The sequence below is a fragment of the uncultured Coprobacter sp. genome, from assembly GCF_947855755.1.
In the GTDB taxonomy this organism is placed as follows: domain Bacteria; phylum Bacteroidota; class Bacteroidia; order Bacteroidales; family Coprobacteraceae; genus Coprobacter.
Map to the genome: position 1 here is coordinate 1 of NZ_CANUAR010000028.1, position 50,524 is coordinate 50,524.

General features: G+C 40.2%; 71 protein-coding genes and 1 pseudogene. 38 read left to right on the forward strand and 34 right to left on the reverse strand.

Features of this window, described 5'->3' with window-relative positions; all coding sequences use genetic code 11:
* The 13 genes and pseudogenes from Q0093_RS12675 to Q0093_RS12735 form a co-directional block, all read right to left on the reverse strand.
* Nucleotides 1-608: pseudogene (locus tag Q0093_RS12675) on the reverse strand (hypothetical protein); the annotation flags it as partial.
* Nucleotides 601-828: a hypothetical protein gene (locus Q0093_RS12680; protein ID WP_297931073.1), complete on the reverse strand. Its 228-nt coding sequence runs from the start codon at nt 826-828 to the stop codon at nt 601-603. The pseudogene Q0093_RS12675 and the gene Q0093_RS12680, both read right to left, overlap by 8 nt.
* Nucleotides 829-941: 113 nt before the next feature.
* Nucleotides 942-1,097 carry a hypothetical protein gene (locus tag Q0093_RS12685; RefSeq protein WP_297931076.1) on the reverse strand — a complete coding sequence of 52 codons (156 nt, stop codon included), beginning with the start codon at nt 1,095-1,097 and terminating at the stop codon, nt 942-944.
* Nucleotides 1,094-1,351, reverse strand: a complete 258-nt coding sequence (locus Q0093_RS12690) for a hypothetical protein (protein ID WP_297931079.1) — start codon at nt 1,349-1,351, stop codon at nt 1,094-1,096. The genes Q0093_RS12685 and Q0093_RS12690 overlap by 4 nt, the downstream gene beginning before the upstream one ends.
* Nucleotides 1,352-1,367: 16 nt before the next feature.
* The gene (locus Q0093_RS12695) at nt 1,368-1,694 is read right to left on the reverse strand and encodes a hypothetical protein (protein WP_297931082.1); all 327 of its coding nucleotides are present in this window, start codon (nt 1,692-1,694) and stop codon (nt 1,368-1,370) included.
* A gap of 29 nt (nt 1,695-1,723) precedes the next feature.
* The gene (locus Q0093_RS12700; RefSeq protein WP_297931085.1) at nt 1,724-2,014 is read right to left on the reverse strand and encodes a hypothetical protein; all 291 of its coding nucleotides are present in this window, start codon (nt 2,012-2,014) and stop codon (nt 1,724-1,726) included.
* On the reverse strand, nt 1,980-2,288 hold the full coding sequence (locus tag Q0093_RS12705) for a hypothetical protein (RefSeq protein WP_297931088.1): 309 nt from the start codon (nt 2,286-2,288) through the stop codon (nt 1,980-1,982). Before Q0093_RS12705 ends, Q0093_RS12700 begins: the two co-directional genes overlap by 35 nt.
* Nucleotide 2,289: 1 nt before the next feature.
* A complete protein-coding gene (locus Q0093_RS12710; RefSeq protein ID WP_297931091.1) occupies nt 2,290-2,736 on the reverse strand; it encodes a hypothetical protein in 447 nt (148 codons plus the stop codon).
* A gap of 106 nt (nt 2,737-2,842) precedes the next feature.
* The gene (locus Q0093_RS12715; protein WP_297931093.1) at nt 2,843-4,255 is read right to left on the reverse strand and encodes a DNA cytosine methyltransferase; all 1,413 of its coding nucleotides are present in this window, start codon (nt 4,253-4,255) and stop codon (nt 2,843-2,845) included.
* Nucleotides 4,248-4,667: a pyrimidine dimer DNA glycosylase/endonuclease V gene (locus Q0093_RS12720; protein ID WP_297931096.1), complete on the reverse strand. Its 420-nt coding sequence runs from the start codon at nt 4,665-4,667 to the stop codon at nt 4,248-4,250. The genes Q0093_RS12715 and Q0093_RS12720 overlap by 8 nt, the downstream gene beginning before the upstream one ends.
* A gap of 178 nt (nt 4,668-4,845) precedes the next feature.
* Complete coding sequence (locus Q0093_RS12725) at nt 4,846-5,088, reverse strand: hypothetical protein (RefSeq protein ID WP_297931098.1); 243 nt, start codon at nt 5,086-5,088, stop codon at nt 4,846-4,848.
* On the reverse strand, nt 5,078-5,275 hold the full coding sequence (locus Q0093_RS12730; protein ID WP_297931100.1) for a hypothetical protein: 198 nt from the start codon (nt 5,273-5,275) through the stop codon (nt 5,078-5,080). The genes Q0093_RS12725 and Q0093_RS12730 overlap by 11 nt, the downstream gene beginning before the upstream one ends.
* Nucleotides 5,275-5,490 carry a hypothetical protein gene (locus tag Q0093_RS12735; RefSeq protein WP_297931103.1) on the reverse strand — a complete coding sequence of 72 codons (216 nt, stop codon included), beginning with the start codon at nt 5,488-5,490 and terminating at the stop codon, nt 5,275-5,277. Before Q0093_RS12735 ends, Q0093_RS12730 begins: the two co-directional genes overlap by 1 nt.
* A 178-nt stretch (nt 5,491-5,668) precedes the next feature.
* Here Q0093_RS12735 and Q0093_RS12740 point away from each other — a divergent pair, with 178 nt between their 5' ends.
* The 4 genes from Q0093_RS12740 to Q0093_RS12755 all read left to right on the forward strand — a co-directional run bounded on the left by Q0093_RS12740 (nt 5,669) and on the right by Q0093_RS12755 (nt 8,245).
* Entirely contained in the window at nt 5,669-5,887 is a 219-nt protein-coding gene (locus Q0093_RS12740) for a helix-turn-helix transcriptional regulator (RefSeq protein ID WP_297931105.1), read from the forward strand.
* A gap of 183 nt (nt 5,888-6,070) precedes the next feature.
* On the forward strand, nt 6,071-6,574 hold the full coding sequence (locus Q0093_RS12745; protein WP_297931108.1) for a hypothetical protein: 504 nt from the start codon (nt 6,071-6,073) through the stop codon (nt 6,572-6,574).
* Complete coding sequence (locus Q0093_RS12750) at nt 6,534-7,229, forward strand: CHC2 zinc finger domain-containing protein (protein WP_297931111.1); 696 nt, start codon at nt 6,534-6,536, stop codon at nt 7,227-7,229. The genes Q0093_RS12745 and Q0093_RS12750 overlap by 41 nt, the downstream gene beginning before the upstream one ends.
* Nucleotides 7,226-8,245, forward strand: a complete 1,020-nt coding sequence (locus tag Q0093_RS12755; RefSeq protein ID WP_297931113.1) for a DnaB-like helicase C-terminal domain-containing protein — start codon at nt 7,226-7,228, stop codon at nt 8,243-8,245. Before Q0093_RS12750 ends, Q0093_RS12755 begins: the two co-directional genes overlap by 4 nt.
* 18 nt (nt 8,246-8,263) lie before the next feature.
* On the opposite strand, the gene Q0093_RS12760 is transcribed toward Q0093_RS12755, so the two are convergent.
* The 7 genes from Q0093_RS12760 to Q0093_RS12790 all read right to left on the reverse strand — a co-directional run bounded on the left by Q0093_RS12760 (nt 8,264) and on the right by Q0093_RS12790 (nt 13,448).
* Complete coding sequence (locus tag Q0093_RS12760) at nt 8,264-8,704, reverse strand: hypothetical protein (protein ID WP_297931116.1); 441 nt, start codon at nt 8,702-8,704, stop codon at nt 8,264-8,266.
* Between the two features lie 17 nt (nt 8,705-8,721).
* Entirely contained in the window at nt 8,722-9,048 is a 327-nt protein-coding gene (locus Q0093_RS12765; protein ID WP_297931118.1) for a hypothetical protein, read from the reverse strand.
* Between the two features lie 97 nt (nt 9,049-9,145).
* Complete coding sequence (locus tag Q0093_RS12770; RefSeq protein ID WP_297931120.1) at nt 9,146-9,769, reverse strand: hypothetical protein; 624 nt, start codon at nt 9,767-9,769, stop codon at nt 9,146-9,148.
* 62 nt (nt 9,770-9,831) lie between these two features.
* Nucleotides 9,832-10,149, reverse strand: a complete 318-nt coding sequence (locus Q0093_RS12775; protein WP_297931123.1) for a DUF2958 domain-containing protein — start codon at nt 10,147-10,149, stop codon at nt 9,832-9,834.
* Between the two features lie 776 nt (nt 10,150-10,925).
* Nucleotides 10,926-11,228, reverse strand: coding sequence for a hypothetical protein (locus Q0093_RS12780; RefSeq protein ID WP_297931126.1), 303 nt, complete (start codon nt 11,226-11,228; stop codon nt 10,926-10,928).
* Nucleotides 11,229-11,446: 218 nt separating this feature from the next.
* Nucleotides 11,447-12,142, reverse strand: coding sequence for a hypothetical protein (locus tag Q0093_RS12785; RefSeq protein ID WP_297931128.1), 696 nt, complete (start codon nt 12,140-12,142; stop codon nt 11,447-11,449).
* A gap of 37 nt (nt 12,143-12,179) precedes the next feature.
* Nucleotides 12,180-13,448, reverse strand: a complete 1,269-nt coding sequence (locus Q0093_RS12790; protein WP_297931131.1) for a hypothetical protein — start codon at nt 13,446-13,448, stop codon at nt 12,180-12,182.
* Nucleotides 13,449-14,365: 917 nt separating this feature from the next.
* On the opposite strand from Q0093_RS12790, the gene Q0093_RS12795 reads away from it, so the two are divergent.
* The 34 genes from Q0093_RS12795 (at nt 14,366) to Q0093_RS12960 (ending at nt 43,653) form a co-directional block, all read left to right on the forward strand.
* Entirely contained in the window at nt 14,366-14,833 is a 468-nt protein-coding gene (locus Q0093_RS12795; protein WP_297931133.1) for a hypothetical protein, read from the forward strand.
* A 267-nt stretch (nt 14,834-15,100) separates the two neighbouring features.
* Nucleotides 15,101-15,442 (forward strand): hypothetical protein, encoded by a 342-nt coding sequence (locus Q0093_RS12800; protein WP_297931136.1) that lies wholly within the window; start codon nt 15,101-15,103, stop codon nt 15,440-15,442.
* A complete protein-coding gene (locus Q0093_RS12805; protein WP_297931139.1) occupies nt 15,439-17,412 on the forward strand; it encodes a hypothetical protein in 1,974 nt (657 codons plus the stop codon). Before Q0093_RS12800 ends, Q0093_RS12805 begins: the two co-directional genes overlap by 4 nt.
* A gap of 359 nt (nt 17,413-17,771) precedes the next feature.
* On the forward strand, nt 17,772-19,208 hold the full coding sequence (locus tag Q0093_RS12810; protein ID WP_297931142.1) for a phage portal protein: 1,437 nt from the start codon (nt 17,772-17,774) through the stop codon (nt 19,206-19,208).
* Nucleotides 19,209-19,272: 64 nt separating this feature from the next.
* The gene (locus tag Q0093_RS12815) at nt 19,273-19,758 is read left to right on the forward strand and encodes a hypothetical protein (RefSeq protein ID WP_297931145.1); all 486 of its coding nucleotides are present in this window, start codon (nt 19,273-19,275) and stop codon (nt 19,756-19,758) included.
* A gap of 14 nt (nt 19,759-19,772) precedes the next feature.
* Nucleotides 19,773-20,156, forward strand: coding sequence for a hypothetical protein (locus tag Q0093_RS12820; RefSeq protein WP_297931147.1), 384 nt, complete (start codon nt 19,773-19,775; stop codon nt 20,154-20,156).
* Between the two features lie 2 nt (nt 20,157-20,158).
* Entirely contained in the window at nt 20,159-21,199 is a 1,041-nt protein-coding gene (locus Q0093_RS12825) for a major capsid protein (RefSeq protein ID WP_297931149.1), read from the forward strand.
* Between the two features lie 385 nt (nt 21,200-21,584).
* Entirely contained in the window at nt 21,585-22,160 is a 576-nt protein-coding gene (locus tag Q0093_RS12830) for a hypothetical protein (RefSeq protein WP_297931152.1), read from the forward strand.
* Nucleotides 22,135-22,734 (forward strand): hypothetical protein, encoded by a 600-nt coding sequence (locus Q0093_RS12835; protein ID WP_297931155.1) that lies wholly within the window; start codon nt 22,135-22,137, stop codon nt 22,732-22,734. The genes Q0093_RS12830 and Q0093_RS12835 overlap by 26 nt, the downstream gene beginning before the upstream one ends.
* A complete protein-coding gene (locus Q0093_RS12840) occupies nt 22,727-23,200 on the forward strand; it encodes a hypothetical protein (RefSeq protein ID WP_297931158.1) in 474 nt (157 codons plus the stop codon). The genes Q0093_RS12835 and Q0093_RS12840 overlap by 8 nt, the downstream gene beginning before the upstream one ends.
* A 12-nt stretch (nt 23,201-23,212) precedes the next feature.
* Complete coding sequence (locus tag Q0093_RS12845; RefSeq protein WP_297931161.1) at nt 23,213-23,821, forward strand: hypothetical protein; 609 nt, start codon at nt 23,213-23,215, stop codon at nt 23,819-23,821.
* A gap of 29 nt (nt 23,822-23,850) precedes the next feature.
* Complete coding sequence (locus Q0093_RS12850) at nt 23,851-24,246, forward strand: hypothetical protein (RefSeq protein WP_297931163.1); 396 nt, start codon at nt 23,851-23,853, stop codon at nt 24,244-24,246.
* Nucleotides 24,247-24,299: 53 nt separating this feature from the next.
* Nucleotides 24,300-24,650, forward strand: coding sequence for a hypothetical protein (locus Q0093_RS12855; RefSeq protein WP_297931165.1), 351 nt, complete (start codon nt 24,300-24,302; stop codon nt 24,648-24,650).
* A gap of 6 nt (nt 24,651-24,656) precedes the next feature.
* Nucleotides 24,657-27,263 (forward strand): hypothetical protein, encoded by a 2,607-nt coding sequence (locus tag Q0093_RS12860; protein ID WP_297931167.1) that lies wholly within the window; start codon nt 24,657-24,659, stop codon nt 27,261-27,263.
* Nucleotides 27,260-28,516: an InlB B-repeat-containing protein gene (locus tag Q0093_RS12865; protein ID WP_297931170.1), complete on the forward strand. Its 1,257-nt coding sequence runs from the start codon at nt 27,260-27,262 to the stop codon at nt 28,514-28,516. The genes Q0093_RS12860 and Q0093_RS12865 overlap by 4 nt, the downstream gene beginning before the upstream one ends.
* A gap of 3 nt (nt 28,517-28,519) precedes the next feature.
* The gene (locus Q0093_RS12870; protein ID WP_297931173.1) at nt 28,520-29,629 is read left to right on the forward strand and encodes a hypothetical protein; all 1,110 of its coding nucleotides are present in this window, start codon (nt 28,520-28,522) and stop codon (nt 29,627-29,629) included.
* Between the two features lies 1 nt (nt 29,630).
* Nucleotides 29,631-31,151 (forward strand): hypothetical protein, encoded by a 1,521-nt coding sequence (locus tag Q0093_RS12875; protein WP_297931175.1) that lies wholly within the window; start codon nt 29,631-29,633, stop codon nt 31,149-31,151.
* Nucleotides 31,141-31,674: a hypothetical protein gene (locus Q0093_RS12880; RefSeq protein ID WP_297931178.1), complete on the forward strand. Its 534-nt coding sequence runs from the start codon at nt 31,141-31,143 to the stop codon at nt 31,672-31,674. Before Q0093_RS12875 ends, Q0093_RS12880 begins: the two co-directional genes overlap by 11 nt.
* Nucleotide 31,675: 1 nt before the next feature.
* Nucleotides 31,676-32,650: a hypothetical protein gene (locus Q0093_RS12885; RefSeq protein WP_297931181.1), complete on the forward strand. Its 975-nt coding sequence runs from the start codon at nt 31,676-31,678 to the stop codon at nt 32,648-32,650.
* A gap of 9 nt (nt 32,651-32,659) precedes the next feature.
* Nucleotides 32,660-33,025 (forward strand): hypothetical protein, encoded by a 366-nt coding sequence (locus Q0093_RS12890; RefSeq protein ID WP_297931184.1) that lies wholly within the window; start codon nt 32,660-32,662, stop codon nt 33,023-33,025.
* Nucleotides 33,022-33,552, forward strand: a complete 531-nt coding sequence (locus Q0093_RS12895) for a hypothetical protein (protein WP_297931186.1) — start codon at nt 33,022-33,024, stop codon at nt 33,550-33,552. Before Q0093_RS12890 ends, Q0093_RS12895 begins: the two co-directional genes overlap by 4 nt.
* Nucleotides 33,536-34,378, forward strand: a complete 843-nt coding sequence (locus tag Q0093_RS12900; RefSeq protein WP_297931189.1) for a hypothetical protein — start codon at nt 33,536-33,538, stop codon at nt 34,376-34,378. Before Q0093_RS12895 ends, Q0093_RS12900 begins: the two co-directional genes overlap by 17 nt.
* A gap of 10 nt (nt 34,379-34,388) precedes the next feature.
* The gene (locus tag Q0093_RS12905; protein ID WP_297931192.1) at nt 34,389-36,635 is read left to right on the forward strand and encodes a hypothetical protein; all 2,247 of its coding nucleotides are present in this window, start codon (nt 34,389-34,391) and stop codon (nt 36,633-36,635) included.
* 11 nt (nt 36,636-36,646) lie between these two features.
* On the forward strand, nt 36,647-37,009 hold the full coding sequence (locus tag Q0093_RS12910) for a hypothetical protein (protein WP_297931195.1): 363 nt from the start codon (nt 36,647-36,649) through the stop codon (nt 37,007-37,009).
* Nucleotides 37,010-37,131: 122 nt separating this feature from the next.
* Nucleotides 37,132-37,935: a hypothetical protein gene (locus Q0093_RS12915; RefSeq protein WP_297931197.1), complete on the forward strand. Its 804-nt coding sequence runs from the start codon at nt 37,132-37,134 to the stop codon at nt 37,933-37,935.
* A 13-nt stretch (nt 37,936-37,948) separates the two neighbouring features.
* Nucleotides 37,949-38,320 carry a hypothetical protein gene (locus Q0093_RS12920; RefSeq protein ID WP_297931199.1) on the forward strand — a complete coding sequence of 124 codons (372 nt, stop codon included), beginning with the start codon at nt 37,949-37,951 and terminating at the stop codon, nt 38,318-38,320.
* A 37-nt stretch (nt 38,321-38,357) separates the two neighbouring features.
* Complete coding sequence (locus tag Q0093_RS12925) at nt 38,358-39,032, forward strand: hypothetical protein (protein WP_297931201.1); 675 nt, start codon at nt 38,358-38,360, stop codon at nt 39,030-39,032.
* 540 nt (nt 39,033-39,572) lie between these two features.
* Nucleotides 39,573-39,725: a hypothetical protein gene (locus tag Q0093_RS12930; protein ID WP_297931204.1), complete on the forward strand. Its 153-nt coding sequence runs from the start codon at nt 39,573-39,575 to the stop codon at nt 39,723-39,725.
* The gene (locus Q0093_RS12935; protein ID WP_297931207.1) at nt 39,722-40,342 is read left to right on the forward strand and encodes a hypothetical protein; all 621 of its coding nucleotides are present in this window, start codon (nt 39,722-39,724) and stop codon (nt 40,340-40,342) included. The genes Q0093_RS12930 and Q0093_RS12935 overlap by 4 nt, the downstream gene beginning before the upstream one ends.
* A 166-nt stretch (nt 40,343-40,508) precedes the next feature.
* The gene (locus tag Q0093_RS12940) at nt 40,509-41,036 is read left to right on the forward strand and encodes a hypothetical protein (RefSeq protein WP_297931208.1); all 528 of its coding nucleotides are present in this window, start codon (nt 40,509-40,511) and stop codon (nt 41,034-41,036) included.
* A 128-nt stretch (nt 41,037-41,164) separates the two neighbouring features.
* On the forward strand, nt 41,165-41,431 hold the full coding sequence (locus Q0093_RS12945; RefSeq protein WP_297931211.1) for a hypothetical protein: 267 nt from the start codon (nt 41,165-41,167) through the stop codon (nt 41,429-41,431).
* A gap of 63 nt (nt 41,432-41,494) precedes the next feature.
* A complete protein-coding gene (locus Q0093_RS12950; RefSeq protein ID WP_297931214.1) occupies nt 41,495-42,247 on the forward strand; it encodes a hypothetical protein in 753 nt (250 codons plus the stop codon).
* 678 nt (nt 42,248-42,925) lie between these two features.
* Entirely contained in the window at nt 42,926-43,156 is a 231-nt protein-coding gene (locus tag Q0093_RS12955) for a hypothetical protein (protein ID WP_297931217.1), read from the forward strand.
* Nucleotides 43,105-43,653 carry a hypothetical protein gene (locus tag Q0093_RS12960; RefSeq protein WP_297931219.1) on the forward strand — a complete coding sequence of 183 codons (549 nt, stop codon included), beginning with the start codon at nt 43,105-43,107 and terminating at the stop codon, nt 43,651-43,653. The genes Q0093_RS12955 and Q0093_RS12960 overlap by 52 nt, the downstream gene beginning before the upstream one ends.
* 23 nt (nt 43,654-43,676) lie before the next feature.
* Here Q0093_RS12960 and Q0093_RS12965 read toward each other — a convergent pair whose 3' ends face one another.
* From Q0093_RS12965 to Q0093_RS13030, 14 genes are all read right to left on the reverse strand, one after another.
* The gene (locus tag Q0093_RS12965; RefSeq protein WP_297931222.1) at nt 43,677-44,330 is read right to left on the reverse strand and encodes a hypothetical protein; all 654 of its coding nucleotides are present in this window, start codon (nt 44,328-44,330) and stop codon (nt 43,677-43,679) included.
* Nucleotides 44,323-44,883, reverse strand: coding sequence for an ERCC4 domain-containing protein (locus Q0093_RS12970; protein ID WP_297931225.1), 561 nt, complete (start codon nt 44,881-44,883; stop codon nt 44,323-44,325). Before Q0093_RS12970 ends, Q0093_RS12965 begins: the two co-directional genes overlap by 8 nt.
* 2 nt (nt 44,884-44,885) lie before the next feature.
* Nucleotides 44,886-45,287, reverse strand: a complete 402-nt coding sequence (locus tag Q0093_RS12975; protein ID WP_297931228.1) for a hypothetical protein — start codon at nt 45,285-45,287, stop codon at nt 44,886-44,888.
* Nucleotides 45,260-46,048, reverse strand: a complete 789-nt coding sequence (locus Q0093_RS12980; RefSeq protein ID WP_297931231.1) for a hypothetical protein — start codon at nt 46,046-46,048, stop codon at nt 45,260-45,262. The genes Q0093_RS12975 and Q0093_RS12980 overlap by 28 nt, the downstream gene beginning before the upstream one ends.
* A gap of 13 nt (nt 46,049-46,061) precedes the next feature.
* Entirely contained in the window at nt 46,062-46,682 is a 621-nt protein-coding gene (locus tag Q0093_RS12985; protein WP_297931234.1) for a hypothetical protein, read from the reverse strand.
* A 31-nt stretch (nt 46,683-46,713) separates the two neighbouring features.
* Nucleotides 46,714-47,430, reverse strand: coding sequence for a site-specific DNA-methyltransferase (locus Q0093_RS12990; protein WP_297931237.1), 717 nt, complete (start codon nt 47,428-47,430; stop codon nt 46,714-46,716).
* Between the two features lie 46 nt (nt 47,431-47,476).
* Complete coding sequence (locus Q0093_RS12995; RefSeq protein WP_297931240.1) at nt 47,477-47,623, reverse strand: hypothetical protein; 147 nt, start codon at nt 47,621-47,623, stop codon at nt 47,477-47,479.
* A 250-nt stretch (nt 47,624-47,873) separates the two neighbouring features.
* Complete coding sequence (locus Q0093_RS13000; protein ID WP_297931242.1) at nt 47,874-48,113, reverse strand: hypothetical protein; 240 nt, start codon at nt 48,111-48,113, stop codon at nt 47,874-47,876.
* 13 nt (nt 48,114-48,126) lie between these two features.
* On the reverse strand, nt 48,127-48,378 hold the full coding sequence (locus Q0093_RS13005) for a hypothetical protein (protein ID WP_297931244.1): 252 nt from the start codon (nt 48,376-48,378) through the stop codon (nt 48,127-48,129).
* A gap of 22 nt (nt 48,379-48,400) precedes the next feature.
* On the reverse strand, nt 48,401-49,000 hold the full coding sequence (locus Q0093_RS13010) for a hypothetical protein (RefSeq protein ID WP_297931247.1): 600 nt from the start codon (nt 48,998-49,000) through the stop codon (nt 48,401-48,403).
* Nucleotides 49,001-49,013: 13 nt separating this feature from the next.
* Nucleotides 49,014-49,229, reverse strand: coding sequence for a hypothetical protein (locus tag Q0093_RS13015; RefSeq protein ID WP_297931250.1), 216 nt, complete (start codon nt 49,227-49,229; stop codon nt 49,014-49,016).
* Nucleotides 49,229-49,744 (reverse strand): hypothetical protein, encoded by a 516-nt coding sequence (locus tag Q0093_RS13020; protein WP_297931252.1) that lies wholly within the window; start codon nt 49,742-49,744, stop codon nt 49,229-49,231. Before Q0093_RS13020 ends, Q0093_RS13015 begins: the two co-directional genes overlap by 1 nt.
* Nucleotides 49,745-49,762: 18 nt before the next feature.
* Nucleotides 49,763-50,191 (reverse strand): hypothetical protein, encoded by a 429-nt coding sequence (locus Q0093_RS13025; protein ID WP_297931255.1) that lies wholly within the window; start codon nt 50,189-50,191, stop codon nt 49,763-49,765.
* On the reverse strand, nt 50,169-50,524 hold a 356-nt coding region (locus Q0093_RS13030), incomplete at its 5' end, for a hypothetical protein (protein ID WP_297931258.1). The genes Q0093_RS13025 and Q0093_RS13030, both read right to left, overlap by 23 nt.

Below are 50,524 nucleotides of genomic sequence, written 5' to 3' on the forward strand. Positions count from 1 at the left end.
CCATTCCAACCCGCAGAGGCGGCACCATACGCACCCGCAGAGGCGGCACCATTCCAACCCGCAGAGGCGGCACCATTCCAACCCGCAGAGGCGGCACCATTCGCACCCGCAGAGGCGGCACCATTCCAACCCGCAGAGGCGGCACCATACGCACCCGCAGAGGCGGCACCATTCCCACCCGCAGAGGCGGCACCATTCCAACCCGCAGAGGCGGCACCATTCTCACCCGCAGAGGCTTGCTTCGGGTCTATATTTTCAAAAGTGGTTCTTGATTTTATAAAATCAAAATGCAACCTTACAATTTTTGCAATGTCAAGCCTTGCGCCGATTTTGATTTTAGATGAAGCAACCTTACTCTCGCCGTAGTTATTTCTCGATATTTCTCCGCTCTGTTCTACTTCGTGATATACGCTTTGCCCTGGGGCATAGTGGTTAAAGCAATCGAGAGGGTCTTCACAAGCGTGAAAGCCATTCTCACAACATTTGACATCCCCGCTAATCTCGTATTCTTTACCCTCTTCGTAGTGAAAGCCTCTGCACGTCATATCTTTGTTAAAACCTTTATATGTTTTCATCTTATCTCCTTTATATTTTTTTTCGTTAGTCATCTCCGCATATCTCCTTGACAAGCTCGTCTATCTTGTCTGCCATTATCGACGGGATAAGCTCGTCAAACTCGTAATAAAACGCCATTTTGACCCGTTCCGCGAACTCTTTCACGGCTTGCTTTCTCTCTTCGGGCGTGAGCACCACCGAGCCTTTCGGGACTTCCACCAGCTCCCCGCGCTCGATTTTGTCTTCGAGCTCACCGAGCCTTTTCACAGCCATTGAATAATCAAAAAAAGTATCATAATCCTTAAATTCACCATCTTTTGATTTGTGGTTTTTTAAGCAATATTTAAAACAACCTACACTTTTTTCCGTCAATCTCTTATAGTCTTTCACTCTTCGTCCTCCTTAAAACTTCCAATAGGCATCCAACACCACTTGCCATTGACATTTTGTAATTGTGTGCTTCCATAGCATTGTCCACCGTAAGAACATTGTCCGTTATAACAATACATACAATTACCGCATCCAGATGTTATAGTGTTCATTCTTTGTTCTCCTCATATTTTCCACACGCCTTATCTTTCAGCCGAATATCTGTCGCCGAACAAGAGGAAATCACCCATTTTTCGCACTTGTACCAGCCTTTTCGTCCCCAAACGTATTTCACACAATGCTTGCACGTTTTACAGGTTTTCCCCTCAATCACGCCATATTGTTCTTGCATACGCTTGCGGCGGCGATTACCTATTTTGTTTTGCACAATTTCACAATCATTGCCCCAAAAGTCTATCTGTTTCACTTCCTCACCTCTTTCTTCATTTCTTCACCTCCACGCCGTAATCTTTGGCAATCTTTTTTATATTTTCGATACAGTCAATATACCCTTCTCCGTATTCATTAAATACGCACAAAGGTCGTTTTGAGCCGATTTTTAATACTTTCCCTACAAACTCCCTCACCGTGTCGCTTTGCTTGCGGTAGCCTGCGGAGTAAAGCTCTTTTGCGCTTTCTTCTGCCGCGTGGTCAACATCGTTGTTGTCCATTTCGATATAATCAAAATGTACCCAATAAGTACCGTTTCTTCTTATCGCCTCTTTTACTATGTAAACTAATTCTTCAATCTGTTCTTGTTTTGTTTTCATTTGCTTAACTTGTTCATTTGTTACATTACTCATTTTTTCACCTCAAATGTAACCTCATTCTCGTCAGGTATACTGTCTATAAACTCTATGACATCTGTTATTACACACTCTGCATTTATCTTGCTCATCCAGACAGGCTCATCACTAGTTTCATACGTCCAGCCATTTTCATTCGAATAGTCAAGGCTTTTAACGTATCTGTTCCCTATCTTAACAGTATAGTTTGGAGTTCTATCAATGCCGAGTTTGTCCTCAAACTCATCAAACATTTTAAGCACTTCTTGTTCAGTTTTTATAATCAACCTCCCAATAATCGTCATTAACTTTTTTTATTTTTACTTTTTGATTTGGCAAATACTCGCTTTGCATTTGTAATAATCGCACCTTTGCCTCTTTTAATGACTTAAACCAAGATTTGCCGAAATCTTCGTACCACCACAAAAATGCCTCAAAATCCATATACTCTGACAACTCATCAATAACAAATGCCTCTTTTCCAATATAGCCCACTTTATATTTTGAAATGCTGTTTGCGTAAATACAGTAGACTGTTGTTCCTATTTTAGGTTTTAATATGCTCTCGCCTTGTTTCATCTCACTCCCCCAAAATCTCATTCCTATGCGTAGGCTCTTCATCTTCCCAACTCAACGGCTCAAAGGTGGCGGAAGAACCATGCCTTATACTAATCATATACCTTAAACTTCCCCAACAGTTTTGGCTCTTAACTGGCTTCGACACGAAAGCAACCACATCACCATTCTTATCTCTCACAAACCAATTAAGCTTGTCCATTGCCCTAACATAAGCTTTGTCCGCTTCCGAAAACTCTTTCTTTTCTTTATACTCGCTGTTTGCCCAATGAGAAAAGTTTCTCGCACAGCTCCCTGTATTAAGTGGATATCTTTGTTCGCTGAAATAGCAGTTTTCGCATTTAGTTTCGTCACACGCTTGCAGCCTCATCGTGTCTTTATCCATTGCAACTTCTCCGCATTTACAAACAATATCCAAAATCTCTTTTGCAAACTTTTCTTTGTTTTTCATAATCCCTCCTTAACTTTGGCAAGGGCGGTTGCCTAGTTTTTGCACAAAAAACAACGTATATAATTTTTAGGTTTTATTTCAAACGCCGCCGCCCCGACGGTTGAAGTCAATTAAGTTTCCAGTCAGGCTGTCGCACCTGAAAAGCGTCCCCGCATTGAACAATGTCCGGGTAATTGCTCATCGCCACCCGTATGGCGAATTTGTCGATTTCATAAGCATAATATTTCACGTTTGTGAACCCCATTTTATCGAGGCAATACCGTCCCGTGCCTATGCCGTCATACATCGACAGCACCACGATTTCCTCATCTTTCGGCACGTCTTTCAATGCGTTTGACAGGATATGTATAATTACCTCTGCCGTCCAGCCGTTGCCAAGACCACGATAACCCTGCGTTGCACTTACCGCCCTACAATAATTATCGGGCATTGTTTGAAGCCTACAACATTCGGTAACGGTTGGCTTGCGTATGATATAAAAACCGTCTTTTAGTTTTATCGGGTACTGCTTGTCTTTTATCGTTATTAAGCCGTTGCGGACTTCGTAAACAGGAACTATTTTATTGTTTATTCCTTTCACTTTTTCTACGTTATTCGGACAACTATCAATTATGTATTTTCTCCCGTCGCCGTCTAAACATATTGACTTATTCGCCGTGTTGTAAACCCTTACACATTGTGCGGGTTGCCCGTTGTTGTTACTTGTGTTTTTTGAAATGATTTTGCCAAACAAATTTATATTCTTGTCGCCGTGATAGTAGTCTGCTGCAAGTTCCTCTACTTCAAATGGACAAGCATACAACCCTGTCTTCGCTCCAAGACCGCCGCCGTTTGCCACAAGGTTTACGCTTTTACCGTCAATGGAGTATATTCTTGTTGCTTGACTGCCACTTATCTCACCGCTAGCATTTGGCAAATCTCCAACTCGAACAGGCTCAACAACCTTGTTATTTTCTTGCCAACTGCCATGCGCCGTCAACGTGGGCGACTTCTTGTACTTGCAACCACCTTTATTATTCCCGCGCGGCGTTTGAAAAATGACAGGCTCGGCAACCATAGTATGCCTTCTCCGTTTTAGCGTGTCTTCCGGAATTGCCCCCGCTTCTCGTGTTGTTAATGCGTAACTTTTGTCCGTCCAGCCTTGTCCGCTTTCCAAAATGTCTTTAAGCAAAATGCCCCTGTCTTTCGGTTGTCCGACTTCGCCGCAATTATGGACGTAAAACCGCTGCCTGTTCTGCGCCGATACAAGAGCCGAATTTATCTCGATGTACCTTGCTCCGCTGTCCGGCATAAGCAGCGTGCCGTCCCAAACTTCCAGCCGCTTTTTGATTTCGTCTTTGATAACGTCTTTTGCTGATTTTACATTCTCATACAAGAAAAAATCCGGGCAGAATTTCTGTTTTGCAATCCAATAATTTTTGAATAATTCCCAGCCTTTACCCTTCGGTTCGGTTTCTCTATCTTTTTTTGCAATACTCCAATCTGTGCAAGGGCTTCCGCCGAGTAAAATTTTAATCATTATATTCTCCCTTTTCTTTCACTTTACTTTCAATCTTTTCCCACTCTTCTTCCGTAATACCGCCACAATCATATTTTTCTTGCAAATTGTAGTAGCATTGTCGCAAGTATCTATCGGTCATTTTTTGAGCAAATGGTTTTGCTTCTTTGAAACATTCTTTGTAGATTTCTTTACACACAAACCCGTCAAAATACTCATCAAATTTTCTTTTGTTTACCTTGTAACCTCTTTTTTCTATTTCGTCTATAACTTTTAACCCGTAAACATAGAGGTGAGAAATATCGTACTTATAAACAAAGTTAATCAAAACGTGCTTGTTCTGATTTTTAAAAATGCTGTTAAGTTCTCTCCATTGCCCCAATAATTGCTGACGAGGCAGCACCTCAATCAAATCCGTATGCCACAATCTCATAATTTACCCTCTCTTTTTTTGTTACTATAAGTATATACCACACAATGCACTTTGTCAAGCCTTTTTTAAATAATATAGCGTGGCGGTCGCTATACCATTTGATACTGCATCTGAGAAAAACAATATAATTCCTTTTTTAAAAATATTTTCATCGCACCGCCATTGCGAATGAATCGTATTAAAGTTCCTGCTCTTGAAAGAGATATTCCATTGTTAAATCGGGGAAAAGCTCTCTCTGTATTTTAAACGCTTCCTCGACCGTGAAGTAGTTTATTTTTAGCTTTTTAAGCACAGCTTGATAAGTCAAGCCAAGCACCCTTGCTACCCCAACAGGTGAAATAGGCTGAGAGCAGATAATTTTCTTGCCCCTCTGATGCTTTTGCATTTCAAGAACAAGCCCAGTTATCTTTTCAAATCGCATTTGTTTTCACCTCTATTATTTTGTCTAAGTCTTCGACAAGTGTTTCGCCGACAGTCATAAAAATTCGTCCCTGTGCCTTATCGACATATTCTCGCTGAATAGAGTTACGAATAATTTTGAGCGTTTCGAGGTCGCACTTTTTTATCTCGTTTTTAGGGAGCATTGCCTCGTCTTTCTTGCTTGCCATTACGCTTGCTTTCTCCTTTTTCTGTCTGCACGATTATAGGCAGTCGCACACAAAACGCCCTTCTCTCGTTCGCTTTGACTTGCCACACATACGCCGTCATTGCAAGAATTACAAAACTGACAATAGCCCATTTTGCCGCTCATATCTTGCTTTTCGCTTTCGCTCAACAGCCATTTTTCTTTGTCAAGCGATTTTTGTCTTTCGATATTTTTCATAAAAACAAATCTCCTTTAATCTTTGAATGAGCCGTACGCTCGTCCTTTTCTAACAGCATTATAAATCAAAGTTTACAATCTGTCAACACAATTTTCAAATTTTATTTATAATTTTTATAAGCAGAGCCTTGACAAAAAGGTGCAAAATGGTTTATAGTGGTGCAAAGGGGGTGATACCGTGCAAGATAAACAAAGTTTGATATTCCGTGAAGAACTGTTAGCCTACCGAAAAGAGAGTGGTTGCTCGCAGTTAGAGCTTTCTAAAAAAATTGGCGTTAATGTCAAAACAATCATTGGCATTGAGAAGCAGAGAAAGCAGGAACTCAGATTAAAGACAATCAGCAAGATTGAGAGGTTTTTCGAGCGTGAAAAAGCGACAAAAAAGAATTTTGATTGACCTATGTATCTCTTACTTAGTTAGTACTTCTATCCCACAAGGAACATTTATTTAAAGCAGAGAGTTATTTAAGTGTAGAAGTTCTATACATAGTATAGTTAGTCTTTTATGTGTACGTTCATAGTATATATAAAATAATTAGTACTTAAACATAGTTAGAGGTAGTAATAGAGGGGGTGCAGAATGAGCGACAGAGAGGTAGCAGAGTTGCTCAAAGATTTTATTTTCAAGAACAAAGAGCTGTTTGGGGGCGACATTTCGTCTGTAACCGATAAAAACGGAATTGTCGAGTGTTTGCTCAAAAACAAGGCTGACACGGCTCAGAACAAAAACAAGGGCGTTAAAATAGCGTTTGACACCGTTTGCGACATTATCAAATCGGAATACGGCAAATACGGCTATAACAAGAGGTTTGACAGAACGGCAACAAAGAAAAAGCTGAAAAGCTGTCTTGGGGCAAAAGCAAAGGAAAAGCGGCTTTACCCTTATCAAGTTCTCTATGCGTTCCGTGCCTATTTGAGAGAGTGTTATATCGCAGGCAGAGATGAGTGCTATGTGAAAATGGCTTCGTCTTTTATGACAAGTATGGTTTATGACTATGCTGAACAGACAAACGAGCTGTTTGAGAAAAATATGGAGGAAAAGTATGGCGAAAAATGGCGGAAAGTTAAATTTAGCTATGAGTGAGGCAGTTGAGGCGATTAAGGCAAGAGTTAGCTGTTTTGACGTTGCTCGGCTTGTCGGCTCTGACCTCTCTCACGGCTTTATTCGTTGCGGCTCGGAAAGAACACGAAGTTGTCATATAAAGGCAGACAGTTTTTATTGTTATTCTTGCGGAAGATACGGCGATGTTATTTCTTTCTACCAGCACGAAACAGGTGCTAGTTTTAAAGAGGCGGTGAAAGTGCTAGACAAAGCCTTTGGCATTTTTATCCTTGACAGTGCCTTATCAGAGGCTGAACAAGAGAAAATAAAGCGAGCCGTTGAAAGAAAGGAACAAAAGCGTCGTTATTGTGCGTTTTGGGGGCGTAAGAGCGATTACTGGCGGAATTATCTCATAACTCGAAAAAGAATACTCGAAATGTTGTTTCGCCGCTTAGAACCGAAATGTGCGGCTGATTTGTACAAAAGTGCAGAAAGTTTTGAAACAGAGCTGTTTTTATGCATTGACGAAGCCCTAGATAAATGCGAGGCTTTGCTTGATTGCATTGATGAAGTTGATAAGTCAACATATTTTGACAGTCGATTTGGCTATGCCTTTGATAAAGAATCGGCAAAAGCACGGCACTTTCGGGCAGTAAAAGCACTTTCCGAAGACGATTTTGGGGGAGAAATTTTATGAGTGAAAAGAGAACGTATTTTTCGTTTAAGGAAATACCCTATTACAGAGAAAGCCCATTTAGGGTTTTGACAGGTTTTCCGCACCTTGATTATTTGATAAAAGGTCTTGAAGTCGGAATCACCCTTTTGGTGGGTCAGTCAAATGCGGGGAAGTCAACCTTTATACAAAGATTGATTTCTCAAACGATACTGCAAAAGCAAAAGCTGTTCTATTTTGCAGGCGAACATACGGCAAGGTCATTCAAAAACCTTATTTACCACCAAAACTCTACAAGAAAAGACTATCGCCCAGTAAACTTTGTTGATGCAAACGGAAACGCAACGACAATTCAAGATTGGTATGTTACAGAGCAGAAAGAGGCAGAGCTTAGGGCGGCACTTGACGATAACATTTATTTTTACGGAAACAAGGCGGCAAGAGATATTGACAGCATCTTAAAGGGTATGATTGATTGCCACAAAGAAACAGGTTGCAAGGTTTTTTTCGTTGACAATCTGATAAGCATTGACAATATTTCGAGTAATGTGTTCAGCGAACAAACGGCAATAACGGAAAAGATAAGACAATTCGCATTAAATACAGGCTCGATTGTTATTCTTGTTGCTCACCAAAGAAAAATTGAGAGAAACAGTTTTCGGCTAGACATTTCCGATGTCGCAGGCTCTCAAAATATCTCGAACAAGGCGTATAATGTTTTGGCGATTTATCGAAAAGATATGATACGCAAAAGCTGTACAGACCTTGACAATTTTATTTTGAATCTTGCTGAAAACGGCTTTAACTATGAAAATTGCGATGGCTTTATTGAAGTTTTAAAGACAAAAGGCAACGGAAACGGTTTGGTCGGCATAAAGTATGACGCCGAGAGAAAGATTTACACCGAAGCCGATGTGCTGAAAGAAGTAAAAGCCGATGAGATTTTAAAGCAAATGAAAAAAGACCTTGCACCAAGAGCAAGACCTCGAATAGAAGACTTAGAGCCGATTGATATGGACTTGCAAGAGCTTCCGTTTTAAGGCAAAAGAAAAAGGCGGTTAAAAGCCGCCTCTCTTTTTGTTCTTCTTTTTGTAAATTTCTCGATTGTATTCTTGCACTTCTTTTTCGGTAAGCTCAGAATACTTTTTGCCGAAAAGCTGATGACAAAGCGTATATTCTTTGTGGTTTAGGTCAAGCTCGTTTGTGTCATAATAAACAATAGTTGCTTTCAGCGGCGTAATTTCGGCAGTCAAATTTTTGCTCATTTGCTTCAACTTAAAATATCGTTGATTTTGCTCATTTAAGCAGTCTTTCAGATATTCGATTTTTGCGTTGTCAATGCTTGAAAGCCGGCTGTTATAAATTATTTTTTGTTTTAACGAGTCAATTTTTCGTTTTGTTGCGGCAACCTGCAAGCGGACTTGCTCACGCTCGTTGGTTTTTTTAATTAAAGTTTCTTTTATCGCCGCTATTTCCGCACTTGATTTGCAGGTTTTCACTGATGTTCCCCCTTTTGTTATAGATACTTTATTGCGTACCAAGTCGCAAAATGTTCATCGTCGGCACAAACGTATTCAACAAGAGCTGAATTAACGCTATTTAGCAAGAACTCTTCGTCGGTGAAATCGCCCAAGTAGTCGATAAAATCTTCCAAAAGCCCATTGTCTTTAATGTACTCAATGCAATTTTGTGGGGTTTGCAAACTTTTAAGACAGTCTGGACAGATGCCGTAAAAGAGTTTGTCTTGCGATATTTCGCCGCAATTTTTGCATCTGGTTGCCTCGCCTATGTCTGAATTTCCGCAATACGGACAAACGTCTATTTGTTCTGCCGCCGTTCCCATTCCGTATGGGTGGTTTTCATATTCGTGCTTAATCTCACTTTCGTCAAAGCACTCGCCACAATTAAAGCACATATATTCCATTCTTTGTTCCCCCCCCTTAATAAAAGTTTTTGTAAGTAGCTACTCCGCCACCACTTAATTGAAAGTGATAAAACGGGCAAGAATATGCCTTGTAGCAGATACGCACGCTAGTGACTTTGCCGATTTTAGGTTTTGATTCGTTTTTCGCCTTGTATCTGATTTCGTCCCCGATTTTAATACTGGCAAGATATTCGATAGGGTTTTCTGCGTTTATAAACTTTTCGTAAGTGTGCAATACGCCAGTTTTTGGGATGTTGTGTCTGGCTTCCCATTTTCCGTTGTCAAAAACAACTTGCAATTTGCCGTCTTTTTCAACCTTTTGCCACCCTTTTCCGATGTTAAATACTGGCTCTGCCTTTTTATCGCCCTCTGCAAAAGCCGCAAAAGGTTTCATCTCAATGGTTTTAGCCTTTCTCGCCTTGCTTTCGATTGTCTGAATAGGCTCTATTTCAAGGGTGTAGTCGCACTCAAAAAACTTGTTCGCGATGCGTTTTTCTTCCAAAAGCCTATTATTGAGCATTGTGTTTTCGCCATAAGAGCGGCGAATTTCCTCGATTGTCTTGATTTCCTCGATAATGCCCGATTTTGCCTTTTCAAATTTGCCCTCACTGTTTGCCTTTTTGCCAAAAAATTTTTTCATTGTCTTTACCTCCGTTTAATAAATAATATTGTGGTGTGTGTTATTTTTTTAGTAAGTATACATCAACGAGCATACTCTTTAACTCTTGCGTGGTCGTCAATATACAAATCTCTTTCAAGTGGCATTTTAAAAACACCTATTCTTGCGTTTTCAATTTCGCTGAGCATTATGTAGCCCCACTCCCATTCAGTGATGTGCATATAGCCGTACAAAAGCCAGTCGCCATCATCTTGTTTTTCCGCCTCTGTAATAAGCCACGTTCCAGAGCCGTATGGGTTGAAATACTTAACAATAATTTCGGCTTCTTGCCCTTTTCCGTCTTGTGAGTAAAGCGGAAATTTCTTTGCCTTGTTTTCAATGCTTTTTGTCCAAAGTTTCATTTTTTACCCCCTTTTAGGTTGCCCCTTTGTTTTTCTAATTGCATTTTAGCAGATTATACTTTAATTGTCAAGCATTATTTTTAAAAAATGTTTAAGATTTTATTTTTTTGCTTTGTCGCCTTGCCTCGCATTTAAGGTTCTCTTGCTGTTTTTCCGCCGAAAAGCCCTCTGACGGCACTCTTGCCCAGTTTTGCCACTCTCGCCGCTCTCAGCCCCGTTTCTCCGCCCCTATATTTATATATTATATATCATACCCTATGTACTATCTTATTTTCTCTTTCCCTATATCGGCTATCATATGATATATAGTATAGTTTTTCCCCCCTTATTTATATTTATATATGTGGGAATTGCTTTTTGTGGACTAGTCAACATAATTAAAAAGTCCAAACTTGTGGTTAGAAAAAGCCAAAAGTGGTCGGAAAATACCCAAAAAGTGGCAAAAAATAGGGCGAAGTGGTCAGAAAAAGCCGAAAAAGCGGTGTTTTTGAGAGTTACGCGACTAGTGTCTAAAAATAGACTAGTGTCAAATAAAAGAAAAGAGTTGCAAAAGCGACGGCAGTAGAAAAAGCCGCAGTTTAGGGCAAAAGCCGTCAAATAAAGGACTTGTGTCTAATAATTTACGGTAGTAGCAAAAGCGAAAGTAGTAAAATAATTGACTAGTGTCGAAAAAGTCGTGGGTTTAGCAAAAGCTGTGAGCAAAAGCCGAGCAAAAGCTCGTGTCGTTCGGGTGTCGTGTTGTTGGCGTAGCCGCAGTTTAGAGAACAGTCGTTCATTTATGCGTACTTCCTAACGGTGGGGCGGTTTTCACGGTGTTTTTGCCGTTCTCTCGTGCCTTGTTTCCGTTGTGGGCGATGTTTTTCCTGCTTGTGTGGGCATATGCATGCATAGTTTTGCCGTTTGTAACCCATTTTACGGGCTTGTTTTGATATCGGTTTGAGGGCGTGCCGTCCGTTCTGCCGGCTGTCTTTTTCTTTCGGTGTGGTGATACGTTGCTTTTTGTTTGCTCGTTGTGTCGTGTTTGTCGGCTTAAAACTGCGGTTGTTTTTAAACGTAAATGGAAAACTGCGGCAGGGCATAAAAAAAGGGGGCAGGCTTTCGCCCGCCTCCGTTCTGTTACTTTTGGAATAAAATAGCCTTTGCTATGTCCTTTTTTGTCGGTTGCGGTTTGTCGCCATATAACGCTAGCAACGCCGCCGCTCTCTTGTAATCTTTTTCGTACTTTTTCATTATTTCCACCCGATTAAATCGTGTATAAAGGTTATAACCGCCACCGCAATGCAAAATAGTATAAAATTCATTTCATTGATATAATGTTGTTGAGTTCTTTTCGGACTTCATATTCCCCTCGGCTTATCTTTTTGCCGTTGTGGTAGTAGGCGGAGGGATAACCGTATTCGCCATAAGAATATGGATAATAGCCGTAACTGCGGCATTCCATATATGAGGAGTTTGAAAAGAAAATCCCGTCTTTTTCGTACCACGTTTTGCCGTAGCGGTGAATTGTGCCGTCTGCGTTAATAATTGCAAGGCGGTTGCCTGACACAAGCAGGTTGATAATCTTATCAAATGCCGCCTCGTCCGTCTGTAATGCCGTTGCGTTGATTTTTGCCGACAAAATCGGAGTCAACAACGTTGCAATAAATGCCGTTGTGTCGGATTGATTTTTAGGGATGTCCAAGTCAAGCATTGAAAAAACGCCGTTATGAGCCACTGCAAACGGAAGATGTTTCAGTTTTGTTTTATTCAACAATGAATAATCGTTCGTTATGGGGAAAGGGTGAGTCAACTCTTCTCTGACTCCGCCGTGAGTGGCAATTCTGAAATGGAAAACTGCGGCATATTCTTTGCTGTTATATTTCAAGGCTTTTTTTGCAAAGTCCGCCCACGTGAGCAGCCCCTTTTGTATTGTTACGCCGTGCCCGTTCGTCCACGCAACGCCCGCCCCGTCTGGATTGCTGTCAAAGCAGCGTTTTAACGTTTTTGTGTCCACTGTCTGATTAAAGTTTTTGACTACAATTATGCACATCTTAGACCCCCCTGTTTGTCTCTCTCAGTTGATTTTCGTACCCTGCCGGAAATGCTCCCTTCTTTGATTCAAAGTATGCTTTCCCGTCCTCTGTCTCCAGGTTTTCGCGGATAAGTCTAGCCGCCTCAATGCCGTTATTGATGTCAGCCAACGAACATTTTTTAACAATTTTTAAAATAGCGTTTGCGATGTCGATTGATGCGATAAACGTTTCGACCTTCAACGTGCTTTTAAAATGTCGCAATTCAACCCTGCCTTCGTGTGTGGAGTTTACAATGTCTGTATGCGATTTAGCGAGATAAGTCGACATTATTTTTGACATACTGTTTCTGCCGTTATAATTCTTTACGGCACAATATGAGCCGTTCGGTCTTCTGCACAATACGCCCAGCAGCCCGATGTGCTTGTACCAAAGATAAGAGAGTTTGATGCAAGCGGTTTCATCCTCAAAGCCAAACGGCGTCAAATCGGCGTTGATGTGTAGCCCTGTTGTATTTATATCGTGTCCAAGATATCCCGCATCCGTGATTTTTTCAAATGCTTTTCTAAAATCGTCTTTATGCTTCACATACCACGCAAGGGAGCGGGGGGAAGTTGCAATTTCAAAGCCGTAGTTTAAGCTTCCGTCTCTCGTGAATACGGCTGTTTTTTTGTACGGCGTAATCGTATTTAAAATCTTGCTGACTTCCTTTATCGTCCCCGCCCTGTCTCGCGAGCTGTTTGCATCCACTTCTAACTCAATTCCAAAATGGAAAAATTTACTTCTGTTTTTGTCAAAATCTATTGTCGGATTGTCTGCGTGATAATCTCTAAACATTATCTGTTCGGCAAAACAAGTCGGGCACATTGCAAGCCCTCCGCTTTTTTTCGTATCCACATCCGCGCCGCAAATTGCACACTTTACTTTGTGGCAACGATGGCGGATGCCTTCCTCGTACAACGCCCCGCAGGTTTTGCACAAGACAACGGATTTTTTCTTTGTTATAAAAAAACGCCGTCCCTGTCCGTCCACAATAAACGCCCTGCCCCTGTCGTCTATGTCCACACTGTACACTTCTGCCGCTATCGCTGGCAATATGTCGCCTGAAACGCGTTTGACTTCTATCATTTGCCCGTCCGTTTCTCTATAAACGCTTGCCCTGCCGTCCGCGGTTGTCCTGAAAATATTCCACGTCAAACTCAATATCGCCGAATCGTATTCACTCAAATAATCGCGCAATACTGACATTTTATTCATCTTTACAATGCTATCCCTTGCTGTTAAAATCATAATTTACCCCTTTTTTTCTTTTTTCATCTTTACGCTGTCGCTCGTATCGTCGCAACAGTCTTGCCCGCGCTGTTTTTGCCGCTCTGGCAGGTTGAACTTAGCTAAAACCCCTTCACGCTTCTAAAACGCCCCGAATGACGCTTTGCCTCCGCCCTAGAAGTCGGGCGGCTGTGTTATTCAGTTGTCATCCTCCTTTTAAATATAGTACCACATTTTACAGGTTTTTGCAAGGTTATACTTGAAAAAAGACAATAAAAAAATGCCGTTCGCTTTTAAAAATGAACCACCCTACCCCTATGTTCATTTTTGGGTCAGAATGGCGGGGGTACTCCCCACCCAAACCGTAGAAATGAAAATATAAAGTATTTGTTCACCAAAAAATTATGGAGAAGATATTGACAGGGCGGCGAGAGGGGTGGTAGAATAGGGAAAAGAGAATAAGAGCGTCCGAAGTGGCAGAGCAAGACGGAGGGAAACTGAATAGGGTGTGGCAGAGCCGATGTCGTAGAGTCTGCTCGGTGGGCTGTGAGACACAAAGCGGCTTATCGTAAGCAGGGTGAGAACGACCTGTTGAAATATTATTCTGGGCGGTTCGTTAGCGAGCAAGAGAGTGCTCGGGGACAAGGGACGGTGCAGAGATGGAAACAGCGAGTGAGTTTTTGGTGTTTGGCTGTTTCTTTTTTTGTGCGGTGTCGGAGCTAATAGGCATTAGTGTTCTGGTGTTAAGCGAGGCGACGGGGGTATGGTAGTACCTAGTTGTAAGCGAAAAGTTCTTAGTTTTAGAGAGTAGTATAATAATATATAATTATATGTGTTGTATTACTCCCTAAAAGGGGACGTGTCAAGAGCTCAGAGAGGATTGGTAGTGTAGTTACTGGTACAGAGAACAAAGTAAAGAGAAGTTAATTTGGTGGGATATGAAAAATTCGTTTTTGCAGGAAATCACTGGTGAGTCTGTTGAAAAATACAGAAATTTGCTTAGTGCGTTGAAAGTTGGTAGAGAGGACGCTGAAATTTTGCAGAGGTACTTGATATCTGAAACTTTCGTTGCTAATCAGGGCTTGTTAGCCTCTTTCTCGGCGAAATTAACAGAAATGATAAATTCACTTGGGAAAATAGGCATAACGCTCGGAATCAAAGAGCCGTCAATTAAAGAGGCACTGAATTATGAGAGGTGTCTTTCTGTTGAGTTTAGAGATGCAAAGGAAACATTTGAAGAAATGTTTAAGCTGTGCGAGTTTCTTTACCACGAAATGAGGGAAATCGTAAATGAGCTTGATTTTCCTATCGAGGTGAGGACAATGATAATGGATTATCAAATATGTTTGAGAAACTATGCGGCACACGATGCGAATCAGGCGTTAATGGGCGGGGCAGGTCTGTAAAATTTTTTAAAATCAAAAAATATAAAGAAAAAGTTTATAAAAGTGTTGACAAGTCTATAAAGGTATGGTAAGATTACAGCGTAAAGAGTTCACAAACACTCTTTGCCTCTTATGCAATTCCCAGTTGAAGCTCTGCCACCCAATTAACCTTCTGCTGGGAGTGGCGGTGAATCACTCACTTCATCGCCAACATACTTTACCCCACGAAAAGGCATATTTTGTAGAGCTCCCTACTTAATATGCCATTTTCCTTATTTAGAGGAGTTTATGACGAAATTTAGCGAAGAACAGAGAGTTTTAATTGCTAGGCAGGCAAATAGCTATGATGCAAAATTTTCTAGTAGCTATGGACACGAAAGGAAGAACGAGCCGTGCTGTTATGGCAAATTAGTTAAGTTTCTAATGTTCAAAAGAGGCTTTTCCTATCAGACTTTTGCTGAGCGGATTGGCATAACGCCGCAAGCACTTAATCACAGGCTTAATATTCAAAAGAAGAAGAATTATAAGCAGGACGAAATAGAGAAATATTGCGAGATTTTGGTTTTTGACAAGGAAGAATTTTTGAAAATAAGCGAAATTATTTGCGGTATGGAAGCAGTTGGCAAATGAAAGAAAACGAGCTTTTTGAAAATCAGAACGAAATTATTGACGAGTTGACTGATATAGTCAAAACGCTTGATACGCTTAGAAAGCATTATAGTCCAAACGGAAGCAAGTTCGAGAAAATGGTAAAGGTTGTTTTGCTCGGCTTTGCTTTTGTTGAGAGGGCTTTTCAGGCGTTAATGAACTATAAAGAGTTTAACAAGGCGAATAGCAGGGTGCACGAAACGGTAAATCTTGACTATAAGATAAGTTTTTTTGCAAATATACTTTATAGCCACGCAAAGGAGCAGTTTAACTTTGGAATAAATTTCCGCAAAGTTTCAGATAAGCAGAAATTCGCTGAGTGGAGAGAAAAACTGTTTATTTGTTCAAAGAAGTTGCTCTACATCGCCGCTCGTTGGGATTTGGAAAAAATGATTGAGGTGTATGAATTTGATATGCCGCAAGAAAAAAGACCATACGAGAAGCGAAAACCTTTGCTTAGTGCCGCCGCATTTTATTTAAACAAAATGAACGCTGTTAAAATGGGCGTTGAGTTTAAGGACGATATAAAGCCGAAAAGAATTATTTTTGCTGTTGAGCCAAACGGAGGGAAATCGTTTCTCGGCAACTACTATTCGGTAATGTCGTCAATCCTTCATTGGCTCTATTATTCTACGAGCGGAGTTCTCAGAATAAGCAACGAAAAGGACAACGCAACTGGTTTTAACTTGCAAATAAGAGGAATACACGAAAATGAAAAAATTAAACTTATTTTTCCAGAGCTTGAAAAGTATTTTGTTGGGAATAAGTGCAAAATCTTTGAAAAAGAAGCGGTCGAGGAAATGAAATATGCCGACTTGGACGCAAGAATTAGGGCTTCCTTTTTTGCACTGTCCATTTACGGCTCATTCCCTTCAAAGCGTGCTTTTGTTGCGATTATAACAGATGACATTTCCAACGGTGTTAAGGAAATGAATAATGACGAAATTCACAAACAGCAAAGCACGATTATTAAAGCCGATGTTTTGGCAAGAAAAGAGAGCGAGGATATCCCCGAAATCTATCTCGGCACTTTCTACAATGAAAACTGTATACAAATCGAAATAATAGACGAGCTTGAACGTAGCGGTTTGCTTAAACAAGACAAGCGTTTCCCTTTTGTTAGGCACACAGAGCATTACAACACCGTTGTTATCACTGTCGATTGCTTTAACGCGAAAGGCGAAAGTCTTGCACCAGACCTAATTTCAACTCAAAAACTTGTAGAAATTCAAAATGGTCTGAAAGAATACGAGTTTGATTTGATTTATAGGCAGAAAAAGGCTAGCAGAACACCAAGAATATTCTCTTACGAAAACATAATGACATACGATGTTTTGCCAGTAGAAGACCTTGAAAAAACGGCTCACGCCTCTCTTGACCCGACAAGGAAAAGTGGTAACGACTGGTTCTCAATGCCTGTTTTTAGGTACAACAAAAAGGACGGCTTTTATTATTTGACCGATGCAATATTTGAGCAGTCATCGCTTGGCATAAACAGCGACCCGAAAAACTTGTTTTTGTCAAAAATAGTTAATTTCATAATAAACAATTCAATAGTTGACCTAATTATTGAAAACAATACAAGTAACACGATAGGAACGCTTATACAAGATAAACTAAAAATGTTGCATTATGATTCTCTGAAAATTGAGGAAGTCTTCGCTGCAAAGTCAAAGGGGAAAGAGAGCAAATTGCAAAGAATTTTGAGCCAAGAAGCAACTATATGCTCAAATATCAAATTTCCGTCAGTTCTCGCACAAAAAAGGGGAAGTGCATTGTATAATTTTATGTATTATTTCACTAGATTCGATAGCAAAGAGAACATCGGCAAGTCAACAAACCCTGATGACGCACCTGATAGCGTTGCAACTTTCTCTGACAAGCGACTTTTTTGCAGAAAAAACAGATTAACGCAAATTGCTGGTGTTTCAAAGGTGGATTTATGGAGATAAACAAAAAATACGTTTGCCCTAAGTGTGGGAAAGAGATTTCATATATCAGATTTTGCGAGGGGAAATCTTTTGCAAGCGGAATAACTGTTTTTTGCAAGAAATGCGGTAGCGTAGTGCCGCTCGAAATAAAAAAAATAAAAAATATTTGAAAAAGGTGTTGACAATTACATTTTATTGTGCTAAAAAAACATTAAAGATATGTTTTTGAGCCGATGAGCCATTTGTTCTCTTGTAACAAGTGGCTTTTTTTTCGGAGGTTTATTTTGCAAAACGGTAGAATTAAAATATTTACAGACCTCATTCCTACTGGCAATATTGAAGAAGACAAGGTTATAATCCCAAAAATAATTGAGCTGACTATGCCTCGTCATCAAATGAATGTTGCCGATATGCAAAGGCTAAAAAACTATTATTATAACAAAACGGATATTGTGAACAAAACAAAAGTACAGCAGTCATCGATAAACAATAAAATCGGGATTGACTATGCTAGCGTTGTCGTAACTACGATAAACGCATATTGTTTCGCAAATCCGCTTACCATTTCAAGCCGAAACCCAGACAAACAGGAAGAGATAAAGGCACTTATAGACTGTCTTGACGACGATAATTATAACCAAAAAACAATGCACACCGTTCTTGATTCGGGCATTTGTGGTCTTGGCTATAAATATGTTCGTCCGGCAACAGCCGAGGAAGAGAAGAGAGGAATGTTTTTTAGGACTTTCTCTGAAATCGACCCGATGACAACATATTGTGTCTACGAAAACTCTCTTGAAAAAGAAAAGGTTTTGGCTGTTCGTTTTTATGAGAAAGAAGTCTACAACAAAGAGTTCAAAAAAATAACTAAGCAAACTGAGTTCGATTGTTGGACTAAATATCATCAATGGCATTTTGTGAAGTCGGGAAGAACATATTATCATACGACATTCACATCTCTCATTGACGGTATGCCTATCGAATTTGATGCCTATCCGATTTTGTATAATCGTATTCCGATAATTGAATACGAAAGAAAGCAGGATAGAACCTCTGACTTTGAGCAGGCTATTGACCTTATTAACGCAATAAACGCTTTGGCTAGCTATCGTGTTGACTTGGTTGAACAGAAAAGCGATTACATTTTGCTGTTAAGAGATATCGACATTTGGGCTGACGGAGCATTGTCTAGGGTTAAAGAAGCCATAAAGGACGGAATCTTAGCTTTTAAAAGCGTAACAGACATAAATGCACCGCAACCAGAGGTAAAGGTACTTGATATTGAGGTGAACCAAAGCCAGCTTCAAACATTGCAAGACTTTTTGTCAAACAAGCTCGAAGAAGTAACTCATATTCCTAATAGAGATAGCAGAACAAGCGGTTCTGACACGGGCATAGCTGTTGAGGGGCGAAATGGTTATCGCTCACTTGAAAATATAGCAGGTCTTGTAACATCTTGTGCTTTGGAATCGGAAAACGAGATGTTTGATGTTATATTGGCTATTTGCAAGCTCAATAGTAACTGCCCATTTAATTCGCTTACAACAAAAGACTTTACTGTTAAGTCCAATCGCAATAAAGTCGAAAATATGATAAATAGCACGCAGGCTTATAGCACGCTTAGAAACTCTGGTATGTGTGATGAAGAGGCTTTGCGTATAACAAACCTTTCTTCCGACCCGATAAGCACAGCAAGGCTTAATAAAAGGGGCAAAGAGGAAGATGCCGCATTTGAAATACAATTTGCGGTAGACCAACAAAAAGCATTGGACAGCATAAAAAGTAAAGAACTTGGCGGTAATACGACAGGGGCTTAAATAAAATAGGGGCGTATTTGCTTTAACTGACTCGGGGAAGGCAAAGTACGAACTTGGAGGTATTATGGAAATTGACGTACAAAAGTTTATAGTTACAGCCGAAGATGGTTCGGTTTCAATCGACAAAGATGGTCTTACTGGCGAAATGCAAAGAGTTATTGATTCGCAGGTGAGCAAGGGTGTTGAGAGTTTTAAAAAGACTTATCAAAAACCAGACGAAAAATACGAAAAGCAAATCAGAGAATTGACACACAAATATAACAGGTCTGAGTGCAAAAACATTTTGCCAGCTGATTTGTATTCGGAAAAAGAAAGAGAATTGCTCTTGGATAGATTTGTCGGAGATGATTTGGCGAAATCGCAAGAAACGCTTACTGCTCTTGTAAAAGAAAGACAAACACTCGATGAATCAAGAAAACAAAAATTGATTGAAACACTTAAAGCTGGTCAGCCAGCACCGAAACAAAAACCTGTCGGCGAAGAACCTAAACCAAACAAGCCGTCTTTCCGTGAAAGGGCAGAGGAAATTAAAAAATATTATAGCAAATAAAGGAGAACACAATTATGGTTAAAAGCGAAAAATTTTTGGCTGAAAACGATATTCTTATCGCACCAGAACTCGCATTTGGTCTTTCGTGTATCGTTTCCGCTACTGGCGTTTCGGCTGGCGCAGACGGCAAAAAAATTATTAAAGCTGGCACACCTCTCTACGCTTCGGCTGATGTTTTGACGAAAAGGTCAACTGAGTTGTCTGTAACAAGCAGCGGTGGTACTTGCTACGGCATTGCAAGGCACGACATCGACGTTACGAATTTGACAAAAGCAAATGCAACACTGCTTATTTTTGGTTTTGTAAACACAGATATGCTCGATGCAACAGTTGTTTCGGCACTTGAATCCGTAAAGGCAACTTTGACTTCAATTAAGTTTATTAAAGGAGATGCTTAATTATGGCAAGTATTTATGAATCGGTTACCGCACCTGCAATAGCGGCATATTATAACGAAAAACCAAAGGAAACCGCCCCTTATCTTTTGGGCGTATTTTTCCCTGACAACAAGCAACTCGGCACAGACCTTTCGTATATTAAAGGTGCAAAAGGCTCTGTAAAACCGCTTTCTCTTTCTGGTTATGATGCGAAAGCTATTCCTATCGGAAGAGAGGGCTTTGAAAAACTTACAACCGAAATTCCTTTCTTCAAAAACAGTATGAATATCAATGAAAAACAGAGGAAAGAGCTGTTGAACGTTCTTCAATCTGGAAATCAACAAGTCATTGATATGGTACTCAACAAGATTTTCGATGATGAAACAACTCTCGTAGATAATGCAGAACTCACTCTCGAACTTATGAGAGCACAAGCGTTGACCACTGGTAAAATCGCATTTTCTAGCAACGGACAAAGCATTTCGTTTGACTACGGCGTTCCAGCGGAAAACAAAGTAACATCCGACTGGACTGCAACAGCAACAGCAGACCCGCTCGCTGATATTACAAGCTGGCAGGATACCATTGAGGCTAATACTGGCGTTAGACCTAATGCACTCATTATGAACTCGACCACACTCAATAAAATGAAAAAGGTCGCTGCAATTAAAAACGCAATTTATGTGTTCGGCGAAGGAAAGGTTACTCCAAACACCTCAAAAATTGTTGAATATCTTGCAAATGAAGCTGGTGTTACCACTTATATTTACAGTAAAGGCTATAAAAATGCAGAAGGCACATTCACTAAATTTATTCCTGATGACACCGTAATTCTGTTGCCTGATATGGCTTTGGGTAATACTTGGTTCGCACCTACGCCAGAAGAAACAGACCTTATGACTTCACCTGATGTTGCAAACGTAAGCGTTGTAAATACTGGTGTTGCTATTACTACTATTAAAGAAACAGACCCTGTAAACGTAATGACAAAAGTTTCTATGAACGCTATGGTTTCGCTTGAAATGGCGAATAGCATCGTCATTGCAGACGTTTCCTCGCTCTAAGGAGTAAATATGTACGAAAATCTCACTGTTTGGAAAGAAACAATGCTTAAAAAGGCTAGCCAACAATTAACTCTTGGCGACCCTGACCAATGTTCAGATAAAGTAATTTTGAATAACTTTCTTGACTTTGGGACTTGCGAAATACGGAAACGCCGTAAACTTTCAAATGACACGGAGTTCTTGCGTGGCTATCACGACTACACGCTGACACGTTTCATTGTCCGCAGTTATAACGAGGGAGGAATAGAGGGTGCTAGAAGTGCAACATCTCTCGGCAATTCTACATCCTTTACCCTCTCTCCGATTGCGGAGTTACAAAGCAACACACTTCAAATAATTTGATATGTCAATTTATAAAAATAAGCCTATTATAATTAGGTTTTCTATGGGCAATACGCTCGGACGAGATAGCCAGCCTGTCTTCTCAGATGATATTGTTATTCACTGTGGGCAGGAAACACCTAGTGGTAACGCAGAAAAAAACGAATATGGTGTTTCTTTTGACTATGACAAAGCAATTCTCGTTAATGCAACAAAGATAACAAGAAACATAAATCAGGAAACAATATTTTTCATAAACGAAATGCCAACACCGAATTTCCCCTATGGCGATTATCGGTTTGTTGGTAAAAGTGATGAGGTTTGCGGAAAATTCAAAATATATTTAAAAAAGACTGTAAATAATGATATTCCTGTGTTATACTATTTGCATACAAGTGGTTTAATCTGCACCTTCCAAATAAACTTTGACGAATCATCTCTAATAGCCTTTTGTTCACTCAATAAAATCCTTCCTTTTAATGAAAATAGTATCATTTGGAAGGCAGAACCACTTGATGTTGATGACACAGAGGACAGAATTGTTTTAATAAACAAAGAAATTGTTGGCTATACAGGAAAATCAAGAAGCCACGTAAAGTTGACATTCAAAGATTATGGCGAGCAAGCTGAGAACAATTAACGGCACAATAAAAACAAACATAGCCGAAAAAGCGAAAGAATGGCGTACAACGACATTGCAAAGAACACGAAAATATGTTGAGCAAGTTGTTGATAGAGTCGGTGAGCTATTTGTTGAGGAAGCAAGGCAAAACCTAATTAAAAACGGGTATAACACCGAGATGTATGCCGCATTTATAAACTACTCGTATGAGCAAAAAGCTGTTGTTGTTAGTTCACCTAGCGGCGATGAACCCGATATAATGTGGTATCTTGAATATGGTACTGGTGTCGCTGGCGATAGCAATCCGCACCCTGAAAGCTATGAAATCGGCTGGGGCTATGCGATAAATTTTGGCACAGGCTCTTGGCGGTATCTTAAAACCTATGATAAGTTGGGTTGGTATTTTACCAAGCGTTCTGAGGACATATACATTGCGGAGGGCGATTTGGTGAGAAAGGGGGGTAAAAGCGTTTTTACAAGCGGTATAACTCCCGTAAGATACTTGTACGATACAATGCTTCGCTTGCCTAACATAATTGAAAAAGCAAAACGACAGCTGAGAAAAGAAAGGAATCAACTAAACAATGGCTAGACTGTTTTTTGAAGACCAAAAAATTTATTCTGCTTATTTCGACCACTTGAAAGCCGTGTTAAAAGAATATGGGAAAGAAAATAAAATTAAAGGCGGCATAAAACTTTATTCGCCAGACGAGATAAACAACTCGATAACGCAATTCCCTTGCGTGAGCTTTGAAATCTTTGGACAACAAACAAACAGCAATGCAACAGACTTTATAGACATTGAGTACCTCTCTCGGTTTTCGGTTGAGATAAATGTTTATACAAGCGGTCTGAAAAGATACGAAAACTGCTTAAACATTTGCAATAGGGTAATACGAGCTCTACAAGAAAAAATGGAGCTTGGGGATTATATTACTAGGGGGCTTATAGTTGTTGAAAAAACAAGAACACCATCCCTGAACGAGGACATTTGTCGTTTTACGGCAAGATTAACAGGAGTTTGTGATAACGCAAACAAAATAATATTACCAAGATAAGGAGAAACAAATATGGCAAAAACAGAATTGGCTAATGCCTTTAATGAGAAAATTGCTATTGGTATGCTTGGAACACAGCTGTTCTGGTTTAACGAAACGACAGGTGTTCTTGACTATGCTATTCCAATTACAGATGACGGCGGCGGTGAATACGGCGGTGATATCGAGAGCTTTGAAGCACCTGAGGCTGACTTGCTCAAAACACCTAAAATCAGCGGCAGACAGACACTTGATGATGTAACATACACCACAAACTACACAGCTGACAGATACAAGAGATGGGGTGAAATCCTTGATGCCACCGTTCCACACACCTTTGTTGAAGTTTATAAAGACCTCTCTGCTCATATTGTAAGGGGAACAGGTCAATACACTGCAAGACAAGGCGACCCGAGAACTATCGAGGCTACACTTGCACCAGAAAATATGGGTTGGGTTGAAAACGTACTGAAAGTTACAGCGGCGGAATTTGCACTTGTTAAGAGTATGTTCAAAAAAGCTGACGACTCTTATATGGACTTTTCTGGCGTTGCCTCAACAACAGACTCGCTTAAATTTAATCTTGACAGCATTCCTGAAAACAGAGAATCGCCTGTTGAAGATGGTAGTGCTGATTTATAAAAAATAATTAAAAAAGGAGAGAAAAATTTATGGAAAAATCAGTATTGTTTTCTTTTGAAATTGATGGCAAGGAATATAAACTTGCCAACAACAGAAATGTCGTGAGAAATGCGGCGAAAAAAGAGCCTAAACTTTTTGATAGCCTCTTGAAGGTAACAGAGAAAAAGGAAAAGTCATTTTCAGAGCTTTTTGATGAGGGTGAAAACGCAGTTAAGATAATGGAAACACTTTTTGCCTATGCGGTTAAAGAGTTCGATGACGATATTCCGTATGAAAACGCTTGCGACTTGTTTCAAGTGCTCTACTACAACATTGGGGATGACCAAAAAGAAGAGTTTTCGCAAAAACTTATGTCGCTGATTAACAATACGGATTTTATCAAAGGAAGCAACCAGAGAAAAGCCAACATAAAGATAACATTTTAACAGAAAAGTCCGAGTATAAGGCGAAAAAACTGTTGCAAGATTTCTCCTCGTACTTGGACTATCTTTATAATTGGTTGCTTCCGCACTCTCTATTGTATGGAATGACGGCAGAGCAATTTTGGTATGATGAGCCAAGTCTGTTTTTTTCTTATGAAAAGGCATACATACTAAGGCTCGAACAACAGCAAGAATATGACAACTATGTTCTTTGGTTAGGCGGTCAATACCAAATGGCGGCAATAAGCCAATCACTGGCTACTAAAAAAGTCAAGATTTACCCACAGAAACCGCTCGAACTTAAAAAAGACAATCAAATTGCTGTTGCTGATAAAATGGAAATGCGTAAATTAAGGGCGAAACAGCAAGTAGAACTCTTTAAACAGCGGAAAGCAGAGAAAGGATAAGGAATTATGGCTATAAACAAATCAAGTGGCGATGACATTCAAATAAACTTAATATCAAATGTTGATAGCGTAGACAGAAAGTATAAAAATTTTGCTAACACACTTGATTTAGTTAATAGTGTAACCAAAGAACTTTCTAATAACTTTAAAAATTTACATAAATATACTAAAAGACAGCAAACGACAGCAGAAAACATTAGAAAGATTCTTGCAACAAAGCCAGAAAAACCAGAAGAAGACAAGTATGACGTGTACACAAGAGCGGCGATGAGAAAAGAAATTGCCGTTTTTGACCAAAATAATGTACGTATGGCTAGACGGGCAAGCAGAAGGACAAGTTCACTGTTTGTTGCTAACAGAATAAAAGGCGTAGAAGTATCAAGAGATGAGCTTTCACTGCTTGCACGAAACAACGACTATATTACGCAAAAAGCAAAACTAAAATCGCAAGAACTGGCTGTCCAAAACAGAATAAACAATAAACTTGCTGAAAATACGGCGATTCTACAAGAACAAGCTAATATTCAAGAAAAATTGCGTATTGCAAAGGAAACAGCGAAGGTAAATGCTCAGTTGCAATCCACTCAATCTTTGGAATATAAGCAACTACAAACTAAAAAACAGCAACTAGAAGAACAAAAGAAGCTGGTTCAACAACAGAAACAAGAAGAAGATAGCGTTGCTAAAACGTACATAAAAAGAGCCGCAATTTTAATGATTTTGCGTAAAATGGTTAATCTTTCGACCAAAGCTCTTAATATCAGTGCAGACTGGTACGAGAACTTGAACTTGTTTGCCGTAACATTTGGCTCAACATATGAGGATACGGTAAACTGGGCAGTAGATTTCGCCGAACAGCTTGGCTATTCTACGGTTGAAATTGTACGCTTTACAGGTCTTTTCAAACAGCTCTCTGATGCAATCGGCGTAGCAAATGAAACTGGTAGCCAGCTTTCTGTTTTGCTCACACAGCTCGGTGCCGATATATCGTCTTTCTACAACATTACGCTTGAAAGTGCAATGGAAAAATTGCAGGCGGGTATCTTTTCTGGACAAACCAAGCCTTTGCGTGCTGTCGGTATTGACGTAACTTATCAAAGTATTGATAACCTCTTGCAGAGTAATGCTGTCCTGAGCCAACTTGGAATTACAAGTAAAAAGCTCTCACAAGACCAAAAGGTACTTGCAAGGGCAATTCTCGCAACAAATGCGGCAATGAACGCTTGGGGCGATAGTGCTATTACAATTAACTCGTTGGCAAACCAAGTCAAGGTATTGCAAGGTGGCATACAGAACTTAGGACTTGCTATCGGTGATGTCCTTAATGAACCGTTGAGGAAAGTTATAATAACAATTAACGGTATCATAATGGCACTTACTGTTGTCATAAGGTCTTTCCAGCCACTTGTAACTACTGTCGGCAGGGAAGTAGAAGATATGGTCGAAACCGTGTCTGACGAATACGCTGATTTGGAAGAGGCGGCAGGCAAACTGTTGTCTTTCGATAAATTTGAGGTTCTTAACGACCAAAGTGAAGACCAAAACGCAACAGTCGCATTGACAGCCGAGCTTGAAAAAATTATGGCTCAATATATGGAACAACAGGCAGACGCCCTCGAAAACATATCGAATGATGCCATTAAGGTCAGAGATGTAATACTGGAAACTTTGGGCTATAAGAAAGACGAAAACGGCGAATGGGTACAGACCAACAATAACTTGCAAGTCCTTATCGCAACAGCTGGAACTTTTCTCGGCATACTTGTAGGTAGCACAATGATAAATGCCTTGAAAAATCTCGGCAAAATGACAGGGCTTACAAAAGGACTTTCAACTGCGTTTAGCAGGATACCTATTCTAATACTTGTAGGTTTGATTGTGGACTTTATAGGCAAACTAGATGAGCTGAACGGTGCTCAAATAGCAGCAAGAATTTCGTTGATAGCGTTGACAGTTGCGATTATAACGATGACATCAATAATTCCAAAACTCTCGTCTGCAACAAGTACCTTCAAGAAAATTGTTACTAGCTTAAAAGCAACATTTACTAGTATGCAAGTTAATACAAGTATGTTGATTGGAAGTCTTGCGTTGACTCTCACTATGCTTTTGGCAATTATTAGAAACTTTGAAGATATGAGCACATTTGAGAAAGCAATCTCTATTATTACACTTTTGACTACTACCATATTTGGTTTGGCTTTATCTCTTGGCACTTTGCAAGGTGTAACAAAATGGTGGGCAGTAGGTGCAATGGTTGCTTCTATCGTTGCTTTAACTGCTACAATAGCGGGCGTACAAGCCAAGGCAGGAACAAAGGGCTATGCTAACGGCGGTATCCCTGAAAAATCTGAATTGTTCTATATGAATGAATATGGCAGACCTGAGGCACTTGTAAACACTGGCGGCTCACAGACAAACGTTATTAACCAAACGCAAATGCAATCTTTGATAAAACAGGGATTTATTGAGGCAATAGCGGAAACAGGATTGATTAGCACAATAAGAGATTCAAGACCAAACATTGAGCTCGGAGTTAATGGTCAACAGCTGTTTACGGTTGTCAACAAAGAGGGCAAACGAATAACAGGAAAAGATTGGAGAGGCAGATGAAATATATTCAGCGTTCTGACGAAAAAAGACTTGGCATACAGGAAAGACTTGTAAATGGCATAGGAAAGGCAGTAAAACCGCTTATTGTAAACGGCGTTGAATTTCCTATGCACAGCTCCTATCTGTTCGACAGGCAAAAAGTTTATACGGAAGAGCCGTCAAGAGGTCTGAGTGGTCAAATAGCCACATTTCCTGAAAAGTTTTTTGTGCCGTATTTTACAGTAGTCTATAATATATTGCCAATAACAGAATATTCAAAAATGATGAAAATGTTAGAGGCGGACGAGGTAACGGTTGAATATTACGATTCGTTTGACAATGTTTATAAAGTAGCCAAGTTTTACGCCCAACAGCCAAGTTCTTCCTCTATGCAAAGCCGATACGACAAGGCTGATATGGAGATGAAATACGGTTTTATTCAAAACACGCAAATAGTATTCGCAGGGACACTTGGTTTGGTAGACGAATACATTATAGAATTTCGTGCTAATGGCGAGGCAGGCGATACAACAGGAACACCGCCCACAAGATTAACTGGTTTTGCTGGCGAGGAATACGAAGTGCCGTCAAACGGAACGCTAGAAAGGGTAGGTTATGTTTTTAGCGGTTGGAATGACCAGCCAGACGGCTCTGGGGAATCGTATCCCGCTGGTGCAATAAGAGTGTTTACGGCGAACAAAATCTTATATGCACAGTGGAACGCAACTTCAACTTTCGCACTTTCTCTTAACTTTAACGGTGTGAGCACAGAGCACATAATGCTTGATAATGACATAGAGAATGAAGTGCCGACTAGCATTTCTGTTACAAACGGAAGCACAATTAGCGGTTTGCCTACTGTTGTTGATGTTGTTACCACAGATGACGACAATCATACCGTAATACTGAAAGATAACACTGGTGAAAAAGTTTATACTTTCAAGGGGTGGAATACTGTTGCAAGCGGAAATGGCTCATATATTTCAAACGGCGACACATATAAAATAAATGGTAACTCCGCCGCTTACGCAATTTATAGCATAAAAGAATACACGCTTACTTTTTACAAAGAGGAAAGCAAAATAGCACTTGGCGAAGTTTGGGCTAGCGTTAAAGGCAAATATGGAACTTCATTTGCTGTCAATGAGCCAAAAATAAATGGCTATTCAAAGCTCGGCTGGTACTATCGTGAAAATGGCGAAGAAATAAAATTTACCGCCTCTGTTATACCAGCAGGGAATCGAAATTTATATGCAAAATGGCAAGAGGGTTGATTTATGCAGACACCGAGAGTCTCTGTGGAAATTGAATATGCACCGCAAGAAAACAAAATAACCTCTGTCGATTTTGGCAACACCTATAACAATATCTCAGGTGTGAAAGACAGCACTTATCCAAACACTCTTTCAACAATTTCTGACGGGGCAAGACCTTTTATACTTGGCAAATCCGTTCTTGGCTCTGGCGACACATATATGAGCGAGTATGACGGCTACATTTCAAACCTGACAAGCAATTCCACGTTTTACGATAATTCGGACACGACAAAGGGTTATTCGATTGGTAGCAAAAATGAGGGGCTCAAAATAACAATATCTCGGTCGGACGGAAATCCGATTACACGCCTTAGCTTCTTTTTTGATAAGATTTCAGGCGAATACCCCATTGTTATCAAAGTGGGGGAGCAGACATACACAAATCTTTCTTATAATTTTAACTGGACTGATAGCGGAAGTGCGGCTACAAGCATTGTTGTAATCTTTTTATCTTGGAATAAGCCAAATTCACTGATTCGTGTAACTGGCTTGGTTGACGGAATCACAATTAAATACGATAGGACTAACGGTCTTAGAAGTCTTAACCTTAACATTCAATCCACGATAAGCGACACGGCTGAATATGGTTGTATAGCACAGGAAAACTCGCTTTCTTTATATGACGATAATTATCAAATCTATTATTATTCTTCCTATGGCTTTTTAAAGGCTGGTTTGCCAGTTAGGGTTTATATCGCTGGGCAAAAAGTTGCGGAATACAAATCGGGTGCTGACTGGAATGTTTCCCAAAAAAATGTTAGTGTTTCACTGTATGATGAAATAGAAAACTGGTCTAATATACAAGTTAGCGTTAATTCGCAAATGCTAGGGAGTAATTTGCTTGACTTCATTTATAATATTTTTGAAAATGCAGGAGTACAAAGAGAAGTAATAGGTTATAAAAGCGATGTCGGCGAATATCTCAGCACAATAACAGTTAAAACGCTTGCTTTGCCTAATAACGATAATTTGAGAAGTATCCTAGACAAAATCTGTCTGTTGGCTCAGTGCAATATTTATGTCGGCTTAGACAGCGGAGATGGGAAACGAATTTACATAAGTAGGTTGTAAAATGGCAATAATAATTCCAGCTGAAAAAATAATTTCTATTGATAGCTTTACTTTGGCTAAAAACAACTTCATTGATAAAGTCAACGTAAACAACTCAAACTACTTGGACAAAGTAGGTAAAAAAGATTTTACAATAACTAACAGTAGAAATGTTTTAAATAACGCACCGACAACTTGGGACATTATTTATAACGAGGGGCAAAACTTTACTGCTCCGCAATATCTTTTTGGCGGTCAATTATTGGCGGATAGACCTGTTTCAATAAGGGCTACGCTTGATGTGAATATAGGCATTGTCGCTGATTTAAATGGAATGCCTTATGATTGTGGAAGCAATACACAGACTATTACTATCGACCAAACGCTTGATTATGGACAAACAATAACAAAAACTGTATCCTATTCTGCCAAATTCCCTATGGATACTGGCGAAGTAACAGCCCAAGCAACAGTAAGGATTTCATTTAGGGACTATCAAGGGAAACCTACTTTAATGTTTACAAATGAGGCACGTATAAGTCAGAGCGGTACTAAGCTCATATATTGGGATTATGGTAACGCTGAAATGTTTTTGACTTTGGTCGCACAAAACATTGACGTGTCCGATGAGAACATCATTGAAAAGAGCGTAGTTGATGGAAATATAACAACAAGTTTTACGCTTTATTGTAACCAAGCTACACTTAACTTGTCTGACTCTGAAAAGTTTTCCACATTGAAAAATCAGATTAAGGCGTATGCTGTTGCCACAAAAGAAAGTAGCGGCGAAGAATCTGCTGATACCACAAATATAGAAAAGTATAGTGTAACAATTTTATGGGACGACACAATAACTTCTCTATCTGCTTTTGTCGCAAAATGTAGAGAAAAAATAAATGCCATAACGAGTTTTGAATCGTTACAGCAATACATTATGATTGTGCCAAACACCATTGAAAAAAATGGTGATGAAATAATTTTTTCTAACGAGTTTCAAGTGTATGCTTGTTTATTGACAGAATTTACAGCTACCGCAAATGTTAGTGGTTCAACATTGACAACAATAACTAAGGCTGATGACTATGATGTGACACTTAAAGCAGATTTTGGAACGGCTTATGTTGAAAGCGAAAAATCTGTTTCTGTCGGCAATGGTGCAAACGAATTTTCTATTGAGGTAAATGAGCTCTTTCAGTCTGATACAACCATTAACGGGGCGGAAGCTATGACGGCTCTTGGCAACTCAATAGTGAACAACTTTAAAAATGGCAAAAACACAGTAACTTTAACAATTTTTTATGGAAAATACCTTGATAACGACGGAAATGAGATTTATAATGGTCTTGACGGTAAATTTATTAAGGTAGATGATGTCGTAATCCCATACACGATTAGAAACGGTGTTAGCGAGCCTTTATTCAAAAATTCTTTTGCAAATCCTGTTGAGTTTGTGATTACTGCCTCAAACTTGACTTACAGTGGTAATTTTACAATTCAGCTTTCAATGATAGAAAAAAAAATAGGGGTGAAAAATGGCTGTTGAAACCTTTGGTGTTAGAACAATTAGCACTTTCAGCGAAAATTCCATAATCGATACCGTGCCAGAGCTTACTGACGGCATAGATGTTGTTACTGCTAAGACAATAATGGACACGATATTCACGGCAATTACGGCGTACCAAAAAGCACTATCTGTCGAACAAAGAGCAAACGGTGGTGAATTTAAGGGTGATACTGGCGCAACAGGTAAAGGGCTTGAATTTAATTGGAATGGCACGCAACTTGGCGTGAGAATACAGGGGCAAGCGACCTATCAGTATGTAAACCTTAAAGGTGCAACAGGAAACACACCAGATTTTTCCATAGGCACTGTAACAACCGTAGAGCCAAATGTCAGTGCAAGTGCAAGCATTACTGGTACAGCTGACAGACCTGTTTTAAATTTGAGTGTTCCAAAAGGACAGAAGGGTGATACTGGCGAAAGAGGGCTTACTGGTGCAACAGGAGCATCACCTACTATGCTATATGATTCTTCAACAAAAACATTAACTATAACTAAGGGGTAAAATGGCACAAGAACAAGTAAATAGTGTTATTATGACAGATGACACAAAGGTTTATTACAAAGAAAATTCTTCTTCGACAGAGAAAGAAGTTTGGCATATTAAAACAACAAGTGGTACGTGGGACAGATATTTTACAATAAATTATGTTGTAAAAGACAACTATAATGTCATATTATCAGAGAATAGTACGAAAGTTAAGGCTGGCAATTCGTTCTCAATTTCTTATTCTTATCCAACGCAGGGTTACACATCGCCAGTTGTTAGACTTGACGGCGTAGTATTTACAGACACAACTGCCATCGCAAGCCGTGATTACAACTTTCAAATAACAGTTTCAAGAAAAACATTTACTCTGAGGTTCAATAGCGTTGGCGGAACTGCTGTTGGCGATATATACGCTGAATATTTAGAAACAGTTACTCTTCCAACAATAACAAGAGCAGAAGACGATAATTACAAATATAACTTTCTTGGTTGGACTGACGGCGTTGAGAATTATTTAGATAGTGTAATTGTTACAGGCGATATGTATTTTACTGCACAGTGGGAAACTATCGCAAAACCAAAGTGGCGAACTTTTACGTTATCTTCAACATTATTTTACACAACAGGCGGCTCTGTGAGTAAAACATTAACAGGCTTGCGTAGTGGTGTTCCAACCCGTTTTTATACTGGTACAAACGGATATATAGATATGACTTTTAGTGGTGCTTCACAGGCAGCTCTATACTACACTTTAAATAAAAGTGGAAATGTGTTGTTGTCTGAAAGTGGCTCATACTCGGCTAGTGGAACAAACCGTAATTATCCTAATGCTAGATTTGGCTATTCACTTGTTACTTCAACAAATAAAATAACTTTTTCTCCTTGGGCTGACACTTTTTATGATTCACAGGGGCACTATAATGTAAACTCATATTCTTATTTCTTCGAGGATTCTGGGATAACGATAACAAAAATAGAACAATATTATTAAGGTAGAGCTATGATAAGACGAGATATTTCTTTTGTAAAGGGCGATAGCCACAAAATCAAACTGAGAATAAAACTCGCAAACGGCGAATATTTTATTCCGAAAGAGAGCGACAGGCTTTATTTTACAGCCAAACTTGTATCAGAAGGCGAGGCGGTTATTAAAAAATATTACCCTAGCGAGGATTTCGCTTTTAGCACAGAGGACAATTTTTTCAGAATCTCGTTTAACCCAGAAGACACGGAAAACCTTAAAGCACATTGCGACTACCTCTACGATATTGAGTTAAGTGTTCCGTCTTTTGACAAGGTTAAAACAGTAGTAAAGGGAACACTGCTTCTTTGCGAGGACATTACCAAAAGGACGGATTATGTATGATTGGTAACGAAACTATTTTTGAGTTTGCAGATGACGGCATCGAAAGCGAAGACGAACTTTTTGAAATAGAAGTTGAGCAATCAGACAATGACGGCTTAACTATAATGGATGTTGATATGAGCAACGATTTGGTTCAGTTGCCGTACACCTTAATAAAATCCATTAGTATTGACGGCGAAAATGTGCCACCTGATGAAAACTTAAATGTTGACTTAAAGATAGGCTTGGCGGAAATACGAAGTCAATTAGCCGACTACACGAACAATAAGACCGTAGCCTTGCCATTTCAGACCATAGATTTCGTCCAGAGCGGCAAACAGTTCAAGCTCACATTTCCTATCGAAAGACATAATCGTGGCTACAATGCGGTTGTAGAGGGTGTAGTAAAGCAGGTCGATACTGATTATCAAAATGTTATCTATCAATCATACATATTGCCAAACGCAACATTGGTGGTTGTAGCAGATGAAATATTTAATGGCATTGCCTACATAAAAGGAGTATCACAAAATGGCGACAATACTTGAAACAGTAAAACTTGGTTCTAGCTATCAAGACTTTGCCAAAAAAATAAATGATAATTTCTCGGCTTTAAACGAAAGTAAGGTCGAGCAAGAGGCTGGAAAAGGTCTTTCAACGAATGATTATACAACTCCAGAAAAAGAAAAGCTCGCAGGCATTGAAAGCGGCGCACAGGTCAATAAAATAGAAACAATTTCTGTTAATGGCGTGCCTGTCCAAATAGAGGGCAAGGCTGTTAATATTTTGCAACCGATTATAGAAAAACTCTCATTATCTCTCGATGCGGCGACTGGCTCAATCATTCTTTCTTATGACGGCGATGAAGTAACGAGAGTAGATACAGCTCTTGAACTTATTATTGAGAGTGGTACATATAATGCTGAGTTAAAACAAATTGAATTGGTTTTGGCAAACGGAAGCAAGATTACTATTCCTGTTAGCCAGCTTGTTGACACCTATTATGGGGATGACAGCACAATTACGCTTAAAGTCGTAGACGGCAAACAAACATTTAGTATATCTACAACATTTCAGGGACGAGTAACAAAGGCTGAAACGGACATAGCAAGTCTTAATGAGAGGGTTGGTTCTCTTGAAACTAGTAGGCTTTCCGTAGAACAAGTTAGTTTTACTGCCGCTGATGCAAGATGGAGTACTTCCGCAGACAGTAGAGGCTATTATACACTCACTCATACGGTATCTGACAAAAAACTTGTTAGTCCTGTCTATAACTCCGAAAATCAGGCAGTTTTTGTTGGAATAAAGCAAACAGGAACTGATATAGTTATAACAGCTATTGAAAAATTCGCTGGCTCTTTCTATGTAATCTAAGAGGTTGAAAATGGCAAATATTGAGAAAATTTCGTCTGTCGTCCAAAATGAAAAAATAGTTGAAAAAATAAATGAATTGGCTGACGGCGTAAACAGTTCTCTAAAAGAAGCACCAGTTCTTTCTGTAAATGGGCAAACCGGTGAAGTACAGATAACAAGGGTAGAAAATGCTGATAATGCCGATATGCTTGGCGGAAAGTCGTCTAGTGAATTTGCCACCGCTGAACAAGGCAATAAAGCAGATACGGCACTACAAGCAGGTGATGTTACAAAGCAAACAGTCGGACTTGGAAATGTCGCAAACGAAAGACAATATTCGGCTGAAAATCCACCGCCATATCCTGTTGTTACTGTCGCTGGAAAAACAGGTGCTGTTTCACTTGTAAAAAATGATGTCGGTCTTAATAATGTTGACAACACTTCCGACCTCGATAAACCTGTAAGCACGGCACAGTCAGTGGCGATTGCTGATGCAAAAAAAGCTGGCACAGATGCCCTTGATGTCGCTAATAGTAAATACGAAAAGCCTAATGACGGCATACCAAAAGCAGACCTCGATGTTGGTGTGCAAGCCTCTCTTTCAAAGGCTGATACAGCTCTACAAAAAGCTCCTGTAACAAGTGTGAACGGTGCTACTGGTGCTGTTCAAATTGATGTTCCAACAAAGCTGAGTGAGCTGACAAACGACAAGGGCTTTATTACCGCTACTGTAAATAACTTAACAAATTATTACACAAAAACTCTCACTTATACAAAAACAGAGGTTGATAATCTTCTTTCGGCTATACCAAAATTTGGTGTTTCCGTTGTTGATAGCTTGCCAACGACAGGAATAAGCTCTACTACGGTATATTTAATAACAAATACAGCACCAGACGACAGCAACCTCTATGACGAATACATTTATGTTTTGGGCAAGTGGGAGAAGCTCGGCACAGCAAAAATTGATTTAAGTAACTATGTTACTGTAACACAGCTCAATTCTGCCCTTGCTTCTTATGCCACAAAAACAGAGGTTGGTGCGAAATATACAAAGCCATCTACTGGCATACCGAAAAGTGACCTTGCATCAGCCGTTCAAACATCGTTAAACAAGGCGGACAGTGCACTCCAAGCAGAAAGCGACCCGACTGTTCCAGCTTGGGCGAAGCAACCAAGCAAGCCGTCATATACGAAATCAGAGGTTGGACTTGGTAATGTTGCAAATGAGCGGCAGTATTCTTCAAGCAATCCGCCACCGTACCCAGTTGTGCCAAACGGAAATTACCAAAATATGACCGTTGGAAACGCAAGCAAGCTAGGTGGCAAGACGGCTGAACAAATAAGGACAAAAGTTTTTAGAACAAATAAAGTTTTGAATACAACTGTTGACGGATTTACACTAATAGACGAAACAGCAGTTGTTGAACCAGATAGAACTAATGTGGTTGCAGGCGATATATTTGTTGACGCAAATAACACAGTAGCAGTAGCAACAGAAGACTTTGATAGCGGCACAGTCATTTTTACCGTGCAAACTCGTTCAAGTGTGCCTATTGCTACAACGTCAGTATTGGGAAAAGTAAAAAGCTCTACAACAGGTACGACATCTGGACGTGATTACAAGGTGCAAGTAAACACGGACGGCACGATGAAAGTCAATGTTCCGTGGACAGACAACAATATCGTTACTAATATAGGTGCTAATAACACAGGCTATACTTCTGGAAATATAAATTTTGTAGGTAGTGGAGCAACATCTGTTTCAAAGTCAGGTTCAACAGTGACAATTAGTTCCACAAATACAAACACCACTTATTCGTTTTCTAACGGTTTGGACGGCTCATTTACAGTAACACCTTCGGGTGGTCAGGCTCAAAAAGTATCAATCGGCACGCCAGCAGCGGCAACGAAAGCCACGCAAGACGGAAACGGAAACAATATAGTCAACACTTATGCAACAAAATCTCAGGTGAACAAAACAAGCATGGCGCCTAATACATACGGAAGCCGTATAACTGTTTCCGTGACAGGTTCGCCGATAACATACACGGCTCCGTCTAACGGATATTTGGTTTTAAAATTTCATACAACGGCAGCGTATCAGTATGTAAACTTTCAAAACCGAACAGCTGGACTGTATGACAGTTTTCCTCCGTCTTATTCAAACAATGCTTATTGTAATATGTATATGGCGGCAAGAAAAGGGGATAGCATTTGGTTTTCATTTACTGTAAAAATGGACGAAATATATTTTGTGCCAGCAATTCAAATTTAAGGTGGTTTTTTATGAGATACATACAAAAAGATACCAACAACAATATTGTGGCTGCGTGTGATACAAAGTTTGATGACACTTTTGAACTTGCAGATGAAGAGTATGAGCTTGGCTTTGATGGCAAGCTTTATTCCGAAAGCGAAATGCAGTCGGCGGATTATCTAGCGAGAAAAGAGCAGTTTGACTTGGAATACAACAAAGAGATTATCCGTTCAAGACGAAATGATGAGTGTTTTCCTATCATTAACAGAGGTGCATTGTGGTTCAACAAGTTGACTGAAAGTCAGGTGGCAGAGTTGGAAATTTGGTATCAAGAATGGCTTGACGCACCAGCAACGGGGCAAATCCCATCAAAACCACACTGGATTTATTAAAGCAGAGCGTGTCAAAAAGAAATTTTATAAAATATATAAAATAATATTGACAATAGCCTAAAATGTGTTAAAATGAAAACAAGTAATGACAAATTGTATTTTCGGTGTGAGAGATAAGAAAAATGCTTGAAAACGAGAGAACAAACCTAGAAACGGCTGACGAATTTGACGAATTTGACGAAATTAGTGCAGAAACGGTTGATAAAAAAAAAGAAAGCGATAATCTTGTCGCCGTTAGCACAAATAACTCTGAAAATCAGCCTGCTCAATATTCTGCGACAACAGAACCCCTTGACACGCTAGGAGTTATTACAAAAGCCGCCGTTCAAAAAATAGCAGACGACTGCTTGAACAACGGCAAGAGCATAAAAGAGGGTGTAATTGATACACTTTCTGTCGCAACAACAATAGAAGCGGTCAGTCCTGAGAACGAGGAAAACAAGAAGTTTAGGGATGACCTTAAAAAGACAAAACAAGGCGAAATAAAGTCGAACTTTAAAGCCGATAAGTACGCCTCAGACGCAAAAAAAGCAGAGGCTAAACGGCAAAAGGCAGAGGCATTTTACAAGGCGTTCAGACCTATCTTGGAGTTTGATTTTAGCAATATTACCGAAAGGGAAAGAGAAAACAAGAAAAATTATAATGATAGGTCGTATGGAATCGCAATGATGACCCTTATGCTTGTCATTTTTACGCCATTTTACGTTCTGCTTTCTCTTTTGCTTATGGTTTGCAAGTCGGTAAATGAGGTTTGCAAGTATGTGGCGACTTTTAGCAAGACAGCGATGAAAACTTGCTTGGCTAGCTTTATAATTCTTGTTGTTTTGCTCGTACTGTACATAATAATTCGGTGGGTAGAACAGCGATTTGGTATTCCGATTATCAATCAGCAAGCCGCTGAACTCGCTCTATCAATAATTAAATAAAGGAGAAAACGATATGAACATTTGGAGTTTTTTGGCTGATAATTGGGTTGAAATTCTGCTCGGGGTTACTACGATTGCTGGTGCGATTGTAGCGTTCTTTAAAAACAAAAAGGCTGGCAAAGAGGTTACTTTTATGGACACTTTGCAGGTCTATATTCAAAAGGCTGAACAACTTTCAGAAAACAGTGCAACCAAAAAAGAGCTTGTTCTCGCTTGGGCAAGACAGCTTGTAAACAGTTTGGGCTTGAAATACACTGACGAAGAACTCAGTGCAAAGATAGATAATCAAGTTACATTCACCAAGACCGTAAATCAGCGTGAAAAGGATAAGACGCTCTTACCCAGTAATAGCGGCAATACTGAAAACGGCACTGAAAATAATTAAGTAAAGTACGGTACTTGCTGAAATAAAAGGAGGGAAAATGGAAAGAATTATCACAGGCAGAGCCGATATGGAAGAAGCGGCTCGTGAACTTAAACGAGGCGAAATCAAAGAATATCGCATTAAGTTTGAGAAAAATGGCGAATGTTACAGAATTTTGCCTGAAAGGTTTGACGCTGGCGAAAAGAAATTCTACGAGATAGTCGGCTCAGACGAAATGCAACCAAACCCTTATTACAAAGGTGATGTGGGTGAAGCCGCTGAGGCAGAAAGCGACCTTGATGAGCTTGATGAAGAAGAAGCAGTGGTTGTAGAAGAGCCGCAAGCAGGGCAAACCGAATGTGTAGAAAGCGAAGAACCAGCTGTGGAAAACACCGAAGTCGCTGATAATGCGGAAGTTGTAGCTGATGAGGCTGAAAATCAAGCTGACGTGGCTGAGCCTGTGCAAGAAGTTTCCGAAAGCGAAAAATGCGTTGAGTGTGAAGAAAAGTTTATTGAAGTAAACAGGGCTCTCGGCGAGGCTCTCGTACAGAATGAAACGCTTAAACAACTTTACGCAAAGAGCCAAGAAGAAAACGCAGAATTGCTCGCAAAACTTGAAGGCTTGACCGTAGAAAGTGTTGTGGCAAGTGCAAAACTTGAAGAGCTTGTTCAAGAAATAGCAAAACGTGGCTTTTCAGTTGAACTTTCGGTAAAGAGTGATTACAGAAAATAAACACAAAGACGCAAATCGGTTGTTCGCAAAGAGCCTACTGCTGGTTTGCGTTTTTCTTATGCTCTTGTCTGCGATTGCAAGGCTTTTCGGAGTGCTTTGGTTTGCTATTGACGAAAGTCTATTCCCTACGCCTAGCGAGAACATTCAAGTTATCGTTTTCACTGCATTAAAACTTTTTGAACTTGTATTTACGCACAAAGTTTTGTGTAGGCTAAAATGGAAATGGTGCATCCTCATAGCCATTATACAAGTCATTATTACAGGTTTTCTTGACGGCAATGTACAGAACATCATTGACTTGCTGTTCATAATAATTTTACCTGTATTCTTTAACCTCAAAGAGTGGAAACACTCTTTGCTTGACAACATTTTCTTTTACTTGTTGGTATTTGCATATAGTGCGACTTTCTTGTTTGGAAGGGTGGGTTTAGTTTATGATGCAAAAACAAGTTTTATGCTAGCTGTATTAGGTATAATTGATTACAAGATTTTGTTTGTAGCAATATATCTTGTAGTTAAAATAAACGGAGGTATTAAACTATGGAAAAAGCAAAAACGACCTTTACTAATGAAGAAAGACCTATTGTAAAACAAGATTGGAATCCCGGCTCTTGTGCTTTTTGGATTTTTGGCAACGAAGAAAGCTGTAAAAATGACCTTAAAGAAAAATTCGTAATTAAGGAAAATAAATGAAAAAATTAAGTGTTACTCAGAGGCAATTTGATATGATTGTTAAAGGGTATAGGGTAGGTGGCTTTGTGTTAGTTGTTGGCACTCTTGCCACCTTTTCTATTTTGTTAAACAAAACGATAGAGTTCGCAATTATGTTTTTATCTTATTTCCTCATAAAAGGAAAGTATCGTCTGCAATACCATAGTCATAGTATGAAAGAGTGCCTATTGCTTTCTTTAATAATATTTGCAATAGCAATTTTAAGCTGTGTCCCTTTGAAATATTCTATTGTCTTTTGTGGTGTTATGGGCATTTTGATTGCTTATTTAAGTTATCGTGCTGGATACGTACAGTTACTTTTAAAAGATTATGCCTATATCGAGCCACGCTATAATGAACTCATCGAAAGGTTTGAAAGCGAAAGCAAGTTTAAAATTAACACAGCCTCTTATGATGAGATTAAACGGCGTTGTCGCTCTCTCAATATGAGTAGTAATGCAATAGAGTTTTGCTTGTACGCCTTTACTGATTTCTACGGAAAACGCTATAACGATTCCGAACTAGCAGACCATTTTTGTATTGAAATTCAATCTGCTAAGAATAAAAAGCGGTTGTATCGCAAGAAATTAGAGAAATGAGTACTTTTTGAGTATTTAAACAACTGAATAACTATGCTACTTTTGGCTTAGGTAAGCGGGCGAATTACTATTTCGCACCAATCCCACCAAAGTAGCTCGCCTGTTTGCCTGTATATCTGATTGATATATGGGCTTTTTTATGCCGTGAGTGCAGAGGGAGGGAACAATGGCAAAAGGGAACTATTTTGGCGGACAAGGATATGGCGGCGGTTATAGCGGTTTTTATAATGCCGCTCCTTATCCATATGGCGGTTACCAGCCTTTTATGGGGTGCGGAATGCCGCAACAAGTACCGAATGTGCAGCAGGGACAGCAGCCACCGCCTATACAAACGCAAGGGCAGGGCATACAAACACAACAAGCCCCCGTCGCTATGGATTTCGGCGAAGTTACTACGCCACGAGCAATGGCATATGTCAACGGCTCTATCGGCGCAAACGCCTACATTATGATGCCTAACGACTGCCTGCTTTTAATGGACTTGGACAACTCGATGTTTTATATCAAGACGTCGAACAGGCAGGGACACTGCAAAATCGAGCCTTATAAGTTTGAAAGGGCGCAAGGGGAAAATGATATTGGCGTTGTTGGAGTTGATACGCAAGCCCTTCGAGCCGAAATGGACGAACTTAAAACGCAGGTAGAAACGCTTAAAAAGGAAATAGGGCAGAAAAATGAAGATGATACCTTGTGAAGACAATCTTGTCGTGCTTTTGAGCGTGTTTCAGGCGGAGAACAAGGCACGGGCGGACGAAATCATTTCTTTGCTATCGGAAATTAGCCAGAGCCTTTCTCGGATTGTAGACAAAATGGAGACACCAAATGCCTAACCCTATTTTTAATGGAAAGAAACCAAATATCGGAAACAGCCCGCTTAATCAGGTTTTGCAGTTTATAAACAGCGGCGGTGATATCAACGTACTCGTGCGCCAGATGATGAATAATCCGCAAGCCAACCAAATGATGGCACAGGCTAAAAATATGGTCGGCAACAGAACGCCAAAAGAGTTTGTACTTCAAATGGCACAACAACAAGGCATTGACTCTAATCAGATTATGCAACTCGCAAACAAAATGGGCTTGAAATAGTATATCCACGCAAAGATGACGTCTAATTTGCGCACGATATAAATATATTTGGAGGACATTACTATGTACGACAATAACGGTTCGTTTGCGGAAGGTTATGCTGTCGGTCGTGACGCTAACAATGGCTATAATAATGGCTTTGGTGGCGATGGCTGGTGGATTCTCCTGCTTCTGCTTCTTTGTGGCGGTTGGGGAAATAACGGCTGTGGTGGCTGGGGTAACAACGGTGCTGGCGGGTTTGTTGGTGGTTATGATATCGGCAAGCTTGCTACGACTAACGATGTTGCCGTTGGCTTTAATAACAGTGCTGTTCTTTCTAGCCTCAACGATATCAAACTCGGTCAGGCGGGCATTCAACAGTCGCTTTGTCAGGGCTTTAACGGCATAAACACTGCAATTCTTCAATCCGCTAATGGTACGGAAAGGGGCTTTGCTAGTCTGTCTGCGCAGTTGGCTTCCTGCTGCTGCGACACGCAGCGTAGTATCGAAGCCGTAAACTACAATATGGCGAAAAACACCTGCGACATTCAGAATACGATTAACACCAGCACTAGGGATATTATCGACGGTCAGAGAGAAAGCACCAACGCAATTCTCGGCTTCTTGACCAACGAAAAGATTTCTAGCCTGCAAGCGGAAAATGCGGCTCTTACTGCACAGTTGTCGCAGAACGCACAGACGAGAACGCTTATAGACACGCTCCGCCCTGTCGCCCAACCTGCCTACATAACCTGCTCGCCTTATGAAAGCGTGTATGGCTTTGGTAGATATGGCTACAACAACGGTTGCGGTTGCGGCTGTGGCTGCGGTTGCTAATCAAGTAAACAATTTGTTGATAGGCAACATTCCTACATAATAAATGTAGTTGAGAAAATTTAAGACTTCAATGGGGGTGTGAGTTTTCTCGCACCCTTGTTTGATAAGGAGGCATTATGTATAGTTGTAATTCAAGTTGCAGGCTTTGCCACAGGCTTGCAATCAGCGACAGCGTTTCGGTTATAACCGTGAACGGCGTAGACACCCTTGTTATAGATATTCCGTCGGCTTCTTATAGGGACTGCGAAAAAGTGTGCATTGTTGTTGCACAGACCATTCCTGCAACGGCAACAATAAATATGCCCGTCGCAATCTCTATCGGCGGTGTAACGACCACGGTTTACCCTGTTGTAAGGTGCGACTGCACACAGGTAACGGCTTGCGCAATAAGGACACGCACCCGCTATTCTTTCTGCGTAAATACCACGGCGACAGGGGCTGTGTTTAAGTCTTTGGGCGGTCTTTGTTGCTCCCCTAATAATGCACTTGCGGCAATTCCTACGCCAACTACAACGGCACCAGCGACGCAAGCAACGCTTTCAACCGCTTCTACTCGGCGAACCAGCGCAAAGAGTGGCTCCGCTGAAAGTTGAGGTGCGCCTATGAAACCGATAATCAGAAACCTTATTATGCGCCGAATGGACACTGAACCGCCAAAAAGACGGCTCGGCTTCGGTAATGACGAAGATTATATGGCTGACGATAGACAATATTATCGTGAACAACGCTCTGATGACAGCAAGGCGTACCGTAGCGATGAACGGGACGACGGCAGGGCTTATCGTAGACGCCCTAGAAGTGCTGAACATTATCCAGACGATGAACGACATAGGCGAAATCAAAGGGGTATTACTAATATGCCAAGAAGATACGACGATTTTGAAAGCCGTCGCTATGAAAACGAAATGAGGCGTGGCGGTAGACGAAGAGATAGCCGTGGGCGTTATATGCATATGGACGACTATCCGTATTATGAGCCGATTTACAGGGACGACCGTGAAATGATGATGAGGGGCAGGCGACGAAACGACGACCACTATGAAATGGGCTTTGCTCGTGATAGAGAGTACGACGATGCAAGACTGTCAGACAAAGAAATGCGCCGCTGGATTGACGGTATGGAAACCGCCGATATCAACGGCAATGTCATAAAGCGTGGCGAAAAATTCACCGAACAGCAGGCAATGGATTTAGCCAAAAAAATGGGCTATAAGTTTGATAAGTTCGATGAGAAAACCTATTGGGCAACGCTTAATATGCTCTATTCGTCCTTTTACTGCATTATAGGGGAAAATTCCGACCTTTATGCACGGCTCGCCAAAGCGTGGCTCTGCAATGAAAACGAAGAACTGTACGGCGAAGAAAAACTTATGGCGTACTATTGCTACATTGTAGAAGGCGAATAAGGCAATAAGAAAAGGGGGAGCGTTTATTGCTCCCCTATTTTTTTATTTATGTTCTTATAATTTGAGATAAGTCCTAACATCTCACTGTCTGTTATGACAACATTTTGAGCCTGAATTGTTTGTTTAGGTATTTCAACATTATCTCTGCGGTCATATCTTGTCTTTTCCACAAAAATGCCGCTAACCTCGCCTATTTTCTTTTGCATCATCGCATCGGCTGTTAGTGTGGACAACTCGTCATAGACCTTACTGCACGCCTCTTGAACCTCTGCCGAGCCATTATTTCGCCAGTATTTGAACTTTGCCTCTGAAACGTCCAGAAAGCGTGTAAAGTGTCCGATTTGTGGAATAAAGCCAAAGCCTTCGTTTAGCCGTGTTGCCATATCCATAAAGACGTTAAACAAGCCGAAAATCTCTTGTGCCGTGTAGCTGATTTCGTTATACGTTGCTATAATCGGCTGAAAGGCAAGCCTTGAAAGTTTAAGCGAATCGACAGCCTTAACCGAGCTTGTAAATTCACTCATTTCTGCCTTTTCTCTTTCATATTCCAAGATAGCACCTTTTAGCAACGAAAGTCTTTTTTCGCAACGCACGGGCAACTCTTTTCGTTCTTTGTCAATTTTTTCTAACAGCTCGTTTCTTGTTAATACGGCTGGCAATTTTTCTTTTTTAGCCATTTTCTCCCCTTAGATACTCTAATATTATTTTGCCACTGTTTTTCGGCTCACAGAATACAAACTCAACGCCGTACCATTCAATTATCTCAACGCAATGCTTGTAAATTGTATCGCCTTGTATTTGGCATTTTCTGTCAGACCAAAAGTTGAGCAAGAATAGCGGGTCTGAGGCTTTTATTTTGTCTAGGCAACGAGTTTGTATGCCTTCGAGCATTTCTTTGTCCTCGTCGCAAACCCAGACCGAGAGCTTTCTGAACGCCCTATTGCACACCTGTTTTGATAGTGCATTGAGCCTTTCTTCTATAAGAATTATCATTTTTTTGCGTTCTTTCTTTGCTCGCTTTAATTCCCTAAAAAACCGTTGGTGGTTTTTGCCTATATTTCCAGCAAATTCCAAAACGCTTCTTTTTCTCTCGATTATTATGTTGCTACCGCCACTAGACTGATAGTCGCCAGTTTCGAGCCGCCTTATTTCGTATTCTTGCTCTACCTCTTGAAAATAATCGGCTATATGTTTAAAATCTTTTTCCCTACTGTCAATGTAAACTTTCATTTTTAGAACGGCAAAATATCATCATCGTCGTCTTCAAGGAATGTTTGATTTTTTGGTTTTGTGTCGGCTGTGTAGTCGGCGATATCTTTTTTCTTTTCATCAGTTACGAGCGAAACAAACATCTGTCGGTCAACTCGCTTTTTCTCATTGTTGTATCTTGCAGAAACACTGTTTATGCTCTTAATTACAACCCTGTCTTTGTTTTTTAGCGGTATGTCGGAATAAGAAATTACATTCCACCAGTCTGTTTCCCACTCTCTTGTTTCAGGATTCAGTTGCGAATCGGCGATAGAAAATTTCAGATAGTTTCTGTTGTTTTTATCAGCGACTCTTTGCACGTTGAAAACCATATAACCTTTTTTGTATCCTGCCTGTATCATTCTTTGTCCGCTCCTTTTTCGCATTTCTTTTTCTCAACTCTACGTTGGTGAACTTTGTCAAAAACGGCTTGATAGTCTGTACGCTTAATGTCAACGACTGATTTGTAGCTTGCATTTACTTCTTGGATAAGACTAAGCAGTTCATCTTGCAATATTTCGCCAGCCCAAGCCTCTGCACAAATAGCTTTTATTTGCTCTGTGTCGATATGAGTTGCCTTTGTCTTCTTGTCAACTTTCATTGATTTTACAGTTTCTGTGTCTTCAAGGTCTTGCGTAAACATATCGCTTATGCAAGCAACTGCAATTATTGCGTCCATAAAGGCACGTTTTTTGGCAATTTTCATTACGGTGTTCGCCAAGTCGTCTGCATAAATGCCGAATTTCTGTTGGGCAACGTATTTTTTTTCTTTTGTGTTTGCCGTACCTACACCCTCTGCAACTTTTACATTGTTATGGTAAAGACTGCACATAAACTCATAGCGATAGTAGGAATCTATCACTTTTTCCTTGCCGTCCTCTGTTTTTATTCTCTGCTCTGGGGTATAGTGCTTGTCAATTACGGTGTACTGCGGTGTTAGCCCCAAGAGAAATTGTATTTTTTCTCCGCCAGACTTAAACAGACACGGCTTTTCTGTCTTTGGAATAACACCATAGTCAACGCCGTCAATGAGCATATTCTTTACTTGCGAGGTAAAATCGTTTATCTTTTGTACTTCCGATGGAATACTTCTATCAAATGCCGCCTCGATAAGCGATGTAGAAGAAATAATTTGAACCTCTTGCATAGTTTTCTCTCCTTTAACCCTTTTTTATTTTGCGGTACAACTCTATGAAAAAGCAAATGAAGTCTTTACTCAACGGTTCTACCTCAATAAGTTCATAATCGCCATAAGCCGACAAGTGCAAAACATAATAATCGTGCTTATGATAATTTTCAAGTCCGTAGACCGCAATTCCGTCCAGCGTTAATTGCAACTGATTACGGAATGACAAAACCGTCTTTGTCGTCTTGATGTCAACTACCGCCTCCCTTACTACTCCAAGCCGCTTATTAAAAATCGGTCTTATTCGGTCAACAGTGCAGCAATAGTCAAATTCTGTCGAATAAAACGGTTCTTCAACGCAGTAAAAGGCATTGCCCTGTTCTTGACAAAAACGCAAATAAGCAAGAATGTAGCCGTCAATGTCTTGATTCTCTTCCCTAAATTCAGCGACATCAAAATCTTTGCTTAAATCGTATTGCTCCGTGAATGAATGGACTCGACTACCACGCTCTGCGGCTTCAAACATAATTTTGGGTGATATGCCGCCATAGTGTATTGAGTCATAAATTTTCAACATATCCGAAACAGACGTCTTTCTTTTTCCGTTTATTCGGTAGATATGTTGTTCTTCGTCAAATGTCAAACCATTTATCATACTTATATTATACCCGCTTTCTTTATTTTTGTCAACTATTTTTTATTTTGCCCCCAATCATATTAAACATATTAAGCTGTGCCATTTCAGCGTCTAATCTTTTACTACCTTTTTCAAAATATTCCTTGTCTAGTTCAGCCCCGATAAAACGCCTATTAAGCCTGTGGCAAGCAACAGCCGTTGTGAAACTGCCCATAAATGGGTCAAGTATTAGGTCGTTTTCCTTTGTATAATAATTTAACAACTGACAAATGATTTGCGTGGGCTTCTGTGTTGGGTGGAAACGCTCGTCTTTGTTTTTCATATCGCCTTGCAACATACCGTTATATAGATAGCGAAAAACTCTTGCAACTCCTTTACTGAGCCAAGCCAATTCACAATCAGCAAAATCATTTCTTAATTTGTCGTCGCACCGTTTATCCCATACAATCCAACTTTTTGTTGGTGGAAGAAAGTCTGTGTAATAATTACCGCCAAAAATTATTTGATTTTTGCTCACAGCAAACATAAGGTCAAAATATTCTTTGGTTAGTCTTTGGCTATCCCAATCACCTGTGCTACTGTAATCTCGCCTTTTAGCTAACGCGTTGCCAACCATTTGAACGCCTTTTGTATAAGCTAGCGAACCTACTCCTATCCCGTATGGCGGGTCAGCAATAAGCCAATCTGCTATTACCCCCTGCCGTTTCATTTCTCTCATTAAGTCAAGGCAGTCAATGTTATAAACTTTATTTACCTCTATTTCCATTTTACACCTCATTACCCCAGCAAGCCCTCGCATAATAAATTTTATTTTATTTTGCCTTGTCTTTGCGAATCAGCCCCTTAATATAGCCGTTAATGTTCCCCGAGTTTTGCAGTGCCTCAATGATGTCGGCATCGTTTTCGCAATGGCATTTAAGATAAAACCCACGATAACGCCTCTCAATGCGAGTTTTCATATCGTATCTTCTCTGTGCTCTTCTTTGTGCTTCCGTTGTCATTCAAATACCGTTCCTTTTATTGCGTTTTTTATATTGTTCGTGCCTTTTTTCGCTGGCGATAGTAACTAGCATAGCCTTGTTGAAACGGCATTTTTTTGCGTCTAAAATTCTGTCTGTTTTGTATTTTGCATATTTTTCGCAAACACTGTGGCAAGTGCGACCGCTTTCTGTGTCTACCCAGCGGTCAGGGCAGTCCTTGCAAAAACTGTTATTCATTTTCTACTCCCAAAAACTCTTTTTTTGAAATGCTAATGTCAATGTCTGTGTCCCATAAAAAGTGAGATTTGCCGTATTGTTCTAGTTCATCGCTGTTCATCGAGATAATAATGTCATACAATTCGTCCTCTATTTCTGTTTCTGTCAAACTCAAATCAATTTCATAGTCTTTGACAATCTGTTTAAGTGCCTCTGCATCAAAGTGCCAAGTTTTTGCAAAACGTATTTTCATTTTTTACTCCTTTTTATAAACCACATTTTTTGTAGCCTTTTTGGTGGCTACCGTAGCCTCGTGTCATTCGTTTTTTTACAAAAGCCCTTTTTTTCTGTATTCGCCTCTGTAAAGTACGGACGCTGACATCTAAAAGTTCCGCCCAATCAATAAGCCGTTTTCTCGTGCCATTAAGCTCCACATAGTCATTCTCATCAATTTTAGGCGATAACGGGCAATAGCCGTCGGAAAATTGTTCACACTCATCATAGTGTTTGCACTCCAAACAATTTAGTTTTGGTGTCATTTTACAATTCCTCCACATAGCACCACGATTGCGGGGGACGGGTAATCGGTTTAATGTTATCAACTGAACACCAAGTATCTACACAGTCATCACAAGGGAAAGAGCATTGTTCTACTGCAAGATATGGGCAGTCTCCACAAGAGTCATCACCGTACTTATTACAAATTGTATAAAACTCCCCCAATTCTCTCGGCTTGTCGTAGATTTTGAGGTCGGAGATGTGCAAGCCGTAAACTTTTGATTTTTTGCCATAATCGGAAGAACTTCTTTTGCCTACATATTCGTCAATTTGACTTACTGTTAGACAAGAATGTTGTAAACCCTCTGCCCAATAATTTATAACCGCTCCGCTGTCACATATCTCGTGTTCAGTTACCCTTTCGCAGATAAACTCTCCCACGACTTTGCCGTTCCATACTTCAGGGATAGCAAGGTGATTTTCGTCAAAACGGCAACGATACATATATCCGGCTTTCGTACAATACATATACACCTTAAACGGCGTTTCTTTCGGAGCGGTTTTGCGTACCTCAATAGTTTTCTCACCACTTGCAATAAGTTCACACCATTTCGGCTGAACGGAAAGTATAATACTCTTCATATTCGTTTCTCCTTTATAACCACGTATCGTCAAACTCTTCGTCGTCTTCGTAATCGTCGTATTCGTCATAAGGCTCAAAACCATTATTGCACTCTATTTCTTGTCCAGCCTCGCAACAAGAATAATGACGAATGTCGCAATTCCAATAATCTTTACAATCTTCGCAAAAATTTACTTCGTTGCGTAATTCGCAATTTTCAATTTCGCAATCGTAGCAATAGTCTTTCATCACTTTTCCTCTCTCAACTCCGCAAGACAGGCTTCGGCGGCTTGTTTTGAATAAAAGATAAGATAGTCAAGCAGACCGCTTTTCATTTCATACTGCACAAACCACTCGTTAGGATTTGGATGTACAATTCTCGGCAACTCCACCGCTTTTTCAAGCCTTGCTTTGAGTTCGGCGTTTTCAACTTCTGCCATTTCCGCTCTGTACTCATATTCTTTTGCTCTATCTTTCCAATATTTATAATCTGAATAGCATTTGTTATATGCCTCTTCTTTGCTGTCGCACTCTTTCTGTAATTCGCTCACATCGCCGATATCCGCCGATATAAGAGCGTCTGCAATAGAGTTTGCGGCTGCTTCTCCCCCTAATATTTCTCGTATTTTTATACCTGTAATCGGAACATCTAACACAATTCCGATAATCTTATCTCTCAATTCCTGCTTGTTCATTTTACCAGCTCCAATAACTACTAACGGAAAAATGGAACATCCATTTTCCTTCAAAATACATTGCTTCACTTCTTCCAAAATTCTGCTTCATTCTTCGTCCTCCTCCGTGAGTTCTTTTTCGGCTTGCTTTTTTGCTAAATCCCAAATATTTGCTATCAATTCACAAACTCTCGGATTGCTTATATCAAATACACGAGCCATGTCACGCTGAATTATTCTTCCTGCTTTTTCCGCAACTTCCGCGCGGTGTTCTGCCTCATGTACCTTTCTTTCTGCCTCATGTACCTTTCTTTCTGCCAATACCATATCTCGCGACTGCATTTTGTAAAGCATTTCATATCTATTAGCTTCAGCTTCTACCTCTTTTACATCTCCAATCCCCGCCGCAATGAGCGCGTCGGCAACATATTCTGCTGTTTCTACAAACGGCAGTTCATCTGCTTCAAGAATTGCCATTGCCACAATATCTACAATCTTCTCTTTCAGCTCTTCGTTAGTCATTGTCTGCCTCCACAATTTCGCCATGTTTGAGCGTGTAATAGGTATCTGCCTTGATTTTCTCGCCGTCAACCACGAAGGCTTTCCATTCCTTAATATCGCTATCGTATTCATTCTCTTCCGCAATCACAAGAATAGCACCAATACCGCCCTTTACTCTGCACCCATTCCCGCGAACACAGGCAATACCGTTTTCGCCAACATCAGCGGAACCTTTTGATACAGCGGCACCATTCTCACCCGCAGAGGCGGCACCATACGCACCCGCAGAGGCGGCACCATTCTCACCCGCAGAGGCGGCACCATTCTCACCCGCAGAGGCGGCACCATACGCACCCGCAGAGGCGGCAC

Excerpts from the sequence above, each read along its gene's own strand:
- Q0093_RS12885 (WP_297931181.1), top strand. The coding sequence starts at position 31,676 with ATGGCACAAGAACAAGTAAATAGTGTTATTATGACAGATGACACAAAG.
- Q0093_RS12775 (WP_297931123.1), bottom strand. The coding sequence starts at position 10,149 with ATGAAACTTTGGACAAAAAGCATTGAAAACAAGGCAAAGAAATTTCCG.
- Q0093_RS12905 (WP_297931192.1), top strand. The coding sequence starts at position 34,389 with ATGGCAAATATTGAGAAAATTTCGTCTGTCGTCCAAAATGAAAAAATA.
- Q0093_RS12750 (WP_297931111.1), top strand. The coding sequence starts at position 6,534 with ATGGCGAAAAATGGCGGAAAGTTAAATTTAGCTATGAGTGAGGCAGTT.
- Q0093_RS12965 (WP_297931222.1), bottom strand. The coding sequence starts at position 44,330 with ATGGCTAAAAAAGAAAAATTGCCAGCCGTATTAACAAGAAACGAGCTG.
- Q0093_RS12985 (WP_297931234.1), bottom strand. The coding sequence starts at position 46,682 with ATGATAAATGGTTTGACATTTGACGAAGAACAACATATCTACCGAATA.
- Q0093_RS12925 (WP_297931201.1), top strand. The coding sequence starts at position 38,358 with ATGGAAAGAATTATCACAGGCAGAGCCGATATGGAAGAAGCGGCTCGT.
- Q0093_RS12735 (WP_297931103.1), bottom strand. The coding sequence starts at position 5,490 with ATGAAAAATATCGAAAGACAAAAATCGCTTGACAAAGAAAAATGGCTG.
- Q0093_RS12705 (WP_297931088.1), bottom strand. The coding sequence starts at position 2,288 with ATGAAACAAGGCGAGAGCATATTAAAACCTAAAATAGGAACAACAGTC.
- Q0093_RS12945 (WP_297931211.1), top strand. The coding sequence starts at position 41,165 with ATGCCTAACCCTATTTTTAATGGAAAGAAACCAAATATCGGAAACAGC.
- Q0093_RS12915 (WP_297931197.1), top strand. The coding sequence starts at position 37,132 with ATGCTTGAAAACGAGAGAACAAACCTAGAAACGGCTGACGAATTTGAC.
- Q0093_RS12720 (WP_297931096.1), bottom strand. The coding sequence starts at position 4,667 with ATGAGATTGTGGCATACGGATTTGATTGAGGTGCTGCCTCGTCAGCAA.
- Q0093_RS12745 (WP_297931108.1), top strand. The coding sequence starts at position 6,071 with ATGAGCGACAGAGAGGTAGCAGAGTTGCTCAAAGATTTTATTTTCAAG.
- Q0093_RS12800 (WP_297931136.1), top strand. The coding sequence starts at position 15,101 with ATGACGAAATTTAGCGAAGAACAGAGAGTTTTAATTGCTAGGCAGGCA.
- Q0093_RS12790 (WP_297931131.1), bottom strand. The coding sequence starts at position 13,448 with ATGATTTTAACAGCAAGGGATAGCATTGTAAAGATGAATAAAATGTCA.
- Q0093_RS12975 (WP_297931228.1), bottom strand. The coding sequence starts at position 45,287 with ATGCGAAAAAGGAGCGGACAAAGAATGATACAGGCAGGATACAAAAAA.
- Q0093_RS12990 (WP_297931237.1), bottom strand. The coding sequence starts at position 47,430 with ATGGAAATAGAGGTAAATAAAGTTTATAACATTGACTGCCTTGACTTA.
- Q0093_RS12725 (WP_297931098.1), bottom strand. The coding sequence starts at position 5,088 with ATGCGATTTGAAAAGATAACTGGGCTTGTTCTTGAAATGCAAAAGCAT.
- Q0093_RS12860 (WP_297931167.1), top strand. The coding sequence starts at position 24,657 with ATGGCTATAAACAAATCAAGTGGCGATGACATTCAAATAAACTTAATA.
- Q0093_RS12700 (WP_297931085.1), bottom strand. The coding sequence starts at position 2,014 with ATGACGATTATTGGGAGGTTGATTATAAAAACTGAACAAGAAGTGCTT.
- Q0093_RS12840 (WP_297931158.1), top strand. The coding sequence starts at position 22,727 with ATGGCTAGACTGTTTTTTGAAGACCAAAAAATTTATTCTGCTTATTTC.
- Q0093_RS12835 (WP_297931155.1), top strand. The coding sequence starts at position 22,135 with ATGGCGAGCAAGCTGAGAACAATTAACGGCACAATAAAAACAAACATA.
- Q0093_RS12820 (WP_297931147.1), top strand. The coding sequence starts at position 19,773 with ATGGTTAAAAGCGAAAAATTTTTGGCTGAAAACGATATTCTTATCGCA.
- Q0093_RS12765 (WP_297931118.1), bottom strand. The coding sequence starts at position 9,048 with ATGGGAACGGCGGCAGAACAAATAGACGTTTGTCCGTATTGCGGAAAT.
- Q0093_RS12920 (WP_297931199.1), top strand. The coding sequence starts at position 37,949 with ATGAACATTTGGAGTTTTTTGGCTGATAATTGGGTTGAAATTCTGCTC.
- Q0093_RS12900 (WP_297931189.1), top strand. The coding sequence starts at position 33,536 with ATGGCGACAATACTTGAAACAGTAAAACTTGGTTCTAGCTATCAAGAC.
- Q0093_RS12780 (WP_297931126.1), bottom strand. The coding sequence starts at position 11,228 with ATGCCCTGCCGCAGTTTTCCATTTACGTTTAAAAACAACCGCAGTTTT.
- Q0093_RS12850 (WP_297931163.1), top strand. The coding sequence starts at position 23,851 with ATGGAAAAATCAGTATTGTTTTCTTTTGAAATTGATGGCAAGGAATAT.
- Q0093_RS13000 (WP_297931242.1), bottom strand. The coding sequence starts at position 48,113 with ATGAAAATACGTTTTGCAAAAACTTGGCACTTTGATGCAGAGGCACTT.
- Q0093_RS12870 (WP_297931173.1), top strand. The coding sequence starts at position 28,520 with ATGCAGACACCGAGAGTCTCTGTGGAAATTGAATATGCACCGCAAGAA.
- Q0093_RS12830 (WP_297931152.1), top strand. The coding sequence starts at position 21,585 with ATGGGCAATACGCTCGGACGAGATAGCCAGCCTGTCTTCTCAGATGAT.
- Q0093_RS12730 (WP_297931100.1), bottom strand. The coding sequence starts at position 5,275 with ATGGCAAGCAAGAAAGACGAGGCAATGCTCCCTAAAAACGAGATAAAA.
- Q0093_RS12825 (WP_297931149.1), top strand. The coding sequence starts at position 20,159 with ATGGCAAGTATTTATGAATCGGTTACCGCACCTGCAATAGCGGCATAT.
- Q0093_RS12795 (WP_297931133.1), top strand. The coding sequence starts at position 14,366 with ATGAAAAATTCGTTTTTGCAGGAAATCACTGGTGAGTCTGTTGAAAAA.
- Q0093_RS12810 (WP_297931142.1), top strand. The coding sequence starts at position 17,772 with ATGCCTCGTCATCAAATGAATGTTGCCGATATGCAAAGGCTAAAAAAC.
- Q0093_RS12950 (WP_297931214.1), top strand. The coding sequence starts at position 41,495 with ATGTACGACAATAACGGTTCGTTTGCGGAAGGTTATGCTGTCGGTCGT.
- Q0093_RS12805 (WP_297931139.1), top strand. The coding sequence starts at position 15,439 with ATGAAAGAAAACGAGCTTTTTGAAAATCAGAACGAAATTATTGACGAG.
- Q0093_RS12815 (WP_297931145.1), top strand. The coding sequence starts at position 19,273 with ATGGAAATTGACGTACAAAAGTTTATAGTTACAGCCGAAGATGGTTCG.
- Q0093_RS12970 (WP_297931225.1), bottom strand. The coding sequence starts at position 44,883 with ATGAAAGTTTACATTGACAGTAGGGAAAAAGATTTTAAACATATAGCC.
- Q0093_RS12710 (WP_297931091.1), bottom strand. The coding sequence starts at position 2,736 with ATGAAAAACAAAGAAAAGTTTGCAAAAGAGATTTTGGATATTGTTTGT.
- Q0093_RS12890 (WP_297931184.1), top strand. The coding sequence starts at position 32,660 with ATGATAAGACGAGATATTTCTTTTGTAAAGGGCGATAGCCACAAAATC.
- Q0093_RS12935 (WP_297931207.1), top strand. The coding sequence starts at position 39,722 with ATGAAAAAATTAAGTGTTACTCAGAGGCAATTTGATATGATTGTTAAA.
- Q0093_RS12930 (WP_297931204.1), top strand. The coding sequence starts at position 39,573 with ATGGAAAAAGCAAAAACGACCTTTACTAATGAAGAAAGACCTATTGTA.
- Q0093_RS12980 (WP_297931231.1), bottom strand. The coding sequence starts at position 46,048 with ATGCAAGAGGTTCAAATTATTTCTTCTACATCGCTTATCGAGGCGGCA.
- Q0093_RS12895 (WP_297931186.1), top strand. The coding sequence starts at position 33,022 with ATGATTGGTAACGAAACTATTTTTGAGTTTGCAGATGACGGCATCGAA.
- Q0093_RS12755 (WP_297931113.1), top strand. The coding sequence starts at position 7,226 with ATGAGTGAAAAGAGAACGTATTTTTCGTTTAAGGAAATACCCTATTAC.
- Q0093_RS12940 (WP_297931208.1), top strand. The coding sequence starts at position 40,509 with ATGGCAAAAGGGAACTATTTTGGCGGACAAGGATATGGCGGCGGTTAT.
- Q0093_RS12845 (WP_297931161.1), top strand. The coding sequence starts at position 23,213 with ATGGCAAAAACAGAATTGGCTAATGCCTTTAATGAGAAAATTGCTATT.
- Q0093_RS13015 (WP_297931250.1), bottom strand. The coding sequence starts at position 49,229 with ATGAAAGACTATTGCTACGATTGCGAAATTGAAAATTGCGAATTACGC.
- Q0093_RS12880 (WP_297931178.1), top strand. The coding sequence starts at position 31,141 with ATGGCTGTTGAAACCTTTGGTGTTAGAACAATTAGCACTTTCAGCGAA.
- Q0093_RS12770 (WP_297931120.1), bottom strand. The coding sequence starts at position 9,769 with ATGAAAAAATTTTTTGGCAAAAAGGCAAACAGTGAGGGCAAATTTGAA.
- Q0093_RS12695 (WP_297931082.1), bottom strand. The coding sequence starts at position 1,694 with ATGAAAACAAAACAAGAACAGATTGAAGAATTAGTTTACATAGTAAAA.
- Q0093_RS12960 (WP_297931219.1), top strand. The coding sequence starts at position 43,105 with ATGCCAAGAAGATACGACGATTTTGAAAGCCGTCGCTATGAAAACGAA.
- Q0093_RS12865 (WP_297931170.1), top strand. The coding sequence starts at position 27,260 with ATGAAATATATTCAGCGTTCTGACGAAAAAAGACTTGGCATACAGGAA.
- Q0093_RS12715 (WP_297931093.1), bottom strand. The coding sequence starts at position 4,255 with ATGATTAAAATTTTACTCGGCGGAAGCCCTTGCACAGATTGGAGTATT.
- Q0093_RS12910 (WP_297931195.1), top strand. The coding sequence starts at position 36,647 with ATGAGATACATACAAAAAGATACCAACAACAATATTGTGGCTGCGTGT.
- Q0093_RS12955 (WP_297931217.1), top strand. The coding sequence starts at position 42,926 with ATGACGAAGATTATATGGCTGACGATAGACAATATTATCGTGAACAAC.
- Q0093_RS13010 (WP_297931247.1), bottom strand. The coding sequence starts at position 49,000 with ATGAAGAGTATTATACTTTCCGTTCAGCCGAAATGGTGTGAACTTATT.
- Q0093_RS12680 (WP_297931073.1), bottom strand. The coding sequence starts at position 828 with ATGGCTGTGAAAAGGCTCGGTGAGCTCGAAGACAAAATCGAGCGCGGG.
- Q0093_RS12875 (WP_297931175.1), top strand. The coding sequence starts at position 29,631 with ATGGCAATAATAATTCCAGCTGAAAAAATAATTTCTATTGATAGCTTT.
- Q0093_RS12995 (WP_297931240.1), bottom strand. The coding sequence starts at position 47,623 with ATGAAAACTCGCATTGAGAGGCGTTATCGTGGGTTTTATCTTAAATGC.
- Q0093_RS12685 (WP_297931076.1), bottom strand. The coding sequence starts at position 1,097 with ATGAACACTATAACATCTGGATGCGGTAATTGTATGTATTGTTATAAC.